Annotated in this window: 45 protein-coding genes and 1 tRNA gene (2 of these 46 only partly in view); 34 read left to right on the forward strand and 12 right to left on the reverse strand. The window is 64.4% G+C overall.

What is annotated here, in order from left to right; genetic code table 11:
* The 8 genes from DIE04_RS21280 to DIE04_RS21315 form a co-directional block, all read left to right on the forward strand.
* A protein-coding gene (locus DIE04_RS21280; protein ID WP_044845946.1) for a Nif3-like dinuclear metal center hexameric protein crosses the window boundary here: on the forward strand, nt 1-637 show its 3' portion. Its footprint begins 110 nt before the window's first position; only the last 637 of its 747 coding nucleotides appear in the window; its start codon lies off the left edge, out of view; the stop codon is at nt 635-637.
* A 218-nt stretch (nt 638-855) separates the two neighbouring features.
* Nucleotides 856-1,476, forward strand: coding sequence for a ubiquinol-cytochrome c reductase iron-sulfur subunit (gene petA / locus DIE04_RS21285; protein WP_124522227.1), 621 nt, complete (start codon nt 856-858; stop codon nt 1,474-1,476).
* Complete coding sequence (locus DIE04_RS21290; protein ID WP_124487862.1) at nt 1,473-2,855, forward strand: cytochrome bc complex cytochrome b subunit; 1,383 nt, start codon at nt 1,473-1,475, stop codon at nt 2,853-2,855. Before petA ends, DIE04_RS21290 begins: the two co-directional genes overlap by 4 nt.
* A 21-nt stretch (nt 2,856-2,876) precedes the next feature.
* Complete coding sequence (locus DIE04_RS21295) at nt 2,877-3,635, forward strand: cytochrome c1 (protein WP_124487863.1); 759 nt, start codon at nt 2,877-2,879, stop codon at nt 3,633-3,635.
* A gap of 94 nt (nt 3,636-3,729) precedes the next feature.
* Complete coding sequence (locus DIE04_RS21300) at nt 3,730-4,341, forward strand: glutathione S-transferase N-terminal domain-containing protein (protein ID WP_006400565.1); 612 nt, start codon at nt 3,730-3,732, stop codon at nt 4,339-4,341.
* Between the two features lie 71 nt (nt 4,342-4,412).
* Nucleotides 4,413-4,934, forward strand: a complete 522-nt coding sequence (locus DIE04_RS21305) for a ClpXP protease specificity-enhancing factor (RefSeq protein ID WP_044845942.1) — start codon at nt 4,413-4,415, stop codon at nt 4,932-4,934.
* A gap of 19 nt (nt 4,935-4,953) precedes the next feature.
* Nucleotides 4,954-5,029, forward strand: a tRNA-Thr gene (locus tag DIE04_RS21310).
* A 460-nt stretch (nt 5,030-5,489) separates the two neighbouring features.
* Complete coding sequence (locus DIE04_RS21315; RefSeq protein ID WP_044845939.1) at nt 5,490-5,693, forward strand: hypothetical protein; 204 nt, start codon at nt 5,490-5,492, stop codon at nt 5,691-5,693.
* A 79-nt stretch (nt 5,694-5,772) separates the two neighbouring features.
* Here the strand turns inward: DIE04_RS21315 and DIE04_RS21320 are convergent, their stop codons facing one another.
* On the reverse strand, nt 5,773-6,573 hold the full coding sequence (locus DIE04_RS21320; protein WP_044845938.1) for a cystine ABC transporter substrate-binding protein: 801 nt from the start codon (nt 6,571-6,573) through the stop codon (nt 5,773-5,775).
* 360 nt (nt 6,574-6,933) lie between these two features.
* Here DIE04_RS21320 and DIE04_RS21325 point away from each other — a divergent pair, with 360 nt between their 5' ends.
* The 5 genes from DIE04_RS21325 to DIE04_RS21345 all read left to right on the forward strand — a co-directional run bounded on the left by DIE04_RS21325 (nt 6,934) and on the right by DIE04_RS21345 (nt 16,704).
* Nucleotides 6,934-10,113, forward strand: coding sequence for a type VI secretion system Vgr family protein (locus tag DIE04_RS21325; protein ID WP_124522226.1), 3,180 nt, complete (start codon nt 6,934-6,936; stop codon nt 10,111-10,113).
* A gap of 50 nt (nt 10,114-10,163) precedes the next feature.
* Nucleotides 10,164-14,750, forward strand: coding sequence for an RHS repeat-associated core domain-containing protein (locus DIE04_RS21330; RefSeq protein WP_260426265.1), 4,587 nt, complete (start codon nt 10,164-10,166; stop codon nt 14,748-14,750).
* Entirely contained in the window at nt 14,747-15,022 is a 276-nt protein-coding gene (locus DIE04_RS21335; protein ID WP_124522224.1) for an immunity 53 family protein, read from the forward strand. The genes DIE04_RS21330 and DIE04_RS21335 overlap by 4 nt, the downstream gene beginning before the upstream one ends.
* Before the next feature lie 603 nt (nt 15,023-15,625).
* Nucleotides 15,626-15,844 (forward strand): hypothetical protein, encoded by a 219-nt coding sequence (locus tag DIE04_RS29835; RefSeq protein WP_124522222.1) that lies wholly within the window; start codon nt 15,626-15,628, stop codon nt 15,842-15,844.
* Nucleotides 15,845-16,386: 542 nt separating this feature from the next.
* Nucleotides 16,387-16,704, forward strand: a complete 318-nt coding sequence (locus tag DIE04_RS21345) for a hypothetical protein (RefSeq protein WP_124522220.1) — start codon at nt 16,387-16,389, stop codon at nt 16,702-16,704.
* Nucleotides 16,705-16,835: 131 nt separating this feature from the next.
* Here DIE04_RS21345 and icmH read toward each other — a convergent pair whose 3' ends face one another.
* The 3 genes from icmH to tssJ all read right to left on the reverse strand — a co-directional run bounded on the left by icmH (nt 16,836) and on the right by tssJ (nt 19,675).
* The gene (gene icmH, locus DIE04_RS21350; RefSeq protein ID WP_044845934.1) at nt 16,836-17,618 is read right to left on the reverse strand and encodes a type IVB secretion system protein IcmH/DotU; all 783 of its coding nucleotides are present in this window, start codon (nt 17,616-17,618) and stop codon (nt 16,836-16,838) included.
* Nucleotides 17,615-18,961: a type VI secretion system baseplate subunit TssK gene (gene tssK, locus DIE04_RS21355; RefSeq protein WP_124487867.1), complete on the reverse strand. Its 1,347-nt coding sequence runs from the start codon at nt 18,959-18,961 to the stop codon at nt 17,615-17,617. The genes icmH and tssK overlap by 4 nt, the downstream gene beginning before the upstream one ends.
* Nucleotides 18,962-19,063: 102 nt before the next feature.
* Nucleotides 19,064-19,675, reverse strand: a complete 612-nt coding sequence (tssJ, locus tag DIE04_RS21360) for a type VI secretion system lipoprotein TssJ (protein ID WP_044845932.1) — start codon at nt 19,673-19,675, stop codon at nt 19,064-19,066.
* A gap of 378 nt (nt 19,676-20,053) precedes the next feature.
* Between tssJ and DIE04_RS21365 the strand changes: the two genes are divergently transcribed.
* From DIE04_RS21365 to DIE04_RS21430, 14 genes are all read left to right on the forward strand, one after another.
* Nucleotides 20,054-20,695: a M48 family metallopeptidase gene (locus DIE04_RS21365; protein WP_124522218.1), complete on the forward strand. Its 642-nt coding sequence runs from the start codon at nt 20,054-20,056 to the stop codon at nt 20,693-20,695.
* A 54-nt stretch (nt 20,696-20,749) separates the two neighbouring features.
* Entirely contained in the window at nt 20,750-21,265 is a 516-nt protein-coding gene (tssB, locus tag DIE04_RS21370; protein WP_059465242.1) for a type VI secretion system contractile sheath small subunit, read from the forward strand.
* Nucleotides 21,266-21,280: 15 nt separating this feature from the next.
* On the forward strand, nt 21,281-22,771 hold the full coding sequence (tssC, locus tag DIE04_RS21375; RefSeq protein WP_006751237.1) for a type VI secretion system contractile sheath large subunit: 1,491 nt from the start codon (nt 21,281-21,283) through the stop codon (nt 22,769-22,771).
* 70 nt (nt 22,772-22,841) lie between these two features.
* Nucleotides 22,842-23,345, forward strand: coding sequence for a type VI secretion system tube protein Hcp (locus DIE04_RS21380; RefSeq protein WP_006477093.1), 504 nt, complete (start codon nt 22,842-22,844; stop codon nt 23,343-23,345).
* Between the two features lie 62 nt (nt 23,346-23,407).
* Nucleotides 23,408-23,893: a type VI secretion system baseplate subunit TssE gene (tssE, locus tag DIE04_RS21385; protein WP_044845929.1), complete on the forward strand. Its 486-nt coding sequence runs from the start codon at nt 23,408-23,410 to the stop codon at nt 23,891-23,893.
* A 77-nt stretch (nt 23,894-23,970) separates the two neighbouring features.
* The gene (gene tssF, locus DIE04_RS21390) at nt 23,971-25,806 is read left to right on the forward strand and encodes a type VI secretion system baseplate subunit TssF (protein ID WP_124487868.1); all 1,836 of its coding nucleotides are present in this window, start codon (nt 23,971-23,973) and stop codon (nt 25,804-25,806) included.
* Nucleotides 25,770-26,870 (forward strand): type VI secretion system baseplate subunit TssG, encoded by a 1,101-nt coding sequence (gene tssG, locus DIE04_RS21395; RefSeq protein ID WP_124487869.1) that lies wholly within the window; start codon nt 25,770-25,772, stop codon nt 26,868-26,870. Before tssF ends, tssG begins: the two co-directional genes overlap by 37 nt.
* 40 nt (nt 26,871-26,910) lie before the next feature.
* Nucleotides 26,911-29,580 carry a type VI secretion system ATPase TssH gene (gene tssH / locus DIE04_RS21400; RefSeq protein ID WP_124522216.1) on the forward strand — a complete coding sequence of 890 codons (2,670 nt, stop codon included), beginning with the start codon at nt 26,911-26,913 and terminating at the stop codon, nt 29,578-29,580.
* A gap of 44 nt (nt 29,581-29,624) precedes the next feature.
* Nucleotides 29,625-30,746: a type VI secretion system protein TssA gene (tssA, locus tag DIE04_RS21405; protein ID WP_124522214.1), complete on the forward strand. Its 1,122-nt coding sequence runs from the start codon at nt 29,625-29,627 to the stop codon at nt 30,744-30,746.
* A 67-nt stretch (nt 30,747-30,813) separates the two neighbouring features.
* Nucleotides 30,814-33,375, forward strand: coding sequence for a type VI secretion system Vgr family protein (locus DIE04_RS21410; RefSeq protein WP_124522212.1), 2,562 nt, complete (start codon nt 30,814-30,816; stop codon nt 33,373-33,375).
* On the forward strand, nt 33,375-34,397 hold the full coding sequence (locus DIE04_RS21415; RefSeq protein WP_124487873.1) for a DUF4123 domain-containing protein: 1,023 nt from the start codon (nt 33,375-33,377) through the stop codon (nt 34,395-34,397). The genes DIE04_RS21410 and DIE04_RS21415 overlap by 1 nt, the downstream gene beginning before the upstream one ends.
* Before the next feature lie 13 nt (nt 34,398-34,410).
* A complete protein-coding gene (locus DIE04_RS21420; RefSeq protein ID WP_124487918.1) occupies nt 34,411-35,214 on the forward strand; it encodes a DUF3304 domain-containing protein in 804 nt (267 codons plus the stop codon).
* Nucleotides 35,215-35,403: 189 nt separating this feature from the next.
* Nucleotides 35,404-36,180 carry a DUF3304 domain-containing protein gene (locus tag DIE04_RS21425; RefSeq protein ID WP_124487919.1) on the forward strand — a complete coding sequence of 259 codons (777 nt, stop codon included), beginning with the start codon at nt 35,404-35,406 and terminating at the stop codon, nt 36,178-36,180.
* Nucleotides 36,173-38,467 (forward strand): DUF2235 domain-containing protein, encoded by a 2,295-nt coding sequence (locus DIE04_RS21430; protein ID WP_124522210.1) that lies wholly within the window; start codon nt 36,173-36,175, stop codon nt 38,465-38,467. Before DIE04_RS21425 ends, DIE04_RS21430 begins: the two co-directional genes overlap by 8 nt.
* 168 nt (nt 38,468-38,635) lie before the next feature.
* Here the strand turns inward: DIE04_RS21430 and DIE04_RS21435 are convergent, their stop codons facing one another.
* The 5 genes from DIE04_RS21435 to DIE04_RS21455 form a co-directional block, all read right to left on the reverse strand.
* Nucleotides 38,636-39,211 carry a DUF3592 domain-containing protein gene (locus DIE04_RS21435; RefSeq protein WP_124487875.1) on the reverse strand — a complete coding sequence of 192 codons (576 nt, stop codon included), beginning with the start codon at nt 39,209-39,211 and terminating at the stop codon, nt 38,636-38,638.
* A gap of 40 nt (nt 39,212-39,251) precedes the next feature.
* Nucleotides 39,252-40,202, reverse strand: coding sequence for an OmpA family protein (locus DIE04_RS21440; protein WP_124487876.1), 951 nt, complete (start codon nt 40,200-40,202; stop codon nt 39,252-39,254).
* Nucleotides 40,203-40,206: 4 nt separating this feature from the next.
* Complete coding sequence (gene tagF / locus DIE04_RS21445) at nt 40,207-41,196, reverse strand: type VI secretion system-associated protein TagF (protein WP_124487877.1); 990 nt, start codon at nt 41,194-41,196, stop codon at nt 40,207-40,209.
* On the reverse strand, nt 41,193-45,107 hold the full coding sequence (gene tssM, locus DIE04_RS21450) for a type VI secretion system membrane subunit TssM (protein WP_124573264.1): 3,915 nt from the start codon (nt 45,105-45,107) through the stop codon (nt 41,193-41,195). The genes tagF and tssM overlap by 4 nt, the downstream gene beginning before the upstream one ends.
* A gap of 301 nt (nt 45,108-45,408) precedes the next feature.
* Nucleotides 45,409-46,254, reverse strand: coding sequence for a M15 family metallopeptidase (locus DIE04_RS21455; protein ID WP_044845915.1), 846 nt, complete (start codon nt 46,252-46,254; stop codon nt 45,409-45,411).
* Nucleotides 46,255-46,375: 121 nt separating this feature from the next.
* Between DIE04_RS21455 and DIE04_RS21460 the strand changes: the two genes are divergently transcribed.
* Nucleotides 46,376-47,341 carry a phage tail protein gene (locus DIE04_RS21460; protein ID WP_124522205.1) on the forward strand — a complete coding sequence of 322 codons (966 nt, stop codon included), beginning with the start codon at nt 46,376-46,378 and terminating at the stop codon, nt 47,339-47,341.
* A 204-nt stretch (nt 47,342-47,545) separates the two neighbouring features.
* Nucleotides 47,546-48,574, forward strand: coding sequence for a transporter (locus DIE04_RS21465; protein WP_044845996.1), 1,029 nt, complete (start codon nt 47,546-47,548; stop codon nt 48,572-48,574).
* 181 nt (nt 48,575-48,755) lie between these two features.
* Here DIE04_RS21465 and DIE04_RS21470 read toward each other — a convergent pair whose 3' ends face one another.
* Nucleotides 48,756-50,924 (reverse strand): M1 family metallopeptidase, encoded by a 2,169-nt coding sequence (locus DIE04_RS21470; protein WP_044845913.1) that lies wholly within the window; start codon nt 50,922-50,924, stop codon nt 48,756-48,758.
* A gap of 645 nt (nt 50,925-51,569) precedes the next feature.
* On the opposite strand from DIE04_RS21470, the gene DIE04_RS21480 reads away from it, so the two are divergent.
* The 4 genes from DIE04_RS21480 to DIE04_RS21495 all read left to right on the forward strand — a co-directional run bounded on the left by DIE04_RS21480 (nt 51,570) and on the right by DIE04_RS21495 (nt 54,825).
* Entirely contained in the window at nt 51,570-52,064 is a 495-nt protein-coding gene (locus DIE04_RS21480; protein ID WP_124522203.1) for an LEA type 2 family protein, read from the forward strand.
* A gap of 168 nt (nt 52,065-52,232) precedes the next feature.
* Entirely contained in the window at nt 52,233-52,565 is a 333-nt protein-coding gene (locus DIE04_RS21485) for a YegP family protein (RefSeq protein WP_044845911.1), read from the forward strand.
* Between the two features lie 146 nt (nt 52,566-52,711).
* Nucleotides 52,712-53,845: a class I SAM-dependent methyltransferase gene (locus DIE04_RS21490; protein ID WP_124522201.1), complete on the forward strand. Its 1,134-nt coding sequence runs from the start codon at nt 52,712-52,714 to the stop codon at nt 53,843-53,845.
* 89 nt (nt 53,846-53,934) lie between these two features.
* Nucleotides 53,935-54,825, forward strand: a complete 891-nt coding sequence (locus DIE04_RS21495) for an SAM-dependent methyltransferase (RefSeq protein WP_124522199.1) — start codon at nt 53,935-53,937, stop codon at nt 54,823-54,825.
* Between the two features lie 106 nt (nt 54,826-54,931).
* Here the strand turns inward: DIE04_RS21495 and DIE04_RS21500 are convergent, their stop codons facing one another.
* Together DIE04_RS21500 and DIE04_RS21505 are read right to left on the reverse strand one after the other, a co-directional pair.
* Nucleotides 54,932-55,504 carry a DUF1415 domain-containing protein gene (locus tag DIE04_RS21500; RefSeq protein WP_124487886.1) on the reverse strand — a complete coding sequence of 191 codons (573 nt, stop codon included), beginning with the start codon at nt 55,502-55,504 and terminating at the stop codon, nt 54,932-54,934.
* 82 nt (nt 55,505-55,586) lie between these two features.
* The gene (locus tag DIE04_RS21505) at nt 55,587-56,210 is read right to left on the reverse strand and encodes a TetR/AcrR family transcriptional regulator (RefSeq protein ID WP_124487887.1); all 624 of its coding nucleotides are present in this window, start codon (nt 56,208-56,210) and stop codon (nt 55,587-55,589) included.
* Nucleotides 56,211-56,427: 217 nt separating this feature from the next.
* Here DIE04_RS21505 and DIE04_RS21510 point away from each other — a divergent pair, with 217 nt between their 5' ends.
* Nucleotides 56,428-57,671 carry the 5' portion of an MFS transporter gene (locus DIE04_RS21510; RefSeq protein ID WP_124487888.1) on the forward strand. It continues 40 nt past the right edge of the window, so the window shows 1,244 of its 1,284 coding nt (coding positions 1-1,244); its start codon is at nt 56,428-56,430; its stop codon lies beyond the right edge, outside the window.

The raw sequence follows: 57,671 nt of genomic DNA on the forward strand, positions 1-57,671 counted from the left end.
GATCGCCACCGGCGTGACGGCGTCGGTCGCGTTCCTCGAAGCCGCGCTCGAATGGGGCGCGGATGCGGTGCTCGTCCATCACGGCTATTTCTGGCGCAACGAGGCGCCGCAGATTACCGGCCGAAAGTACCAGCGGCTGAAGCTGCTGCTCGCGAACGATCTGAACCTGTTCGCATTCCACCTGCCGCTCGACGCGCACCCCGAGTTCGGCAACAACGCGCAGCTCGGCGAGAAGCTCGGGCTGCTCGGCGAGCAGCGTTTCGGCGATGGCGACCTCGGCTGGATGGCCACGCTGCCGATGCCCGTCTCGCTCGAGCACTTCGTCGCGAAGGTCGAGCGCACGCTCGGCCGCACGCCGCTCGTGCTCGGCGATCCGGAGATGCAGTTGCGCCGCATCGCATGGTGTACGGGCGCCGCGCAAAGCTATTTCGACGCGGCGATCGACGCGGGCGCCGACGTGTTCCTGACCGGCGAGGTGTCGGAATCCGTCACGCACGCGTCGGCCGAAAGCGGCGTCGCGTTCGTTGCGGCAGGGCACCACGCGACCGAGCGCTACGGAATCCAGGCGCTCGGCGCCCACTTGTCCGAAGAATTCGATCTCGAACACCTTTTTATCGATATTCATAATCCGGTCTGAACGCCGGATTTGCGGCGGTGCACCGAAAATTCGCAATGTAGCGCATGCTTAAAAGCGAAATGATTTAATCGCTCCGATAGTGGGGGAAAACCCTTAACTATCAATTACTTCGAAGGGATTTTCGTCTCCGGGCCTTGTAAATGGCGACTCCATTCGCGCAAACTAGCGGCGGAATGAAAAGTCGTGACGGAAAATCCAACTCAGAAGTGGGGCGTGTGATGCGAGACAAGGAAGAGAAACGCGTCGACAGCGGCCGCCGTACCTGGCTGATTGCGACATCCGTAGCAGGTGGCGTGGGAGGCGTAGCCACCGTCATACCTTTCGCGGCGTCGCTTGCGCCGTCCGCGAAAGCGAAAGCGGCCGGAGCCCCGGTCGAGGTCGACATCAGCAGCCTGAAGCCCGGCGAGATGGTCACGGTGCCGTGGCGCGGCAAACCCGTCTGGATCCTGAATCGCACCGATTCGATGCTGGCCGACGTCGTCAAGGCCGACAAGGAAGTGGCCGATCCGACCTCGAAATCCCCGTATTCGATGCCGTTGCCCGCGTATTGCGCGAACGAATATCGCTCGCGGGCCGATCGCAAGAACATTCTCGTCGTGATGGCCGTGTGTACGCACCTCGGCTGCACGCCTAGCCAACGCTTCACGCCGGGTCCGCAGCCGAACCTGCCGGACGACTGGCCGGGCGGCTTCCTGTGCCCGTGCCACGGTTCGACCTACGACCTCGCCGGCCGCGTGTTCAAGAACAAGCCGGCGCCCCAGAATCTCGACATCCCGCCCTACATGTTCACGTCGGCGACGACCCTCGTGATCGGCAAGGACGAGAAAGGAGAAGCGTGATGGCCGACAACAAGGAAGTCTCCACGACAGGTCTCACCGGCTGGGTCGACCAGCGCTTCCCGCTCACGTCCACCTGGAAGAAGCACGTTTCCGAGTACTACGCGCCGAAGAACTTCAACTTCTGGTACTTCTTCGGCTCACTCGCGCTGCTGGTGCTCGTCAACCAGATCGTCACGGGCATCTTCCTGACGATGAACTACAAGCCCGATTCGACGCTCGCGTTCGCATCGGTCGAGTACATCATGCGCGAGGTGCCGTGGGGCTGGCTGATCCGCTACATGCACTCGACCGGTGCGTCGATGTTCTTCGTCGTCGTGTACCTGCACATGTTCCGCGGGCTGATGTACGGGTCGTACCGCAAGCCGCGCGAACTCGTGTGGATCTTCGGCTGCGCGATCTTCCTGTGCCTGATGGCCGAGGCGTTCTTCGGCTACCTGCTGCCGTGGGGCCAGATGTCGTTCTGGGGCGCGCAGGTGATCGTGAACCTGTTCTCGGCGATCCCGTTCGTCGGCCCGGACCTGTCGTTGTGGATCCGCGGCGACTACGTCGTTTCCGACGTCACGCTGAACCGCTTCTTCGCGTTCCACGTGATCGCGATTCCGCTCGTGCTGGTCGGCCTCGTGATCGCGCACCTCGTCGCGCTCCACGAAGTGGGGTCGAACAACCCGGACGGCATCGAGATCAAGGCGAAGAAGGACGCGGACGGCATTCCGCTCGACGGCATCCCGTTCCACCCGTACTACTCGGTGCACGATTTCTTCGGCGTCTGCGTGTTCCTGATGGTGTTCGCGCTGATCGTGTTCTTCTCGCCGGAGATGGGCGGCTACTTCCTCGAGTCGAACAACTTCGTCCCGGCGAATCCGCTGCAGACGCCGCCGGAAATCGCGCCGGTGTGGTACTTCACCGCGTTCTACGCGATGCTGCGCGCGACCACCGACCCGTTCAAGATCGTGCTGATGATCGTGATCGCGCTGCTCGGCGTGCTCGCGCTGATCCGTGCGCGCGGCAAGTGGAAGGTCGGGCTGCCGGTGCTGGCCGCGGCGATCGTCGTATTCATGTTCCTGACGGAATCGAAGTTCTGGGGCGTCGTCGTGATGGGCTCGGCGGTGATCACGCTGTTCTTCCTGCCGTGGCTCGACCGCAGCCCGGTGAAGTCGATCCGCTACCGGCCGCTGTTCCACAAGGTGTTCCTCGGGATCTTCGTCGCGGCGTTCCTGATCCTCGCGTTCCTCGGCACGCGGCCGCCATCGCCGGTCTCGACGCTGATCGCGCAGGGCTGTGCGCTGATCTACTTCGCGTTCTTCCTCGGCATGCCCGTCTGGACGCCGCTTGGCACGTTCAAGCAGCCGCCGGAGCGGGTGCGCTTCAAGCCCCATTAACGAGAGCGAGGAGAGAACGACATGAAGAAACTGCTTTCGACGCTCGCGCTGATCGGGGCGACGGCCGTCGCGCTGCTGGCGGCGCCGGCCGTGCACGCGGAGGGTAATTTTCCGCTCGACCGGGCGCCCGATAACACGGAAAATCTCGTTTCGCTTCAGCACGGCGCGCAATTGTTTGTAAACTATTGCCTGAACTGCCACAGCGCGAACCTGATGCGCTACAACCGTCTGACGGATCTGGGCATATCCCAGAAGGAGATCGAAACGAATCTCCTGTTCACGACCGACAAGGTCGGGAACACGATGTCCGTCGCGATGCGGCCCGAAGACGCGAAGAACTGGCTCGGCACGACACCGCCCGACCTGTCGGTCGAGGAGCGGGCGCGCGGTCGCGACTGGCTGTACACGTATCTGCGGAGTTTCTACCGCGACGATACGCGGCCGAGCGGTTGGAACAACGCGGTGTTCGAGAACGTCGGCATGCCCCATGTATTGTGGCAACTGCAGGGGCAGCGCACTGCCAAATTCGAAGACAAGACGGACGAGGAGACGGGCGAGAAGGTCCACACGCTCGTCGGCTTCCAGCAGGTCACGCCGGGGACGTTGTCGCCGCCGGACTATGATGCTGCGGTGGCCGACCTGGTGGCCTATATGACATGGATGTCCGAGCCGGCCCAGCAGACCCGCAAACGCCTCGGCGTGTGGGTGCTGGTCTTTCTCGGTGTCCTGACTTTCCTGGCCTGGCGGCTCAATGCCGCGTACTGGAAAGATATCAAGTAAACACGCCTGACCGGCGTGGGGCCGGCGCAAGGCGGAACCCGTGAAAGGGGTTGCGCCGCGTGCCGGCCCTCGGCTTTTTTGAGGAAACGCAAATATGATGGTTCTGTATTCCGGCACAACTTGCCCGTTCTCCCAGCGTTGCCGGCTGGTGCTGTTCGAGAAGGGGATGGATTTCGAGATCCGTGACGTCGACCTGTTCAACAAGCCGGAAGACATCTCGGTGATGAACCCGTACGGTCAGGTGCCGATTCTGGTCGAACGCGACCTGATCCTGTACGAATCGAACATCATCAACGAATACATCGACGAGCGCTTCCCGCACCCGCAACTGATGCCGGCCGACCCGGTGCAGCGCGCCCGTGCACGCCTGTTCCTGCTCAACTTCGAGAAGGAGCTGTTCGTTCACGTCAGCACGCTCGAGAACGAGAAGGGCAAGGCAGCGGAGAAGAACCACGAGAAGGCACGCCTCGCGATCCGCGATCGCCTGACGCAACTCGCGCCGATCTTCGTGAAGAACAAGTACATGCTCGGCGAGGAGTTCTCGATGCTCGACGTCGCGATCGCGCCGCTGCTGTGGCGTCTGGATCACTACGGCATCGAACTGTCGAAGAACGCCGCGCCGCTGATGAAGTATGCCGAGCGGATCTTCAGCCGTCCGGCCTATATCGAAGCACTGACGCCGTCCGAAAAGGTCATGCGTCGTTGATGATGCAATGAGGGCAAGACGGAGCGGGCGGCGCGGCGTGCCGCGTGCCCGCTCCGGGTTCGAGGATTGTGATGCAAGAGATTTCAACGAAGCCTTATCTGCTGCGCGCGCTGTACGAGTGGTGCACCGATAACGGTTACACGCCGCATATCGCGGTGAGGGTCGACAACTCGACGCGCGTGCCGCGTCAGTTCGTGCGTGACGGCGAGATCGTGCTCAACATCAGCTTCGAGGCGACGAGCCAGCTGCAGATGGGTAACGAGTGGATCGAGTTCACCGCCCGGTTCTCCGGGAAGGCGCACAAGATCGAGATTCCGGTGGCCAACGTGCTCGCGATCTACGCGCGCGAGAACGGCCAGGGGATGGCGTTCCAGGTCGATGCGGTGGCGGGCGAGGGCGCGGATTCGGGCGCGTTCGAGGACGATGCCGAGCAGGCCGATGAGGTGCGGCGCGACGAGTCGCCTGTCGTGCTGGCGCCGGTTGCCGATCAAGGTGCGAACGAAGAACCGTCCGAAGGCGCCGACGAACCGCCGAAAACCGACGGGGATGGCTCGAAAGGCGGCAGCAGACCTCGCCTCAAGATCGTGAAATGAGGTAGAATCTCGCGCTTACGCCGGCTTAGCTCATCTGGTAGAGCAGTTGATTTGTAATCATCAGGTGGCGGGTTCGAGTCCTGCAGCCGGCACCATATTGAACGAAGGGCCGGGAGATTGATTCTCCCGGCCCTTTGTTTTTTTGGATATCCAAGGCGAAACACGCGACGCCGACCGCATGGCAAACCGGCTTCGGCATACGGCATCCAACTCGGTCACAAGCATCGCCCTCGAGGCTGAAGATGCCTACGCTCCCGCCCCGATCCGCACGACGTGCGCTGCGCTGGCAATCCGAGTGCGCATCGCACATCGTTGCGCCCCCCTTTCCCTGTCACGCCCGCGTCATGCTGCGCCCCTAACGTTGCACGTTCCGCCGCGGCGCCACCGTCGCGATTCGGGCGTGCGTAACCCGCACGCGACGCCGTGCTTGCGTCGCGCAACGGTCAACCGGGATCTCGCTCCCGGCGGCGCATCGACTATGCCTCGCGTCATTCCATTCAAAAACACGATCGACGCCGTTCGAACCGGATCGCGGACGATCAGGAGACAAGGACCATGTTGAGTCCGCATGAATTCTCGATGCTGCTGCGCATAGCCCGCGCACCGGACAGCGTCGACCTGGCGAACCCCGCGTTCGCCGTGCTCGTCGAAAAGCGGCTCGTCGACGATACGCAGGTACGCGTGAATGAGGTGGCTGCGCGCCCGGCGCTGACGCCGATCGGCCAGATGCTGCTCGCGCGCTTCGACGAAGCGGCCTGAGCGAAGAGAGCGGGAGAGAAGAGGCGTCACGCCTTCGCCGCAGCGAGTGACGTGACGCAACGCGAGCGCGGCGAACCGCTTACTGCGCGACCGGCACCGTCACGTCGCTGCCGAACCAGTGCATCGAGATCTTCTTCAACGTGCCTTCCTTGCGCAGTGACTCCAGCGCATCGTTGATCGCCTTCTCGAACTTCGGATTGCCCTTGCGGAACGGGATCGCCATCTCCTGCTTGCCGCCGTTCAGCACCGCGCCCGAGCGCAGCGGCAGGTTCGACGTCTTGATCATGTACGGCAGCATCAGGCGGTCGTCGAGCGTCGCCTCGATCCGGCCTGCCGCGAGATCACGCAGCTTTTCCGGTGCGCCAGGATACGTCTGCACCTCGATGCCCGGCACGCTGCGCGCCATCTGGTCGTAGTTGGTGCCGAGCGTCACGCCGAGCTTCTTGCCCTTGAAGTCCTCGAGCGACTTGAAGTTGCGCGTGTCGTCCTTGCGCTGGATCAGCTGCGCGGCCGAGTACGTGTACGGCTCGCTGAAGTCGAGCGCCTCCTTGCGCTGCGGCGTGATCGTGACCTGGTTGACGATCACGTCGAACTTGCCGGCCTGCAGCCCCGCGATGATCCCGCTCCATTCGGTCGGGACGAACTGCGTCTTCACGCCGAGCTTGCCGGCAACCGCATTCGCGACGTCGACGTCGAAGCCCTCGAGCTGACCCGACGTGCCGCGCGAGTTGAACGGCGGATACGTGCCTTCGAGGCCGACGCGCAGCACGCCGGCTTTCTTCACCGAGTCGAGCAGGTCTTCGGCGTGCGCGGCGACGGCCGTGAAACCGAGGGCCGACGCGAGCAGCAGGCCAGATAGCAGGAACTTCGAACGTTTCATCGTGGATCTCCAGTGTTTAGTGTGGTGATGGCGCACCGGGCATCGATCGTGCCCGGGCCGGGCCGAATGACGGGCACGTAGACACTACTCGCAACCGGGCGGCGCCGGAAGTCGAATTGGCCCTGATTGCAATCGATTTCAGCGGGCGGCGGGGTGGCAGCGCGGTGTGACGACGTGGCACGTGAGCGCTGGACGAGCGTTAGAAAGGTTTGCCGTGGACGTTCGGACCAACGATTAAAAATACTCTTTTAAATCAGGTCATTTTCCGAGTCGGCTAGTAATTTGTCTGTAAAATCGCGCGAGCGAAAATCGCATCACGCGCCATCCGAGGGCGCGTCAAAAGAAGAAAAGGCCGTTGCCATGAACATGCAGAACACTGTTGCCGCATTGCGCGGCGGGTTGCTTCAGCAGGACCGGCTGCTGAAGCTCGATACGCCATTGGGCGCCAACGTGCTGACCGTGCAGCGGGCCGTCGGCCGGTCGCGCATCGGGCGCGCGTACGAATTCACGCTCGATGTGCTGTCGACCGACAGCGATCTGGAGCTTAAAAAGCTGATCGCGCAGCCGGTCACGTTGTGGATCCAGCAAGGCGATCGCAGCTACCGGCCGATCAACGGGTACGTGCACACCGCGCGCCGCCTCGGCGCCGACGGCGGGCTCACGACCTATCAGCTCACGTTCGCCGATTTCATCCATTTCCTGAAGTTTCGCCGAGACCAGCGGCTCTGGAACGACACGACCGTCGACCAGATCATCAGCGACGTGCTGAACCAGCATCCGCAGGCGCAGGGGCATTTCCGCTTCGCGCTGTCGAAACCGCTGCCGAGCCGTTCATACACTCGTCAGCACGACACCGACTGGCATTTCGTGCATCGGCTGATGGAGAGCGAAGGCCTCTACAGCACATGGCAGCAGGCCGACGACGGCAAGTCGCATACGCTCGTGATCACCGACAACCTGCAGGCGTTCGCGCCGCTGTCGCCGGAGACCGTGCGCTTCTATCGGGGCGGCGCGGCGAGCGAAGCCGACGCGTTCACGCAATGGTCGGGCTCGCGCACGCTGCAGAGCGTGACCCGGACGACGCGCACGTTCGACTACAAGAATCCGTCGCAACCGTCGAACCCGAAGGGCACGACGCTGCCGACGATGGGCGGCCAGGGCGAATTGCCCGACCAGCTCGAAGTCTACGAGTACACCGGTGCGTACACGTATCTGGACCAGACGCGCGGCGACCATCTGACGAAGCTGCGGATGGAGGAATGGGAGTCGCAAGCGAAGCGCTTCCACGGCGCGGGCGGCGTGCGCGCGATCGATGCCGGCCGTCGTTTTACGCTGGCGGATCATCCCGAACACGATCGCGATCCGGCCGACCAGCGCGAGTTCGCGGCGATCGGCGTCGAATGGTGGATCGAGAACAACCTGCCCGTCGCGAGCAGCAGCGCGGACTTTCCGTACAGCCTGCGCGACGCGTTGACGCAAGCGCAGGAGGGCTACGGTGCCGACGCCGCGTTCCGCGTGCCGCATGACGACGGTTCGGTCGGCTTCTATCTCGTCGAGGTCGAAGCGCAGCGCGTGAGCGTGCCGTATCGCAGCCCGTTCGAGCACGAGAAGCCGAAGATGCATCTCGAGACGGCCATCGTCGTCGGGCCGCAGGGCGAGGAAGTCTATACGGATGAGCTGAACCGGATTCGTGTGCAGTTCGTATGGGATCGTTTGAATCCGGGCAACGAGAACGCGTCGTGCTGGGTGCGCGTCGTGCAGTCGGATACCGGCGGCGGTTACGGTGGCGTGCACGTGCCGCGCATCGGCGAGGAAGTGCTGATCGACTACGTGGGTGGCGATTGCGACCGGCCTTTGGCAGTCGGGCGCGTGTACAACGGCGCGAACCAGCCGCAGTGGCATAGCGACGGGATTCTGTCCGGGTATCGATCGAAAGAGTATTCGGGCAGCGGCTACAACCACCTCGTGATGGACGACGCGACCGGGCAGAACCGCGTGCAGCTGATGAGCAGCAGCGCGAACAGCCTGCTGCATCTCGGCTACCTGATCGACCAGAACGGCAATTCGCGCGGGTCGTATCTGGGCAGCGGGTTCGATCTGCGTTCGGATGCGTATGGCGCGGTGCGGGCGAGTCAGGGCCTGTACGTGACCACGCACCCGAAGGCGCCGAACAGCCAGCCGCTCGACGTGAAGGAAGCGCAGCAGCAACTGGTGACGGGCGAAAGCCTGGTCGAGGCGATGTCGGGCGTGAGCGAGCAGCATCAGGCGGAAAGCCTCAAGGAAGCCCACGACACGATGCGCGCGTTCACCGACGCGACGCAGGACAGCGCGTCGGGCAACGCGTCAGGCGGACGCACGGCAGGCGGCGGCACGGGCAGCGCGAATGCGTTCAAGGAGCCGGTGATGCTGTTCGGCAGCCCGTCGGGGATCGGGATGTCGACACAGCAGTCGCTGCACGTGGTCGCGAACGATCACGTGAACGTCGCGAGCGGACAGAGCGTGCACGTCGCCGCGGGCAAGTCGCTGATCGGCAGCATCGGGCAGAAGCTGAGCCTGTTCGTTCAGAACGCGGGGATGAAGCTGTTCGCCGGCAAGGGCAAGGTCGAGATCCAGGCGCAGTCGGACAACGTCGAGGTGACCGCGCAGAAGGCGGTGAAGGTTGTGTCCGCAACTGACCGGATCGAGATCGCGGCCGACCAGGGGATTCTGCTGACGAGTGGCGGCGGGTACATCCGCATCAAGGACGGCAACATCGAGATTCATACGCCGGGTGCGGTCGATGTGAAGGGCGCGTCGCATACATTCGCGGGGCCGGCGAGCATGGGATATCCGCTGCCGAGCCCGCGGCCGGACCAGCCGGGGCAGTTGGAGCTGTTTCACAAGTACGTGAACGGCGAGGCAGTGAAGGGCGGGCTGTTCACGGTGAGAGACGTGAACGGCGCCGTGCTGAAGAAAGGGGCGCTCGACAACAGCGGTTATACGGCTGTGAGCGGTTTGCCGCCGGGTGCGGTGCGTGTCGAGTTCGGGAAGGATCCGCGCGAGTCGGCTCAACCCGCAAATTACTTCAAGCAGGCGCAGTGGCCGGTCGAGCCCGTCGAGCCGTCGCCGCAGGCGGCGCAAGCCGCGGCGACGGAGCAACTCGCGAGCCAGTTGAAGGGGATGGCGCCTGCGGCGACGACGGCTGCGATGGGGCTTGCGAGCGGAGGTGGAGCCGGTGCTGCGTTGGGCGGACTGGCGAGTTCCGCATTGCCGGCCGCGGCAAGTGCGCTGGGTGGGGCAGGCGCGGTTTCCGCGCTACAGACGGCATCGAGCCTGGGCAGTGCCGCGAAGCAGGTGGCCGGGATGGTGCAGGCAGCTCGCCAAGGTGGGCTCGCGGCGCTGGCCGCGCCGGCTGCGAATGCGGCATCCGGTGCGCTGCAGGGCGCGCTACCCGGTGTCGCCGGGATCGCCGGAAAGGGCGCTACGACGGTGGCGTCAGCCGCCGGTGCGACCGGCATGAAGCTTCCGACGAGCGGGTTCGGCGGACCGCTGAAATCCTGAGAGGGCGGCTCGTCAGCCGTCTTGAAAAAACGAATTGAACGAACAACGACATGGCACAACAACTTCCACCTGGCGCCGAGAAGGAACAGGCCGTTTCCTGGCTCAGCGATATTTCGCCGAAAGATGTAGCGGCGGGAGGCGACCGTTTCAACAAGTGGCTGCTCAAGATCAGCGGCAATCACATTTCGTTCGAGGATCTCAAGACCTTCGCAAGCGCGGTGCCGATCATCGGCAACCTGATGGCGTTTTACGATGCGGTGTGCGACATCGTGATGATCGTCGAGAAGCGCCACGCCAATCTGCTCGATTACCTTGGGCTTGCGATCAACCTGATCGGCGTCATTCCGGTTCCGCCGCCACTCGCGTCGTTCCGACTGTCGGCACGGCCGCTGCTGGCGCTCGTGCGCAATCAATTGCTGGTGTCTCGCGGCAATCTCGGCGCGGCGCTCATTTCGGTGCTCGTCACGCATGTCAACGCCGCGGCCGCGACCGAAATCGAGAACTTCCTGAAGACCCTGCAGGACGTTCTTGTCGAACTGCTGAACGACTGCGCGCATAAGGCGCAGGAGTTGATGCTCGGTATTGCTACCGGGCTGGAACTCGCCCTCAAAGGGCAAATTTTCGACAGCAGTGCCAACGTGCGGCGTACTGCACAGATCGCCCGGAAGATGGACAAGCGGTCCTGGTACAACCCGATGCTGGTGGTTGATGCGATCGAGTACGGTTACGAAGGTTCGATCGCGTTGGGGAAGCAAGCCGGGAACGCGACGGTCGGGACTGCGGCGAAGCTTGCTCCGGATTCGTGGCTGCAACCGTTCCGCGATATCGTCGCGTTCCTGAAGGACGAGGCGCCGAAAGTCGCGAAGGCGATCCGCGATCTGAACGGCAGCGAAGAAGGCAAGATGCTGTGGCTGATCGCGCAAGTGATCGAGGCCGTGGCAAGAGTGCGCGCACGCGGGAAGCTTGACGAAAAGACCGCCGACGTGCCGCCCGGCGGCAAGGGGCGCGCGCAGCACGATCGTCCTCAGGAGCCGGCGGGTGCGATCGGACAGCAGGCGCATGCGGAAGGCGCCGGCCAGAGTCCTTGTAAAAGTTGCGGGATTGGCGCATCGACCGGGTCGATCGATTTTGCTTTCGGCGATGAGACGTTCACTCACACGGACTTTGAACTGCCCGGCGCACTGCCGCTCGTCTGGGCGCGCACGTACCGGTCGCGCCTCTCTGCATACGACAACGGAGAACTTGGCGCGCGGTGGCTCACGCCATACACGACGCGCATCGATGTCGAAGGCGATACATGGTTCTTTCGCGATGCCAGCGGGCGCAGCATCGAATATCGAGCGCTTGCAGCCGGAGGTGTGCATGACGATCTCGCGGAAAACCTGACGCTGACGCGTCTGGACGAGACGTGGGTCGCGATCGCATACGGCCACGACGAGCTTCACGTGTATGAACGGCGCGGCAATGCGTTCCGGCTTGCGATGCAGAAGGACCGTGCAGGCAATGCGATCACGCTCGATTACGACGCGCTCGACCGCGTGGCACGCCTGATCGATGCGAGCGGCAACGTGCTGTCGTTCGAGCACGACAAGCAAGGCCGGATCGTGCTGATCGAGCAGGTGCTCGACGATGGAAAGCGCCGTACGCTTGCGAGCTACGCCTATGACGAAGCGGGCGATCTCGTGCGCGCAACCGACCGGTATGGCAACGCGTGGAGCTATCAGTACCACCGTCATCTCGTGACGCGCTATACCGATCGCACCGGCCGCGGGATGACGCTCGAATGGGACGGCGCGGACGCTGAAGACAACGCGAACGCGAAATGCGTGCGCGAGTACGCGGACGACGGCAGCCTCGATATCCGCCTTGCATGGCATCCGAACATTCGGCTGACCTACGTGACCGATGCGCTCGGTCAGATGTCACGCTACTACTTCAACATCAAGGGATACGTTTATCGAATCGCCTATCCGGACGGCAGCGAGGAATGGTTCCGGCGCGACGAGCATAACAATCTGACGCTGCACATTCTGCAAGACGGCAGCATTGAGCAGATGCGTTATGACGCACGTGGCAACCGGACCTGGCACGAGCGCGCGGACGGCAGCATCGTCGAGATGGCATACGACGGCAAGGATCGGATGATCCGGCTCGTCGATCCGAACGGCCATGTGTGGCAGCGCAAGTACGACGATGCGGGCAATCTCGTCGAAGAAATCGATCCGCTCGAGCATGCGACGAAGTACGCCTACAACGACAAGGGGTTGCCTACGCAGATCACCGATGCGAAGGGCGGCTCGAAGGCGCTTGGATACAACGACGCCGGGCAATTGACGAGCTACACGGACTGCTCCGGAAAGAAGACGGAGTGGCGGTACGACGATATCGGCCGCGTGATCGAGACAAAGGACGCGTCCGGTGGCGTGGTTGCCTATGGTTATGGCCCGAACGGCCAATTGACGGAGACGCGTTCGCCGGCTGGTGTCGAGCACGTGCAATACGACGCTGAAGGTCGGTTGTTGCGGCATACGGATCAACTCAATCGATCGACCCGATACGGCTACGATGCAGTGGGTCGTATTGCGAGCCGCGCGGACGCGCTCGGGCAGACGATTGCGTATCGCTACGACCGTCTCGGCCGCTTGACCGCGCTGACCGATGCGAACCTTGCGACGTACCAGTTCCACTACGATCCGGCGGGGCGGTTGATCGAGGAAATCGGTTTTGACGGCAAGTCGACGCGTTATCAATACGACCCGGACAGCGGCAGCCTTGTTTCGGTTGATGAAGCGGGTTGCGTGATATCGATCGACGTCGACGCAACCGGTCGCCTGATGAAGCGTGTGGCGGGGGAAAGCGAGGAGCGGTTTGCCTACGACCGGAGCGGCAGGCTGATCGACGCGGTGAACCGGTACAGCCGCGTGCAGTTCTTCTTCGATCCGGTCGGCAATCTGGTGCGCGAACATCACGCGTACGATCTGTTCGGCGAGCGGCGTAGCTACGTCTGGCACCACGAATACGACGAGCTCGGCAACCGACGACGTACCGTGCGGCCGGATGGGCATGCGGTTGACTGGCTGATGTATGGCTCGGGGCATGTGCACGGGATGCTGCTCGATGGCGAGGAGCGTGTGCAATTCGAGCGCGATGACCTGCATCGCGAGACGGTACGCATGTTGTCGAGCAAGGTCGGACAGCGCACGCATTACGACCCGGCAGGACGCGTACTGCAGCAGACGATCCAGCGGTCGACCTCGCCCGCGCCGCTCGCCGAGCGGCGGTATCGCTATGACGCGGTCGGGCAATTGTCGCGGATCGAGGATAGTCGCAAGGGCGGGACGGATTACCGATACGATCCGGTCGGGCGGCTGATCGAGGCGATCAGTCCGGTCGCGAAGGAGCAGTTTGCGTTCGACCCGGCGAGCAACATCATCGATCCGGTGCGGTCCACCGAAGCGCCGGCCGCCCGTTCGAGCCCGGTGCGGCCGGAAAGCACGTTGCCGGTCGAGGTGCCGAAGGTGCTGGGCAACCTGCTGAAGGCGTATGCGGGGATGCACTTCGAGTACGACGCGCGCGGGAATCTGGTGCGCAAGCGTACGCCTGCGGGGCAGCAGGAATACGAGTGGGACGAGTTCAATCGCTTGCTGTCGGCGCGGGTTGCGGAGGCGTCGCGGCAGAGTCAGTCACGGTATTTCTATGATGCGTTCGGTCGACGGATCGCTAAGGAGGTGAACGGCGAGCGGACGGTGTTCGGGTGGGATGGCGACGCGCTGGCGTACGAGAGCGATGGCGAGCGTGGCACGCACTATCTTTACGAGCCGGGAACGTTTGTGCCGCTGGCGCAGTATGTGGCGGAACCGGTTGAGGGAATCTCGACGCCGGAGTGGAAGAGTACCGACCGCTATGTGCCGGAGGAGGATCCGCTGCAGAAGATGCCGGAGCGGCGGGGTGACGCGGCGCTGTTCTATTACCACTGCGATCAGATCGGGACGCCGCAGTTGCTGACGGATGACGACGGAGACGTCGTGTGGGAAGCGTCGTATAAGGCGTGGGGCGAAGCGCGGGAGGTCGTTGCGCGAGTGTCGAAGGCGGCGGGGATCGTGGCGAGGAATTCACTGCGGTTCCAGGGGCAGCAAGTCGATGAAGAGACGGGGTTGCACTTTAACCGCAACCGCTACTACGATCCCCAATCGGGCCGCTTCGTTAGCAAGGACCCGATCGGGTTACAAGGCGGCATCAACGTCTTCCAGTACGCGCCCAATCCAGTGCAGTGGGTCGATCCGTTAGGTCTTTCGAAGCAATGTCGTAAATGTTTGCCTAGCTGCAATGATTACGCGTCTCAGGGGCCGAAAGATCCAACGGAGATGGCCCAAGAACTTTCCAATCAGATCAACCAAAACTCGGTAACGTTCTCTACGCCCACAACACAGGGCCACATTGACCTGCAAGGGGCATCGCATTTCGATAAGGCCACGGGAACCGATATTCCGACACCTCATGTTCAGACTCGTAAAATTAACATAGGACCAAACGGCCAGGTGACGACATCGAAAAAGACGGAGGTTACAAGGGCTGCGACTAAACAAGATGTTCGCGTTGCAAGGGAGTTGGCGAGACGAAAGGGATTGTGCAAATGAGTGATCTTATTAATGCTTTGCAAAACTGGTATACCTCCCAATGTAACGACATTTGGGAGCACTCTTATGGCGTCGAGATTGCCAATATCGACAACCCGGGCTGGAAGGTTAAGGTAAGCGGTGCATCAGGAAGGAAGCCCATCGATATGAACGCAGAGCGCGATGAAGACGATTGGATCACAGTGAAGGCGACCGAAACGGAATTCGTCGGGTACGGCGGTCCTGGTAATCTCGATGAACTGCTGGCACTCGTCGTAGATTGGTTGCCGTAAGTGCAAAGGGCCGCGTGAGCGGCCCTTGTTGTCTGTATGATGAGTTGAAGATCGGCGTTCGGGTAGTATGGGTATATGCTACCAATCCGGTTGACTGGATTGATCCAGTGGGACTCAAATACGTACCCCGTAGTCGTGCTTGTGATTTGCTTGGAAAGGATAAGTCGAATAAGTCGAATAAGTCGATAAAAATATTTCTGAATGGCGGCGTGTTGTTTTTAGAGGTACTCTGAAGGAGGAGCGAACGAAGTTCTTGTGCGACGATTTTGTGAAGATTGGGCCGGGAAAGCGTCAGGTTTGCGTGACGCCATCAGATTATAGTGGCGGTCATGGGGTGGGCGGCGCCACTGTGCCGGATACTCCGTATGTTCGTTTTGAGCTCTTGCGGCGACGGGTAACGGAAATCGTCTTGTTACAAAGAACGTGCAAGTTCCACTTGATGCTGGGAATAATGGATGTCAATGATGTTGGAGGTGTTGTGGGAATGCGGTGGAATTTCATTCATCTTTGATTTGAAAGAGGGGGGTGTTCCTTGGTGCGCTAAATGGCCTCAAGGAAGGTAAAAAATTCGAAAAAAATGGTGAATGATAAGTTGACCGGGGGGTGATTCGCTTCGCGTTTTTTGCGGGGAGTGATGACGGCTTTAAAAATGCCAAAGATGGTGCGGAAGTTATTTTGTCGATTGAGGTGTGTGAGTATGCAGGTCACAAACTAGAGGGGTTGAAGATAGGTAGAGGATTTTCGACGCCTGAGTTCGTGCAGCTAAGAAATTTGAAATCGAAGGGCAAGGTTTTAGATGCATTCTTTGTTATCGGAAAGTAGCGCTTGCAAGCGCGAGTAATGATGGATCTTGGGTTGAGATATAAATATGTCGACGTATGATTGGGTTGCCACGAATGGTGGCATCACTCTCGCGTGACGGACTCCCGCTTTGCCTTCGCGAAAGTTGAATTTGTGCTTCGGAACAGCAGTCAACCCTTGCAGCATCGTTCGGGACTCGGGCGCACTGTCATACGATAGTTGAGGGGTAAGTATGCAAGGGCTTCGGAAGATTATTTTTTCGGTTGAAGAAGGGTGGAGACGGATATCCTAAAATGGAATATGAATCTCTCCGGGGGATATTTTTCGGATGATTTGTCGTACGTCGTCGACAATGTTCCGTATTACGCCTATCGCGTGAATAAGGGGGTACGGTAGCGCATCCGTTCATTGACCGATAGCTCCCGCCGAGCCAACCCCGCGCATACGAACTTGGCATAATCACGCCTTGCTCGACACGAGCGCCGCTGCGCAGACACGCTTGTGCAACCGCCGCATCTTGGCTCGGGCGTATTGACTCCAGTCCCGTTACCACCGCAATACCCATGTCGACCATCACCGCGACCACCGCGTCGCTGAAACACATTCTCGAACATCCCGGCGATTTTTCCGGTTGGCTCTGTTTGCCGCCGATGCCGTGGACGCTCGATACAGAGGGCGCATTCACCGAAGCCGCCGACGACCCCGAAGCCGCCGCGCCGCCCGCTACCGCACCGCAACCCGGCTGGCGCGTAACGCTGAATAGCGCGACGATCGAGGACATCGTGATCAATGCGCATGACCAGGTCGACGAACCGAGCGTCGCGCAATTGTTCGACGCGTTCGTGTTCTACGTCGACAACGAGGAATTCATTCTGCTCTGACGACGCACGACGCACGACGCACGACGCACGACGCACGACGCACGACGACGCGCCCCACGCACCACAGTAAAAAAGGACCGCCGAGCGGTCCTTTCTTCACGAAGCGTCAACATCCGAACGAAGCCTGCCCCTCAAGGCAAGGAAATCGTCAAATTCGCCGACTCCGGCCCGACCTTGATCACCTGCGAATAAGGCGCCAACGCCTGCAGCGTCTTGTCCTTGAGATAGGTATTGAGCCCGAGATACCCGAGCAGGGCCACCAGCGCAAACACCGCCCCGATCGCCCAAACCGGGACCTCCCGCTTCAACCGATGCGCGATCTGATCCGGCAGCGGCCAATGCGGCGCAAACGCCGCCCGCTTGCCCTTCATATGCGCGATCTCATCCCCCAGCCGCGCGGTCAGATACGCGAGCTTCTCCGGCCCCTCGAGCAGATACTTGCCCTGGAACCCGAGCAGCAGGCACATATGAAACACCTCGAGCGACTGCAACCGCGCCGCGCCTTGCGCGCGACATTCCTCGAGATACTGAAAGAACTTCTCCCCCGCGAGTTGCTCGCCGAACAGCACGAGCTGCAGCGGCCGGCGTTCCCAGTCGGTGCGGATCTTGAACTGCGACGACAGCACCATTTCATCGACCGCCGCGCAATACGCGAACTTCGCGCCATACACGTCCTCGGCCGGGATGTTCAGCTTCTTCGCGCCACGCTCGAAATCCGCCAGAAACTCCTGGATCTTCGTGCTGAACTCGCTCGCGCTGTCCGGCTCGCGGCCGTTCTTGAGCAGGAACAGCATGAAGAACCCGTCGTACAGCAGGTCGAGCAGCGAACGGGCCTGGAACGCGGCGTCGGTCGACGCCGGGGTATGCAGCGGGGCCGGCGCGTTGTCGCCGAACAGGGAAGGCGCGTAGCTCATGATGTGACCGCGATCAGTTCGAATTTCAGGTCATTGATGCCAGTCGGCGCGTAGATCATCGCGGACTGGGCCTGCAGCATGCGCTCGTACAATGCGCCGCGCGAGTCGAGCTGGAAATAGCATGCACCGGGCCGCACCGGAATCGCGGGCGGCACCTGCGGCATGTACGACAGCCGCACGCCGGGCATTGCCGACAGCACGAGCTTGTCGACGTCGTCGGGCGCGCCGACCTTGAAGCGCGCCGGCACCGCATCGATGAGCTCGACGTTCGGCATGTCCGCGGACACGGCCAGATAGAACTCGGTCTTGTCGTCGATCTTGCCCGAATCGAGGCGGCCGAGGTGGAACGACGGACGCACCTCGTCGAGCGTGATCGCGAAGTAGCGCGTCGAGATCACGGTGTCGAGCAGCTCGCGCAGCATCAGGTCGAGACGCGCGAAGCTCGGGCCCGGATCGTCATGGCGATACACGGGCAGGTCGGCGAGCGTGTAGCCCTTCGAAAACGTCATCAGCTGGCCCGCGAGGCGCAGCAGTTCCTGGAACAGCCGCTCCGGATGCAGCGCCGCGTGCTGGTGCAGGTGCGCGAGCGTCGCGAACGCGGCGTTCGCCGTGTGCAGCAGCCAGAACGACGCGATGTCGCCCGAGCGGAACTCGATGATGTTCTTCGACGGTTCGCGGTGAAAACCGTACAGCGCGTTCACCTTCGCCTGCAGCGCGTCGACGAGCTGGCGCAGCCGCTGGTGCAGGATCGGCGACGCGTCGATCGCGAGGCACGGCGGCACGAAGCTGTCGTCCATCTCGAAGCCGGACGTCGCTGTGCGGCGCACGCGCACGAGCGGCACCGACAGAAGCTGGTCGCGCGGCTCGCTGTGCGCGATCAGCTTGACCTGCGTCTTCAGGAACGTGATGTCGGCTTCGGCGGCGTCGGTGAAGTTGTCGGCGACGCTCGTCTGCTCGCTGACGAAGCGCGTCATGAAGCCGGCGGCCGGATCGTCGCTGTAGTTGGTGCCGTTCTCGCGCAGCGGGTGCAGCGCGAGGTAGAACACGAATTCGTTGATGCCGTCGGGCAGCGTGTCGAGCGCGATCGGCGGCGGCAGGTCGTCGGCCTGCGGCGCGGCGTAAAGCGCGCCGTCCGGAAACACGAGCGCGAGCTCGGCCACGCGCAGCACGTTGCTGCCGAGCGCATCGCGGTCGATGCGCACCGAGCGCACGCCCCAGTTGTACGGCTGGATCGCCTGGATGGATTCGAACAGGCGCGCCTCGTGGTACGCGTCCTGCCGCTGAAAGTGTTGAGGCCGGAGGAACAGCCCTTCCCCCCACAGCACCTTGGCCGAATAACTCATGTCAAATCCGGTTAATGTCGCGTTGCGATGTAATCGATTTGTTCGTGCCCGAATTAATCGCCATTTTGTTAACTCTTGTTAAATGACATTCGTGCGTCATGTTTAACCGCAGGTCACCGACGAAAGCAAATTCAGCGGTTGCGAAGGCGCACCCTGTTGCGGTGCGATGACAGAGCCGTCGGTGACCGTCATCGCGCAATTATGCAGGCCGATGATTATGCCGGATTTCTCCGACTTTGCCGGGTCGAACGTCAGTTTCCATCGCTGGATTGCGGGATCGCGGAACAGCGCGACGATGCCGAATGCCTGCGCTTCGCGCGACAGCTTTTCGGTTGCCGTATAGCGCTGGCCCGGAATCAGCGTGATTTCACGCACGTTCAGCAGATCGGCGCCCAGCGCGGCCTTTTCCTTGGTCGGATCGGTGAATGCATCGAACGGCGCTTGCTGGAACGAAGTCGGATCCTTCAGCGCGTAGAGCCTGACCACCAACGCGAGCGGCTTGTGATCGTTCGCGGCATTGAGGTTCGGCGCGGCGGCGAGCGTGAGCCCGATGTTGCGCGGCGGTTTCTGGGCATCCGGCACGTCGGGCTTGCCGACGCCGGCGGCCTGCATGACGGCGCTCGCGGCGGAGCCGAGCAGCGGGGCGGCCGCGCATCCGGCCAGGAGCGCGCAGGCAATCAGCGGCAGCGCATAGCGAATCATGGACGATCTCATCGTGTTTACGGCGTGCCGCCTTTAACTCCCCTGTCAAAACTGCCGGGTATTTCCGCGTTCGCCGCGAATCCCCGGCGTATCGGCCGTTCAACTATTAAGCACACGCGCCCGGCAGCGTGCCTTCGGAAATTTTTTCCGTCGTTCGCGCAAAGCGTTGCAGGCCAAGTAAAACTTGCGCATTCCGGTCGATGCGAAAGCCGTCGGCGAGCCGCTGCCAGAGGCGTTTCGAGGGGGTGGCGCACGATTTTAAAAGGAATTACTCTGCACGCAGCGATTGAATTATGAAAAATTGATCGGTACTATACCCGCGCGCTTCTTGCAAAGCAAAAGAACCAGATTCTCAACGATTTTAATACTCACGCGCCGGTGGATATAACGATGAAAGACCGTCTCTTCGCAAAACTTTCTGGGGTAGTGCTGGCTTGCGGCGTGATCGCCGGTTGTGCGAGCCAGCCGCCGGCGCCGCCGTCTGCCGAGGTGTTCAACAAGTCGCTGGCCGATGCGGACGCCGTCGCGAAATCGGGTGACCAGGACAAGGCGCTCGGCCTGTACCAGCAGCTCGCGAAGTCGGATCCGACGCGCGAGGAGCCGTGGTCGCGCATCGCGCAGATCCAGTTTGCCCAGAACCACTACGGCCAGGCGATCGTCGCCGCGCAGGAAGCACTGCAGCGCGATGCGACCGACCGTCAGGCGAAGAGCGTGCTCGCGGTCGCGGGGCTGCGGATCGCGACGCAGTCGCTCGGCGAACTGCGCCAGGATTCGTCGCTCGCGGGCGATGCGAAGTCGGACGCGCAGGCGCTCGCGAAGCAGCTGCGCGACACGCTCGGCGAATCGGCGCTGTTCCCGCCGGAGCAGAAGGCGCAAACGCGCAAGGTCGTGCGTCGCCAGATTCACCGTCCGAAGGCCGGCGCCGGCGCTGCAACCGAGGTCGCCGCCGGTGCTGCCACCACGCCGACGGCGTCGGGCAACACCGCGCCGCAGAAGGGCGGCGCCGATCCGTTCAGCGCACTGCGCAACTGATCGCAACTGACCGCAACTGACGCGATAACCACAACTAACCTGGGAGCCGTCGAGATGGCCAAGAAAGAAAGCATTCAGAAAAGCTTGCAGAAAATACGGCCGCCGCGCGTCCAACTCACCTACGAGGTCGAGAAGGGCGACGCGATCGAGGTAAAGGAACTGCCGTTCGTCGTCGGGGTCGTCGGCGATCTGGCGGGCCAGTCGGAAGTCGAGCAGCCGAAGCTGCGCGACCGCAAGTTCGTCAACATCGACCGTGACAACTTCGACGACGTGATGAAGGCGATCGAGCCGCGTGCCGCATTCCAGGTGGAAAACCGCCTGAGCCCGGAAGGCGGCAAGTTCGCGGTCGACCTGAAGTTCCGTTCGCTGTCGGATTTCAACCCGGACGAAGTCGTCGAACAGGTCGAGCCGCTGCGCCGCCTGCTCGAGGCGCGCTCGAAGCTCGCCGACCTGCGCAACAAGCTCGCCGGCAACGACAAGCTCGAGGACCTGCTGTCCGAAGTGCTGAAGAACACGCAGCAGCTGCAGGAGCTCGCGAAGGGCACCGGCGGCGACAAAGACGGCGAATGACGACGGAGTGTTGAGATGAACCAGCAAACGGCTGCGGCCCAAGCGAGCGGCGCGGAATACGCCGCCGGGACTTCGCTGCTCGACGACATCGTCGAGAAGAGCAAGGTCGCGAAATCCGATTCCGAGCATGCACGTGCGAAGGACCTGATCGGCGAACTCGTGCACCAGGTGCTCGACGGCACGGTGATCGTGTCGGACAACCTGTCGGCGACGATCGACGCGCGCGTCGCGGAACTCGATCGCCTGATCTCCACGCAGCTGTCCGCGGTGATGCACGCGCCGGAATTCCAGCGCCTCGAAAGCACGTGGCGCGGGATGGATTACCTGGTCAAGGAAAGCAACACCGGCCAGACGATCAAGATCAAGGCGCTGCACGCACCGAAGCGCGACCTCGTGCGCGACTTCAAGGGCGCGAGCGAGTTCGACCAGAGCGCGCTGTTCAAGAAGGTCTACGAAGAAGAGTTCGGCACGTTCGGCGGCTCGCCGTTCGGTGCGCTGATCGGCGATTACGAGATCTCGCGCCAGCCGGAAGACATGTACTTCATCGAGCAGATGTCGCACGTCGCGGCGGCCGCGCACGCGCCGTTCATCGCGTCGGCGTCGCCCGAGCTGCTCGGCCTCGAGTCGTTCTCCGACCTCGGCAAGCCGCGCGATCTCGGCAAGGTGTTCGACACGGTCGAATACGCGAAGTGGAAGTCGTTCCGCGATTCGGAAGACTCGCGCTACGTCGGCCTCACGCTGCCGCGCTTCCTCGGCCGCCTGCCGTTCAATCCGAAGGACGGCCAGACGGCGGAGAACTTCAACTTCGTCGAGGACGTCGACGGCACCGAGCACGACAAGTACCTGTGGTGCAACGCGGCGTGGGCCTTCGCGGCACGCCTGACGGCCGCGTTCGACGACTTCGGCTGGTGCGCGGCGATCCGCGGTGTCGAGGGCGGCGGCCTCGTCGAGGACCTGCCGACCCACACGTTCAAGACCGACGACGGTGAAGTCGCGCTGAAGTGCCCGACCGAAATCGCGATCACCGATCGCCGCGAGAAGGAGCTGAGCGACCTCGGCTTCATCCCGCTCGTGCATTGCAAGAACTCGGATTACGCTGCGTTCTTCGCCGCGCAATCGGTGCAGAAACCGAAAAAATACAGCACCGACAGCGCGAATGCGAACGCCGTCCTGTCCGCCCAGCTTCAGTACATCTTCTCGGTATCGCGCGTCGCGCACTACCTGAAGGCGATGATGCGGGACAAGATCGGCAGCTTCGCATCGGCGCAGAACGTAGAGACTTTCCTCAACCGGTGGATTTCGCAGTACGTCCTGCTCGACGACAACGCGTCTCAGGAACAGAAGGCGCAATTTCCGCTGCGCGAGGCATCCATACAAGTGTCGGAGATTCCGGGCAAGCCGGGCTCGTATCGTTCGGTCGCGTTCCTGCGTCCGCACTTTCAGCTCGACGAACTCTCGATTTCTCTGCGACTTGTCGCTGATCTGCCCAAACCGGCAAATTCATAAGCGAGTAAATCGCCCGGGCGGGCCGCCTGGGTAGGACGTTAAAACCACCTCTTTGGGGAGTCGAAGGGCCATGTTACATATGCACTTGCAGTTTGGTAGTCCGGCGGTGAAGGGTGAATCCGCGGACAAGGACCATCAAGGCTGGATCGAGCTGAAATCGTGGGATCACTCGATCGTTCAGCCGCGTTCGGCAACGGCATCGACCGCAGGCGGTCACACGATGACGCGCTGCGAGCACGGCGACATGATTTTCACGAAGGAAATCGATTCGTCGAGCCCGCTGCTGTATCAGCACGCGTCGGGCGGCACCACGTTCGATGAAGTGACGGTCCATTTCTCGCGCGCGGACGGTGAAGGCAAGCGCGTGCAGTATCTGGAAGTGAAGCTCAAGTACGTGATCATCTCGAGCATCGCACCGAGCGTTCGCGAAGAAGGTCTGCCGCTCGAGACGTTCTCGCTGAAGTACGCGGCCGTGCAGTGGAAGCAGACCCAGCAGAAGATCGGCGGCAACCAGGGCGGCAACACGCAAGGCGCCTGGAGCCTGACGAAGAACGACAAGACCTACGCGGTCTAAGGTCGGTTGCGGCAACGGGGCGCTCGGCGTCCCGTTGCCGTTTTCGCTGTGCACGCCGGCCGATGAAAAGATTCGAACCCAGTTTTCTCGACAAGCTGTTCGACGACGAACCGCATCTGCCGGCCTCGGCCGCGATGCGGCAATTGTCGCTGGACGAGCTCAAGAACACGGTCGCCCGCGACGTCGAGGCGATCCTCAACACCCGTATCGCGCACACCGAAATCGAGCTGGCCGCGCTGCCGGAATGCCAGAAGTCGGTGCTGACCTACGGGCTGAACGATTTCGCGGGGCTGAGCCTCGCGAGTCACTACGACCGCGCGTTCATCTGCAAGTCGATCCAGCAGGCCATCGCGCGCCACGAGCCGCGGCTGCAGCAGGTGCAGGTGACGTTCGAGCTGAACGAGCAGTCGACCAACGCGCTTTACTTCGCGATCCAGGCGCTGCTCGTCGTGCACCCGGCCGAGGAGCCGGTGAGTTTCGATGCGATGCTGCAGCCGTCGACGCTGCAGTATTCGGTCACGCGCGCACGCGCGGCCAGAATGCTGTGAATCGAGCTGCCGAGCGGGCCGGACCGCCCGGTGGTGGATCAGGGTCCGGCAGGAAATATTGAGGTTCGGGGTCGTCGATGGAAGAATTGCTGCCGTATTACGAGCGCGAATTATCGTTTTTGCGGCGCTATTCGCGAGATTTCGCCGAGCGCTATCCGAAGATCGCCGCGCGGCTCGCGTTGTCGGGCGAGCACTGCGAGGATCCGCACGTCGAGCGGATGATCGAGTCGTTCGCGCTGCTCGGCGCGCGCATCAACAAGAAGCTCGACGACGACTACCCGGAATTCACCGAAGCGCTGCTGGAAGTGCTGTATCCGCACTACCTGCGGCCGTTCCCGTCGTGCTCGATCGCGCAGTTCACGCCGGCGTCGCCCGGCCAGCAGACCGAACCGGTCGTGATCGACCGCGGCACCGAGCTGAAGAGCCGCCCGATCCGCGGCGTGCAGTGCCGGTTCCGCACCGCGTACGACGTGACGCTCGCGCCGATCCGCATCTCGGAGGCGCGCTACACGCCGGTCGCGCTCGCGCCGAGCGCGACGGTGCTGCCGTCCAACGCGACGGGCGTGATCTCGATCACGTTCGAATCGCTCGCCGCGCAGCTCGATCTCGGCGCGCTGAAGCTGCCGACGCTGCGCGCCCACCTGCACGGCGAGCAGTCGTTCGTCGCTGCGCTGACCGACTGCCTGTTCGTCAACGTGCTCGGCGCGTACGTCGAGCCCGAGCGCAACGGCCGCTGGACCGCGCTGCGCAAGCTGCCGATCGCGCACGCCGGCTTCGACGAGGACGACGCGCTGATCGACTACCCGGCGAAGTCGCACCCCGCGTATCGCCTGCTCACCGAATACTTCGCGTTCCCCGACAAGTTCGATTTCGTCGATTTCGATCTTGCGGCCATCGCGCGCGCGTCGGGCCGCTGCCAGCGCGCGACGCTGCATCTGGTGCTGCAGGACGTGCGCAGCGATTCGCACGTCGCGCGGCTGCTCGAGCTGCTGACGGCCAGCCATTTCCGGCTGTTCTGCACGCCGATCGTCAACCTGTTCCGCCAGCACGGCGAGCCGATCCGCATCACGCACCGCGCGGTGTCGTATCCGGTGATCGCCGAAGCGCGCCGCGCGTTCGCGTACGAGGTGTACTCGATCGATTCGGTGAAGCTCGTCCGGCAGCAGGCGCATGAAGAATCGGTGATCGAGTTCCGGCCGTTCTATTCGCTGCATCACGGCGAATCGGCACGGATCGGTCACTACTGGTTCGCGCGCCGCAACGACTGGGTCGCGCAGAAAAGCCCCGGCTACGAAACCGAGATCTCGATCGTCGACATCGACTTCGAGCCGACCTCGCCGCAGACCGACACGCTGAGCCTCGACCTCACCTGCACGAACCGCGACCTGCCGGCGATGCTCGCATTCGGCCTCGAAGGCGGCGACCTGTTCCAGGAAGGCGGCGCGCAGACGAGCGGCATCTCGATGCTGCGCCGCCCGACGCAGAGCGTGCGCTTCGAGCGCGGCCGCGCCGCGCACTGGCGGCTCGTGTCGCATCTCGCGCTGAACCACGTGTCGCTGGTCGCGCACGGGCTCGCGCCGCTCAAGGAAATGCTGACGCTGTACGACCTGCGGCGCACCGCCGTGTCGATGCGCCAGATCGACGGCCTCGCCGGCGTCGAGCAGCGCGGCGCCGTGCAGTGGCTGCCCGGCAAGCCGTTCGCGACCTTCGTGCGCGGCATCGAGATCCGCCTGACGATCGACGAGGAGCACTTCGTCGGCGCGAGCCTCGCGTCGTTCGTACGCGTGCTCGACAGCTTCTTCGGGCTGTACGTCCATCTCAACAGTTTCGTTCAACTAGTCGTGGTGTCGAAGCGCACCGGCGAGGAGATCATTCGATGCAAGCCCCGCACCGGCGAATCGATCCTGGCGTAGTCGACGCGCTGCTCGACGAGCCGCACCGCTTCGAGTTCTTCCAGGCGGTGCGCGTGCTCGAAGGGCTATTCGCGCGGCAGGCGTCCGATGCCCCCGGCGCGTGGCGGCAGGGCGACGTCGTCGCGCAGCGCATCGAATTCCGCAACACGCTGTCGCTCGGCTTTCCGCCGAGCGAGATCGAAGGCGCCCGCTCGTTCGACGACGACGGCACGCTGCTCGACTCGGGCGAGGATCGCGGCGCCGCGCTCGCGGCCGGCGAGCTCGGTCACGTCGAACTGACACCCGCATTCTTCGGGCTGCTCGGCGGGCAGGGCGCGCTGCCGCTGCACTACACCGAGCAGATCGTCGCGCGCGAGCACCTGAAGCGCGACCACGCGGCGCGCGCCTTCTTCGACGTGTTCTCGAACCGCGCGACCGCGCTGTTCTACGCGGCGTGGAAGAAATACCGGCTGCCGTTCCATTACGAACTCGACCGCGACGAGCGCTACCTGCCGCTCCTGCTCGCGATCGCCGGCGTGCCGAGCGACGAGGTGCGCGACAGCCTCGCGGCCGGCGCGGGCGGCGTGCTCGACGAGGCCGTCGCCGGCTACGCGCTCGCCGCGCGGCACCGGCCGATGTCGGCTGCCTACCTGCAGCGCACGCTGTCCGATTACTTCCGCGTGCCGGTGAGGATCGACCAGTTCGTCGGCAAGTGGTACGACGTGCCGCCCGACCAGCTGAGCGTGCTCGGCGAGGTCAACGCGGTGCTCGGCGCGACGGCGCTCGTCGGCGAACGCGTATGGCAGCGCGACATGCGCGCGCGGATCGTCGTCGGCCCGCTGTCCAAGCGCGACTACGAGGCGTTCTTGCCCGGTGGCGCGCAGGCCGTCGCGCTCGAGCGGATGCTGACGCTGCTCGCCGGCGTCACGCTCGAATACGAGGTGAAGCTCGTGCTGAAACGCACCGAGGTCGGCGCGAGCGTGCTCGGCGCAGGCTCGCGGCTCGGCTGGGATGCGTTCCTCTGCACCCGCGACGCAGCCGAAGACCGCTCGGACGCCCGCTATGAACTGCACGTGATTCACTGATTCCGAACGACAACAAACAATCGAACCTGAGATCGACGCCATGAGCACGCCCCTGAAGACCCTGATCACGAAACTGAACCCGCTGTGCCGGCACGCGACCGAGCGCGCGGCGAGCGCGTGCCTGGCGCGCGGCCATTACGAGGTCGATCTGGAGCATCTGTTTCTCGCGCTGCTTGACCAGGCGACGGGCGACCTGCCGCTCGCGTTGCGTGCGAGCCGCGTCGATCCGCATGCGCTGCGCGCCGATCTCGAGCGCGAACTCACGCGCCTGAAGACGGGCAACACGCGCACGCCGGTGTTTTCCGTGCACCTGATCGCGCTGTTCGAACAGGCCTGGTTGATCGCATCGCTCGATTCGCAGCTCGGCCGCATCCGTTCGGGGCATCTGCTGCTCGCGCTGCTGACCGCGCCCGATCTCGCGCAGTTCGCGCAGCGCATGTCGTCGCAGTTCGCGGAAATGAACGTGACGGACCTGAAGCACAAGTTCGACGAGATCATGGCCGGTTCGAGCGAGGCCGAGCCGCGCCAGGCGGATGCGGAAGGCAGCGACGTCGCGCCGGCCGCCGACGGCGCCGCGCCCGCGGCCGGCCCGTCGAAGACGCCCGCGCTCGACACGTACACGACCAACCTCACGCAGCGCGCGCGTGACGGCAAGATCGACCCGGTGATCGGCCGCGAAGCCGAGATTCGCCAGGCGATCGACATCCTCATGCGCCGCCGCCAGAACAACCCGATCATGACCGGCGAGGCCGGCGTCGGCAAAACGGCGGTCGTCGAGGGTCTCGCGCTGCGGATCGCGGCCGACGACGTGCCGCCGCCGCTGCGCGGCGTCGCGCTGCACGTGCTGGACATGGGCCTGCTGCAGGCCGGCGCGAGCGTGAAGGGCGAGTTCGAGAACCGCCTGAAGAGCGTGATCGACGAGGTGAAGAAGAGCGCGCACCCGATCATCCTGTTCATCGACGAGGCACACACGATCATCGGCGCGGGCGGCCAGGCCGGCCAGAACGACGCGGCGAACCTGCTGAAACCGGCGCTCGCGCGCGGCGAACTGCGCACGATCGCCGCGACGACCTGGAGCGAATACAAGAAGTACTTCGAGAAGGATGCGGCGCTCGCGCGGCGCTTCCAGGTCGTGAAGGTCGAGGAGCCGAGCGAGCCGCTCGCGGCCGCGATGCTGCGCGGGATGTCCGGGTTGATGGAGAAGCACTTCAACGTGCGGATCCTCGACGACGCGATCACCGAGGCCGTGCGCCTGTCGCATCGCTACATCAGTGGCCGCCAGCTGCCGGACAAGGCGATCAGCGTGCTCGACACCGCGTGCGCGAAGGTCGCGCTCGCGCACAGCGCGACGCCCGCGGCGATCGACGACACGAAGAAGCGCATCGAGCGCATCGACGCGGAAATCGCGTCGCTGGAGCGCGAGGCGGCGGGCGGCGCCGCGCACGACGAGCGCCTGGGCGAACTGCGCGGCGCGCGCGACACGGCGCTCGCGCAATTGACCGAGGACGAGGCGCGCTATGAAGCCGAGCGCGCGATCGTCGTCGAGATCACCGAGCTGCGCGACACGCTCGACCGGGCGCGCGGTCCGTCGGAAGACGGCGAGCCGGTCGACGTGCCGGCCACGCGAGAGAAGCTGGCCGAACGCGTCGCGGCGCTGCACGCGCTGCAGGGCGGCGAGCCGATGGTGCCGCTGCAGGTCGACGGCCACGTCGTCGCCGAGATCGTCGCCGCGTGGACGGGCATTCCGCTCGGCCGGATGGTGAAGGACGAGATCGACACCGTGCTGAACCTGCAGCCGCTGCTGACCGCGCGCGTGATCGGCCAGGACCATGCGCTCGATGCGATCGCGCAACGCGTGCGCACGGCGACCGCGAACCTCGAGGATCCGAACAAGCCGCGCGGCGTGTTCATGTTCGTCGGGCCGTCGGGCGTCGGCAAGACCGAGACGGCGCTCGCGCTGGCCGACATCCTGTACGGCGGCGAGCGCAAGATGGTCACGATCAACATGAGCGAGTACCAGGAAGCGCACAGCGTGTCGGGCCTGAAGGGCTCGCCGCCGGGCTACGTCGGCTACGGCGAGGGCGGCGTGCTGACCGAGGCCGTGCGCCGCAACCCGTATTCCGTCGTGCTGCTCGACGAGGTCGAGAAGGCGCACCCGGACGTGCTCGAGATGTTCTTCCAGGTGTTCGACAAGGGCACGATGGACGACGCCGAAGGGCGCGAGATCGACTTCCGCAATACGCTGATCATCCTGACGTCGAACGTCGGATCGGCCGCGGTGATGCAGGCGTGCCTGAACAAGCCGGCCGAGGAACTGCCCGATCCGGACGCACTCGCCGAGGCGCTGCGCCCGCAGCTGTACAAGACGTTCAAGCCCGCGTTCCTCGGCCGGATGAAGGTCGTGCCGTACTACCCGATTTCCGACGACGTGCTGGCCGAGATCATCGAGCTGAAGCTCGAACGGATCCGTCGCCGCATCGAAGCGAACCACAAGGCCGCGTTCGAGTGGGACGAATCGCTCGTCGACGCGGTGCTCGCGCGCTGCACCGAGGTCGATTCGGGCGCTCGCAACGTCGACCATATTTTGAACGGCACGCTGCTGCCGGAGATCGCGGGCCACGTGCTCGGCCGGATCGCCGACGGCGCGGCCATCGCGCGCATCGCGGTGCGCGCGGACGAGGCCGGCGAATTCGCCTATACGGTCGAATGAACCCCCGCACGCGACATCTCATGCATCAACGGATTCACTGAACCATGCCGATCAATCTCCCCGAGCTGCTGACGCCGATCAGCGATGCGTCGCCCAGCGGCGACGACCTGCTGTTCTCGAATGAATTCGACGCGATCCAGGACGCGCGGCGCTACGACGATCCGACGCTCGACCAGGGCGAGTGGGTGACCGAGATCAAGGAGGCCGACTGGGGCTTCGTCGTCGATCACGCGGGCGCGCTGCTGCGCACGTGCACCAAGGACCTGCGGCTCGCCGTATGGCTGACCGAGGCGCTCGCGCTGGAGGACGGCATCACCGGCCTCACCGAAGGCTATGCGCTGCTGGAAGGCCTGTGCCGCGACTACTGGGACACCGTGCATCCGCTGCCGGAAGGCGACGACGTCGAATACCGGCTCGGCAACGTCGCGTGGCTGTCCGGCCGCACGGCCGAGCTGCTGCGCGGCATTCCGGTGACCGACGGCGCATCGAACGCGTTCACCACGCTCGACTGGGAAGTCGCGCAGCATGTGGCGCAGGCCGTGAAGCGCGATCCGGAACATGCGGACGACATCGCGCGCGGCAAGCCGTCGGTCGAGCAGGTCGATGCGTCGCGGCGCGTGACGTCGATCGCGTTCTACACGACGCTGCTCGCGAACCTGAAGGCGTTCGAAATCTCGCTCGACGCGTTCGAGGAGCGGCTCGTCGAACGCGCCGGCGATTCGGCGCCGAGCTTCCGGCAGACGCGCGACGCGTTCGAGACCGTGTACCGGCTCGTCGAGCGCTTCGCGCGCGAGCAGGGCTATACGGGCAGCGCGCCGCATGCGCCGTCGGCGCCGCAGGCGCAGCCCGAGCGCATCGAGCCGAGCTTCGGCGACGCGTTCCACACCGAGGAGACCCATGTGCAGTCGCAGACCGCTCCGCGTCCGCCGGTGACGCAAATGATCGCCGGCATCCAGAACCGTGCGCAGGCCGTCGACCAGCTTCGTGCGGTCGCGCGCTACTTCCGCCAGACCGAGCCGCACAGCCCGGTCGCGTATCTCGCGGACAAGGCCGCCGAATGGGCCGACATGCCGCTGCACAAGTGGCTCGAGAGCGTCGTGAAGGACGACGGGTCGCTGTCGCACATCCGCGAGCTGCTGGGGGTGAGGCCCGACGAGCAGTCGTGAGCCGCCGCTTGTTGACCTGAGAGCGCGGGCCCGGCGGGCTCGCGATGAACGAGAAGAAGGGTGACGCATGAACGTGACCGAACTGGCACAGGCGATTCGCGGTGGCCTGATCCAGCAGGATCGGCTGCTGAAGACGGACATCCCGTCGCTGCCGAACAATGCGCTCGTGCCGCGCCGCGCGGTGACCAGTTCGGCGCTCGGCCGCGATTTCAGCGTGGCGCTCGATCTGGTGTCCACCGCGAGCGACGTCGAGCTCAAGACGCTGATCGCGCAGCCGATCACGCTGTGGATCCAGCAGCCGGACAAGTCGTATCTGCCGATCAACGGCTATGTCCACACGGCGCGACGGCTCGGCGCCGACGGCAGCCTGTCGAGTTACCAGCTGCGCTTCGCGTCGTGGATGCATTTCCTCAAGTTCCGCAGCGACATGCGGTACTGGCAGGACCAGCCGGTCGACGCAATTCTCTCCGACGTGTTCGATACGCATCCGCAGGCCAGGGGCCAATACCAGTTCGCGTTGTCGAAACCGTTGCCGTCCCGGTCGTACTGTCGCCAGAGCGAAACCGACTGGAACTTCGTGCACCGGCTGATGGAGGACGAAGGGCTGTTCGGGTTCTGGCGGCACAGCGAAGACGGGAAGGCGCATACGCTCGTCATCACCGACGACGTGCATGCGGTCGATGCGCTGTCCCCGAATGTCGTTACGTTCGATCGTTCCGGCAGCGGCACCGAAACCGCCGGGTTTACGCAGTGGACCGCATCGCGGACGTTGCAAAGCACGCTGCACACGACGCGCACCTTCGACTACAAAGCGCCGTCGTCGGCGGCCAATCCGAACGGCACGTCGCTGCCGACCAAGGCCGGCCAGGGGGACCTGCCGGGCCAGGCGGAAATCTACGAATACACCGGCGCGTACACGTATCCGGGCCAGGACCGCGGCGAACACCTGTCGAAGATTCGTCTCGAGGAATGGGAGTCGCGCGCGAAGCGCTTCTTCGGCGTGGGCGGCGTGCGCGCGATCGATGCCGGCCGGCGCTTCACGCTGACAGGTCATCCCGAGCACGACCGCGATTCGGCGAGCGAGCGCGAGTTCGCGGCCATCGGCGTCACGCGGTACATCGAGAACAATCTGCCGGTTTCGGACCACGAAGCGAGCTTTCCGCATAGCCTGCAGGACCAGCTGGCGCAGGTGAAGGCCGGTCACGGGGAAGCGGCGGCATTCGAAGTTGGGCATGACGACGGCTCCGCCGGGTTCTATCTCGTCGAGGTCGAAGCGCAGCGCGCGAGCGTGCCGTACCGCAGCCCGTTCGAGCATCGCAAGCCCGCGATGCAGCTCGAGACGGCGATCGTCGTCGGGCCGAAGGGCGAAGAGGTTTATACGGACGAGCTGAACCGGATCAAGGTCATGTTCGTCTGGGACCGCCAGAGCGAAGGCCGCGAGAACGCGTCGTGCTGGATGCGTGTCGTGCAGTCCGATACCGGCGGCGGGTACGGCGGCGTGCATATTCCGCGGGTCGGCGAGGAAGTGCTGATCGGCTACATCGGCGGCGACTGCGACCGGCCGATCGTCATGCATCGCGTGTACAACGGTGCGACCAGGCCGCAGTGGCATAGCAACGGGATCCTGTCGGGCCTCCGGTCGAAGGAGTATGCAGGATCGGGGCACAACGAGATGGTGCTCGACGACGCGACCGGGCAGAACCGCGCGCGCCTGTTCAGCAGCAGTGCGAATTCGTTGCTTCATCTCGGCTATCTGATCGAGCAGAACGGGAACACGCGCGGTGCGTATCTCGGCTCAGGCTTCGACCTGCGCACGGACGCGTACGGCGCGATGCGAGCCGGGCAGGGCCTGTACGTGACGACGCATCCGAAGCAGGCGAACAGCCAGCCGCTCGACGTGAGTGAGGCGAAGCAGCAGCTTGGCAATGCGCAGGGGCTGATCGAATCGATGTCGCAGGTCAGCGAGATGCATCAGGCGGAGAGTCTCGGCACCGGTCGCGATGCGCTCAAGCAATTCGCCGAGGCGACGCAGAACAGCGTGGCGGGGGCGGCCTCGGGCGGTGGCAGGACCGCAGGCGGCGGGACGGGGAATGCGAATGCGTTCAAGGAGCCGGTGATGTTGTTCGCGAGCCCGGCGGGGATTGGGGTGGCGTCGCAGCAGTCGGTGCACCTGGCGAGCGACCGGCAGACCAATATCGTCAGTGGTCAAAGTACGTTCATTACCAGCGGGAAGTCGCTGATCGCCGGCATCCGGGATCGCATCAGCCTGTTCGCGCAGAACGCCGGGATGAAGCTGTTCGCCGCGAAGGGCAAGGTCGAGGTTCAGGCGCATGCGGACAGCATCGAACTCACAGCGCAGAAGACCGTGAAGATGATGGCGGCGACCGAGGCCGTCGACGTGGCCGCGAAGCAGGAGATCCTGCTCACGTCGGGTGGCGCCTATATCCGGATCAAGGGCGGCAACATCGAGATTCACGCGCCGGGGAAGGTAGATTTCAAGGGCGCTCAGCACCAGTTCAGCGGACCGACGAGCATGCAGTATCCGCTGCCCGCGATGCCGGGCGGCACGTGCAAGCAATGCGTGCTGAATGCGCATAGCGGTCGTGAATCGATGGTCGAGGCGGATTGATGGACGAAGTCAACGATACGGGTGACACCATCGAGATGGCGGCGGATGGGCCCAATCCGCGCGAGCGTGAATGGCCGGCGTTCGTGGAGACGCTGAAGGCATCGCTGGAGCACGAGGCCGGCGACGGCAGACCGATGCGTCTGTACGTGCTCGTCGACACGCGCGGTTATCAGGAGCTGGACACGCAGCTGGCAGCCGTGCGCGGCCTGCGTTACGCGTCCCTTTGGACCGATACCGGGCTGGATGCCTATACGGATATCGCACCGTACCTGATTGCGTTCGACGGTCGCGCACTCGACGGCGGGGATGCGGAGCAGCATCGCGTGCTGCGTCAGCTGTGGCTGGATGCCGTCGATCTGCATGCGGTGACGTGGTTGTGCTCGGCGTGGTCGTTCGACGCGCTGGATGCACATCTGCGCCAGTACGTGAAGTACGCGCTGCCGAACGGTCGCGCGTACTACCTGTTCTTCTTCGACAATCTTGTATTCGGGCGGCTCCGACAGGTGTGGAGCGACACGCAGGCGCAGCAGTTCGTCGCGCCGTTTAGCGAGATCCGATATCGCGATCGTCGGCTCGACGAAGTCGTGTGGCGCAACGACACGCCGGCGGTTGAAGGTGTGATGTCGGCAAGCGACGCACCGGACCTCAGCGAGCGGCAGCACGCGCTACTGATCGAGCTCGGGTACCCGGACAAGCTCGTGCTGAAGTTTCGCGAGACGATGGCGGCGGTGGTCGATCACCTGTCCGATGCGGAACTCCATGATCAGGTTGTCGAGCAACTCGAACGCGCAGCAGCGCACGGGATTGCCGAAGAAGCGGAATTGCAGTGCTACGTAATGACGGGCGTGCTGGTTGCGCCCCGGTTCGACGAGCATCCCGCGGTGCGGGTGTGCCTTGGAGCCGTGGCGCATGGAGAGACGACGCTCAATGACGCGTTGGCGACGATCGACGACGCGACATGGAATGCGATTCGCGATGCGCACGAGCGGGAATCGATGGAGGCGCTTCGTGGCGTGGCGTAGGTCCGCGCCGGCGATGTGCCTGGTTGCGGCGGCTTTGAGCGCGTGTGGCAAGTCGGAGCCGGTGTATAGCGGAGTTTCGGTAATGGGTCGGAATTATCTGCCGTACAACATGAGCGGCTTCACCGTGATGGACGCGTTTGGAAACAAGGCAAGCGGCGGCGGGGACGACCCGCCGGGTGCAGGTGGGGGGAGCGTGACGTGTTGCTACCAACTCAAGGGCGCCGAGTTCACGGTCGAATGGAAGTATTACGATGCAGACCGATGGACGATGGACGACTCGCACATGCAGGAGGTCGAGACAAAGGTCGTGATGCCACCGTCGGTCGTTCCTGAGCAGCTCGGCGCCCGCATTCTCGAAGTTCATTTCTATCCGGATCGTCACGTCGAGCTTCAATTTCCGGGCGAACTTCTCGACAAGTCGCGTATTCCGATCGTCGAGGTTTCCCGATGGATGGCGACTCGTTATCAGGCGCAACTGGATAGGAAATTTGCAGATACGGACGGGCAATCGCATCGTCGCATCGCGCGTGCAGTGGCTGCTGCGTGGCTGAAATATCGGCTGACCGACTGGCGTGATCTCGCGCAATACGTGTACTTCGACCTGCTGGTGAACAGTCGATTCGATTCGCACCCGACGGTCCAGCGCATCTTGCAGACTGATGCCAGTCAACCCGGTACGTTCGCGAAGTCGATGCAGACCTTGTCGAAGAACGTGCTGTCGGCTTTGGCGAGCGGCCGCTTCGAACCCGTGGCTGTCCCGGCGGTTCCTGACGGCTTGCTGCCGTCACCGCGTATGGACGAGGCGCGACATGGTTGATTTCGTGGGGAGAGGTTCTGGCTATGAGTGGAAGGGCCGCTTACGTGACGGGCGGAACGATACCGATGCGTGGGATATGCCTGCAACGCATGCTCGACAATATTCGGAAGGAAAACATCAGTGAATAGCACGACGGGATTTTCGGGGCTGGCGAGCCGTGTTCTGGCTGGGTGTCTGCTCGTGACGGCCATGGCGGCGTGCGGCAAGTCGGAGCCGACATATAGCGGCGTTTCGGTCATCGCTCACAACTATCTGCCGTACAACCTGGACGGGTTCACGATCACCGATGCCCACGGAAACAAGGCGGGTGGGGGGAACAGCTTGCCGGGTGGTGGGGGCGGGGTGACGTGTTGCTACAAGCTCCAGGGAACCGAGTTCACGGTCAAGTGGAATTACGTCGACGTCGACCAGTGGCATAAAGGCAATGAGGAAACGCTTCACGCCGAGGCAAAGGCGACGTTGCCCCCATCGCAGGTTCCGGAGAAGGTAGGCGATCGAATCCTCGAGGTTCACTTCTATCCGGATCGTCACGTCGAGCTTCAGTTTCCTGGCGCGTTGATGGACGAATCGCGTATTCCGATGATCGATGTGTCGCGCTGGATGGCGAGCAGGTATCAGGCGCAATTGAGCAAGCGGTACGACGAGCGTGAAGACCAGCAGTTTCGTCGTGTCGCTCGAGTTGTTGCGTTGGCATGGTTGAAGTACCGCCTCGTCGATCTCGACGATTTGAAGCAGTACGCTTACTACAACCTGCTCGTGAACAGTCGCTTCGACTCGCATCCGGAGATCCAGCGCATGTTGCAAGCGGATGCCGGCAAGCCAGGCGCTTTTGCGAAGTCCATGCAATCGTTGCCGAAGAATGTTCTGTCTGAATTGACGAGCGACAAGTTCGAACCGGTCGCAGTGCCACCCATATCCGACGGGCTGGTTCCGCCGCCGCGTGTCGAGGAGAAAAAGCATGGCTGAAAGAGTCAAACTCGATCCGGATGACGCGACGCCAACATCCGTATACGCCCAAATCGCAAACCAGAATGCGACGATGTACCCGAAGGGCGATTGCATGCCGTGCGGCGCGACGATTCGGATGGGCTTTTTCTTCGATGCATTCGGACGCCATCGCGATATCGACGATCCATCGAGTTCGCAATACTCCAATATCGCCCGGCTCTGGGAAGCGCATCGCGATATGGAGGATCCGAGACGGCCCGCGAATCAGTTCTGGTTTCGCTTCTATTATTCGGGATTGGGCACGCCCCTCAACGAGTCAGCCAAGGCCGAGGAATGGATCAATGCTGCCGTAGCCGCGAGCAAGATGGGGGGCAAGAAGGCGTTGAGCGGAGCGCAATCGGTCGCCAAGTCGTTCACGCGCGTCAATACGCCGCTCAAGCAGGCCAGCGTAAAAAAACGTGTCGACGACGTAAAGAAGCAGCTCATCGATGGGTTCCTCGAGGGGGATTTCTCGCTTCGACCAATCGACAAGGCATTCCAGGATCTTCGGAAGGATATCGAACGCATTCCCGCTCAGGCGCGGCGTGTCATGAACGTCTTGAATGCATCGCCGGAGCGATACTGGGAACGAACCAAGGCGACCGGAACGCTGCTGTGGCGCAACGCGAAGAACGACTTCAAGAACAACGTCAAAGGCGCTCCGATGAAGGCGGGCTGGGCGGTCGCTCGCAGCCTCTTTGTCGGTATAGCGATGGAGAACGTGCCGATCGTGCGTGACAATTCCGTCATGGCCAAAGCTTTCGGCACAGGTGTCGATACGCGGTTGATCGCCGCCAAGGACCAGTTCAAGACTGCGTACGAGGCCGTCAAGAGCCAGATGCCGAAAGTCCGGGCGATCGAGGTTTCGGTGTTCGGCGCGGATCGAGGGTGCGTGCTCGCACGTGCGTTCATCAACGATCTGGCGGAGAAATACAAGCGCAGGGACGACACGGATCTCGCTATTGACGGTGTGTCGATTCAGATCAAATTCGTCGGATTGCTCGATGCAGTTTCATCCATCATGTCGGAGGAGGCCGGCGAGCTGATCGGAATGGTGCCTTATCTGGGTATGCTCAAAACCAGCTTCAAGGATCGTCCTCTCGCCATCCCGGCCAGTGTGCAGCGCTGCGTTCATTTTGCCGCTGCGCATGAGATGCGCTTCTATCAGCGACTCGACAGTCTCGAGAAAACCCGTGGCGAACAGTTTCTCTATCCGGGCACGAGCTGTGATGTCGTCGGCGGCGCGCCGAGCGGGGCCATGGGGCTCAATGCCGAATTGATGAGAGTCCCGCTGCAAGACATGTTGCTGGAAGCGATCAAGGCGGGCGCGGTCATGGACACCATGGAGGATCTGTACCTGTACAACGCGCCGGTGTTCAAGCGTTTCAAGCTCTCGGATCCGATCAAGTACGGTGGTAAGGAGTATCGAATCAAGGCGCTGGTCAACGCCTACCGCACCCTCGTCCCGCGCAAGCCCGGCGCCGACTTCATGGAGCATTCGAAAGTCTTCATGCGCTGGATTGCAGCCCGCTACATGGATCCCGACTTCCGCCGCACGATTGCCGACCCGGTTGCCGACTGGAAACGCAACATGAGCGACGCTGACCTGCAGCGCAAGACGGCGAAGTCGCAACTCGACTGGGAACTGCAGCGACAAGGCATCAACATGAGCATGCTGGCCAGCCGCAGCCAGGAGGACCAGGCGAAGCTGCGGGGCATGAAGGCAGCGAGCGACGCGGCACAAAAGCGCTATGAGAAGCTGATCGCGGAAGCGCCGAAGGACTATTCGACGGTCTGGGAGCGTCTCGAGAAGGAAGCGGCAAAGAAGCTGCGCCGCGCGTCGTATCAGGACGGCCTGAAGCAATCCGCCGAGCGTATCCGTAACATGCCGGATTCGTGGGACTCCAATAACAAGGCGAGCGCGGACGCGATCGAGGCGGCTATGCTGCCGGAAGCCGAGATGGAGCTGGTGTCGGCCTGGAAGGAAGGGGTCGAAGGCAAGCATCCGCTTCCGCAGGAGGTCATGGCGCTGTTCGACATGCTTGTCCACGATACGTTGTTGACGAGCTGGCAAGACCACGTGCTGGCGCCGTCACTGTACTTCCGCACTCGCGACAAGGATACGTTCGGGTCGAGCGATCTCGCAAAGGAAGCGAAGCAGCGCAAGAAAGACGATCTTGCCGCGGCACGTATCGACCAGGCGGCCAAGCAGAGCCAGGAATGGGCGCGGGGCTACAAGGGCGGCACAACTCCCCCCATTCATTGAGCGGCGTTGCTGGATGACGGAGCGCCAGCCTCGCTGTCTATCAGGGAAGAGCGCTCCGCGAGATGACCGCCATATTCGAATGCTGAACCGCCGAACATCGACTCACGGCAGATTCAGCATGGCGCCTGGCCTACAAGCAACTCCGCGAAACCGGCCTGCACGTCCGCATCACGCACCGCTGGCGCGATTCCGCGCGCGCCGTGCTTTGCGCCGCACCGCATGCTTTTTGCGATCCTCGATCCACGGAAGCAGCGCAATGCTCACCGCACACAGCATCAAGCCGCCGACCAAGGCGAACAGACCGAATCCGATTTCTCGTACCCATTCCCCGCCCACAACCGCTTCGTTGCGCCGCGCAATACCCGGAAACATCGGCGAAACGCGCAGACCATCGTTCCCGGCCTCGCCGCAATACGTCTTCGTGAACGCGGCGAACTGTTCGCGACCGATGTTCGACGCGGCCGAACGCGAATAAACAGGCGACCCGGCAGGCCGCCACGTCGTGTCGTAGTGCTGCGTCTGCCCTGCACCATAGCGGAAGACGGCGCGCGCTTCCCATGTCACGTCGGACTTGCCATATCGCAGAGACAACTCGCATCGCTCGACGAAGGCGGGGACATGAGGCCATGCACCAGCGCGAACGAGGATGGCCGAATTGATGACGCCCGATGCGCCCACCAGCACGAAGACCGCACCGAAAACCAGAAGAATGGCCGATCGCAAGCAGCGCAGAGCGAATTTCATCGGAATTGCTGGATTCTCGCCATACCCCCGAATGCTCCGCCTACTGCCCCACCCGGAACTCGATCCGCCGATTCCTCGCCCGCCCTTCGGCCGTATCATTCGGCGCAATAGGCTGATCCGGCCCGACCCCCGTCGTCGTCATCTGCTGCGGCGGGATGCTCTTCGTGATCAGATACCCCTTCACCGCGTCCGCACGCGCCTGGCTCAGCGCGATGTTCGACGTCCGGTTCCCGGAGTTGTCGGTATGCCCGATGATGTCGACCGTGCGGTTCTGCATCTTCGCGAGCGCGGCCGCCATCTGATCGAGAATCTGCCTGCCTTGCGGCGTGAGCGTCGCACTGCCCGTTTCGAACTCGATCGTGCGATTCGCGAGCGTCTGGTCGAGCAGCCCCTGCTCGGACGCCGACACGCGCAGCCCGTTCTTGATCGTATAAGTCGGATTCAGCGTATTCGCCATGTCGCTCGCGAGCTGCTGGCGCTGCGCCTCGTTGTGCACCTCGCCCTTCATCTCGATCTGCGTGCCGTTGATCTTCAGCTGGCCTTTGCTGATCTGCTTCAACTGCGCACCGAGCAGCTTCTGCACGTTCGCGCTCCAGTTCGGCGGCGTCGCGACGTCGCCGACCTCGATCTGGTCGACCACGTTCGCCGCGCCGTAGGTGTCGCGCAGCTTCTGCAGCACGGCGGCCTTGGTCGCCTCGTCGGGCACCTTGCCGCCGACCACCACCTGGCCGGGCGACGCGTTCGCGGGCGGCGGTGCGATCGTGCCGGCCGTGCCGCGCACCACCGTGCCGGACGCCGTGGCCGACGCGGCGCCAGGGTTGGCGTTCCCGGGCAGGGCAGTGGCCGCGACCGTGCCGTTGCCGACCGGCGTGACGGTCGCGCCGCCCGTGTTCTGCGCATGGGCCGCGCCGCAGGCGACGAGGCCCGCGGCGGCGAGAGCGGATACGAAGGGCGACAAGCGCGTGCGCCGGACCTGAATCGTGCGTTGCATCCCGTCAGCCTCCGATGAACGCTTCGCGGAAGGCGTCGATGGCGACGCGCAGCGAGAGTTGCGGTTGGTCGAGGTAGCTGACGAGCTTGCTGATCTGGTGATCGTTTTGCGCATGGGCGTCGATCCACTCGGGATCGTCGATGTCGATGTTGTGGGCGGCGTAGGTCTGCGGATCGACGACGCTCAGCAGCGTCTTCGACGACGCGCCGTTGAAGCCGATGATCAGCCGTTCGCGTTCGGCGATCGTGCCGATGAAGATCGCGAGCTCGAAGTCGGCCTGCGCGACGAACGGTGCGATCAGTTCGAGCCAGAACGCGGCGACGAGGCTGCGATAGAACGGGTCGACCGGCAGCGGCAGCGTGAGGCCGCGCTCGATGTGCGACGAGCCACTCTGCATCACGGGCCGCAACAGCGAACCGAGCGCGAGCATCGCGCCGCGCAGCCGCACCGGATGACCGCTTTCGAGCAGCATCTGCTGCAGGCCGTACAGCGACTGGTGTTCGATGAAGTCGTTGAAGGTGCCGTCATGCGACGTGCCGGGGCCGCCGACGTCGATCGGCACCTGCGTATCGCCGAGCGCCTGCAGCGCGCCGGGCGGCTCCTCCTTCGCGAGCAGCGCCGGCATCTGCGCGGCGACGCGCGACCACAGCCGCGCGAACGCGAGCGGGCTGCGCGCGAGGAACGCGAGCGGCCGGTCGACCTCGAGCGCGGTCGCGCCGAGGAACGGGAAACGGCGCATCGACACGTCGTGGCTCGCGACCATGTGGCCCGCGATGGCGAGCTTGCTGCGCGAGCCGAGGAACGCGAAATGCATCGGCTTCGCATCCTCGTAGACGATCTTCCAGCGCGGATCCTCCGCGAGCAGTTCGAGTGCTTGCGCGATCCAGCGATCGAGCGTCTGCAGCAACTGCGGATTGTGCTGGCTCTTCACGAAGTCGCCGCGCGACGGAATCTTGCCGAAGTAGGCGATCTGCGCCTGAACGGTTTGCGTCATTGCGCCCCCTGTGCGTTCGTTGCGGTGGCGGCCGCGACGGCCGGTGCGGCCGCCGGCGCGCCCGAGCCGGCCTGCGTCGCGTTCTGCGCGGCACCCGCGCTCGCGTCGGCGACCGACGACGGCAGCTGCAGGCCGCGCAGGCTCTGCTGCTGCGGCTGGTCGCCGCCGCTGCTGGTCGGCTGCGACGTGCTGATGATGCGCATCGTCACCGACACGTTCACGCTGCCCTGGACCCACGTGAGGTCGAAGGTGCCGTCCGGACGGCGCTTGCGCTGCGCCGAGTTGATCAGCTTCTCGAGACCGTAGCGGCCCGGTTCGTTGACGAGCTGCACCGTGCGGCCGTCGAAGGTCGTCGCGGACAGCGTCGCGCCCGGCGAGCCCTGCGGGTTCGGCCACACGAAGTTGGTCCACTGCGGCGGCGTGTTGCGGTAGCGCAGCTGCTGGCCGTCGATCGCGATCGTGTATTCCGTCGTGCCCGTGCTCGGCTGCGGCAGGATCTGGAACACGGTCTGCGGTTCGGCCGCCGCGGCCGCGCCGCCCGCGGCGCCGCCGGCGAGCGGGGCGACCCAGCGCGCGAAGCCGTTCGTGAAGTCGGGCGTGAGGCCGATGCCCATGTCGCCCCACGTGCGGGCGGCGAGCGTGTCGCCGCGGCGCACCGCGAGCGGGCCCAGCGTCGTGCCGACGAACTTCGCGATCGCACCGTCCGGACCGAACACCTGCGCGATTTCACCGGCGCCGGCCTCGACCTTCGCGTTCGCCGCGAACGGGTACTTGGTCGCGAGCGAGCTCTGGAACGGCTGGTAGACCTGCGCGTTCCATACCTTGTTGACTTCCGCGCTGGCAGGCTGGATCACCACCGAGAACGCCTGCATCAGCGGCCGCACCAGCAGCGGACGCAGCGACTTGCGTTGCGAATCGGTGAGGCCTGTCAGCATCTGCTCGTCGACGAACTTCAGCGAATCGGCGAGTTCCGAGCCGTTGCCGTCGAGCGTCTGCTGCATCAGCTGGCGCGCGCCGGGGCCGGGGTCGCCCTGGTTCTTGATCACGTTGAAGCGCGTACGGACCTTCGACAGCGAATCCATGTAGCCCTTGAGCATCGACGTGCCGTCGTGCGTCGCGACGATCCGCGCGAGCCCGATGAACTCCTGGCCGATCGGACCCATCGGCACCTCGGCCGGATTGCCGTTGATGTCGATGTTCGCGGCCGCCACCTGGCCGGCCTGCGAGCGCGTGAACAGCTGCTTGACCCAGTTCACGACGCCGGTCTGCGCCTTCTTGATCGCGACGTTCGCCAGCGACGGGTTGTCCCACGACGTCTGGTCGTACGCGGTCTCGAGGATCTTGCGGATCGGCGAATCCTGCGGGTCGCCGAGGCGGTTCATCCCGTCGACGGCCTGGCCGAAGCTGCTGAAGCCCTGCACCGCGATGCCCTGCATGAACTTCTGCCAGTGCTGCGCGTACTCGGTCTTGTACATCCCGACGAGAGTCTTCTGGATCTGCTCGGGGCTGCCTTCCAGCGTCAGGTCGTCCTGCGTCGACGTGTTCAGGACCCAGTCCTTCGCCTGCAGTTCCTTGGTCGCCGCGTCGCGGATCGCCGGCTGCACGTAGTCGAACCACGCTTCGCGCGTGAACGTGCCCGGAATCGCATAGCTGCCGGCGACCAGCCCCTGGTTGCCGTCGCCGACGATGCGCGCGATGGTCATCGGCGCGAAGCGGGTCGACGCGCGCGCCTTGATTTCCTCGTAGACGCGCTGGCGGGCCGGCATGCCGCGCACGACGCGGCGCAGGTTCTCGCGGGTCTGGTCGACGAGCGCGAGGTTCGCGTCGATCATCGGCCAGTCGTTGTCGTTCACGCGGGCGAGATAGAACGAGATCATGCGCTCGGCGCTCTTGATCATCTCGTCGCGCGGCATGTTGCCGCGATTCGTCTCGAGCCAGCCGCGCCAGAAGCGGGCGAGCTGGTCGGTCAGGTGCGCCTGTTCGACGTGACGCTTGTCGGACAGCATCAGGTAGGTCTTCAGCGCGTTGTACGCGTCCTGCACGTTGGTCGGCGACGCGTCGCTGTAGAGGCCGCCTTGCGGCGCGGCCGGCTGTTGCGGCGCGGCGGCGGCCGCCGCCGCCGCGGATGCGCCTTGCGCGGCGCCGGCGAGCGGCGTGGCGCCCTGCACGGCCCCCGATTCCGGCGGGCGCGTCATCGGCACGAGCTGTTCGGGATGCGCGTTCACGTCCTTCATGAACGACGCGAGGTTCTGCGAGACCGGCGCGAGCAGGATCTGGCGCACGCCGTTGTAGTACTCGGTCAGCAGGTGCTGCTCGAGACGGTCGCCCTGGTACAGGCCGAGCGACACCGACACCGGCTTGTCGCGGCGGAACTGTTCGAGCTGTTCGATGCGGTCTTCCAGGATGTCCATTGCCTGCAGGCGCGACTGCAGGTCGTTGCGGCCCTGCTGCAGGCGCGTGACGTTGTCGAGGTCGGCCTGCACGTTCGCGACGAGCTGCTGGTTGCCGATCGTCGACCAGGTCCAGCCGCCGAGCGCGAGTGCGAGCGCCGCGACGAAGCCGAAGAAGGTCGCGTAGCGCAGCCGGGTCTTGGTCGGGCTCGCGAACTGGCGCACGGTCTGGCGGTCCGCGAAGATCACCTTCGAGAACAGGTCGCGCAGGAAGAAGCCGTTCTTCGAGAACGCGCTGTGCGGCTTGGGCAGCGCGCTCGCGTCGAGGCCGAAGCGGTGCGCGATGCGCTGCGCGGCGGCGCTGTTGGTTTCGCCTTCCTGCAGCGCGCTGGTGAAGTAGAAGCCGCGGAAAATAGGCTTGTACTGGAACGGGTTGTTCTCGAACAGCGTCGCGAGGAACGCGCGCAGCGACGGCTTGATCGTCGAGAATTCGAGCGGGAAGCTCAGCTGGCCCGGCGACAGCTGGTTGCCGCGCGACAGCGACAGCTGCGCGACGCTGATTTCCTTCAGCCCTTCGTAGAGTTCCTCGAAGTGCGTGTCGAACTGCGCGACCACGTCGCGCTTGTCATCGGGCTCGTAGGGCAGGGTGGCGCCCCACACGCGGTCGTATTCGTGCTTGTCGCTGCTGCTGAAGAATTCGGTGAAGCCGGTGATCAGGTCGGCCTTGGTGAACATCACGTAGACCGGCGCGAACACCTCGAGCTTTTCCGTCAGTTCCTGAACGCGCTGACGGAGATTCTTCGCGAGGTTGATCGCGAACTCGGGGCGGTTGCCGGTGAGTTCGGCGATGCTCGCGGTGACGATGATGCCGTTGATCGGCGCCTTCGGACGATAGCGCTTCAGCAGGCCGAGAAAGCCGAGCCATTCGCTGCGGTCTTCCTCGTGCACCGAGTAGCGGCCGGCCGTGTCGAGCAGGATTCCTTCGGTCGTGAAGAACCAGTCGCAGTTACGCGTGCCGCCGATGCCGTGGATCACCGCGCTGTTCTTGTCCGCGAACGGAAACTGCAGGCCGGAGTTCAGCACGGCGCTGCTCTTGCCGGCGGCCGGGTTGCCGATCACGATGTACCACGGCAGTTCGTACAGCGCGGAGCCGCCCGACACCTGGCCGATCTTCGACGTCTTGATCGTCTTCACGGCGTCGGACAGGCGCGTGCGCAGCACGTCGAGGTCGGCGGTCTTCGTGTCGGGTGCGAGCGCGGCCGCGGCCGGCGCGGCGATCTTGCCGGTTTCCGCCTGCTCTTCCAGCACCTGCCCGAGCTGCCGGTTCGCGCGCTTCACGCGCCAGCGGCGCACCAGTGCGACGCCGAGCCACAGCACGAGGATCGCCGCGAAGGCGACCGCCGCCCACAGGAGCGGCAGCTGCAGCATGTCGGCAGCGATGAAGAGAATCGCCGCTAGCGCGACGATCCCGACAATCGAGAGCGTACGCGGATGAGTCAGCACGTTGAGGATGCGTTGCATAGGACGTTCAGGTTCCGGTGCGATTCGGTGAGGCGACGCAGGCGCGCCGAGCGGCAAGCGTGGCGCCGCGATGTGTCGCCATGCTGTCAAACGGGATGAAGGGGGCTGGCATCAATGCGCCCGCGGCATCGGAGAAGGCGCGCGCAATAATGAAAGGACGCTGTGAGAATTAAAACGGAAGCGGCTGCCTGAAAAAATCGCGCAACGGAATGCCCGATTGTTTGCGCCGCCCAAATCGTTTCCTGCCGGGTGATTAAAAAGCCCCATGCCGCCCTCATTATTTCTTGTCCGGCAGCCCTGACTAGCTGCCGCGTCCCAGTTTAAAACCGGGTTTATGGTATTCCACGTGCCCGAGATCCATCATTTTCCAACGGCCTCCCCAGGTCAGGCCGACTTGCTCGGCGACCTGTCCGTACAACTGGTAGCCGCGCATCGCCCAGGGATCTTTCTCGGAAATGACCAGCTTGCCGTCGCGCAGAAACGCGTTGTCGGCCGCGAGCCCGAACTGGTGATAACTCTGGAAGGCCGCCGCATTGGTCACGTTGGTGCCCATCTGCGCGAGCCGGTTCTGTCGTTCCGGACTCCGATAACCTTCCAGCAGCGCCATCTCGTAACCATATTGTTCGTGCATGATCTTGTAGACCAGCAGCAAACGCGTACGGAAATCGGGATCCAGCAGGTTCCAGTCGCGGCTTGCATCTCTCAGCGCAGGCCGTACCTGTTCGACTTCCTTCGTGGCAAAGACTTCCGGCGGCAACGGCGGCGGCGGCACGAGCTGTTCGCCCTGCAGCAGCGCGGCGATCTTCTCGTCAGGCACGCGCGCCGTGTCGTCGTACTGAAATAATTGCCGACCGCGTAACGCAATGGCCACCAATGGCGGCGTCGCAAGAATACCTGCCGACACCATAATCATCAAGCGCCGCCGGATCAGTAAATTTTGCACGTCACTTAATGCGCCGCGCGTAACGGTTGCCGATTTAACAATTTGACTTCGCGTACGTGCGGCGTGATCGTTCGCGCGGCGCGTCAGGCGGCCGCGAAACTGGGCGACGGATTCGAAAACGGTCGCGCGGATACCCGGTAAAAGCAACAGTGCCGCAACCGCGACGGCAAGGGCGAAATAGGCGACGAGTGCGACGGCAATCAACGAAATCCCCGGAAATTGGAATTGATTGTGTTTTGCAATGCTTGCTCTTAGAATCAGGCTGCTTTGAGAGGCCGGGCTATATTATCGCGGTGAATTAAACCAGGATTCAATGAGACGCTGAATGAGTGCGCCGGAAAATTCAAATTCGAAAACCCCGCCCAGCCTGCTATCCGATACCAAACCGGCAGGCGGGGGCGAACCGCAGCAGTCGCGCATTCTCGCGAATCTGGAAGGACGTGTCACGCCGCCGGCCGAACCGCCGCGCCGTTCGCTGAAGGGGCCGATCGCGGCTGTCGTCGCGCTCGTGGTCGCCGTCGGCGGCTGGGGCGCATGGCGCTGGCAGCAGCAATCCGGCGAGGCGGCCGTCGTGGCCGCCGCGCCCGTGCAGGCACCGGCAAAGGCCGAGCCGGCCAGCGCCGCCGCCGTGCAGGTCGCGCAGAATGCCGCGTCGGCTGCGCCCGTCGTGCAAACGGCGACGATCGTCAACGACGATGCCGCGTCCCAGGTCGTTGCGTCCGCATCGGGCGCGTCGGGCGCGGACAACAGCCGCTTGTCGCGCGCGCTCGCGAACGGTGCCGACGATGCATCGGGCGCGGCCACGGCGGGCGCCGTCGCCGCGACGGCTGCCGCAGCAGCGGCGACGACGAAATCCGCGAAGGCCGACGCCACGAAGAGCGACAAGGTCGCCGCCCGCAGCAAGGCCGATGCGAAGGCCGACGCGAAGGCGGAGGCTCGCAAGCATCACAAGGAACAGCAGGCGGAGCTCGCGCAGGCGAAGAAGCGTCGCGAAGCGACGACCCGTTCCGCGAGCGCGAAGGCATCCGGGAAGGACGACCCGGATGCGGACCTGCTCGCCGCGCTCGTCGCCCGTACGAAGCCGGCCGACAAGAAGGTCGCCGCGCAGAAGGGGCAGGTCGTGCCGACCAAGACGGCCGCCGCGACGGGCGGGTCGCTCGCATCGCGCGTGAAGGATTGCGCGGAGCGCGGCTTCTTCGAGGATCAGCTGTGCCGCTGGCGCGTCTGCGACGGCCACTGGGGCAAGGATCCGGCCTGCCCGACCGCCGCGCAGTCGGAGACGCGGCAGTAACCGGCATCACACCAGCCTGCACATCGCACCTGCGCCGCCCACCGGGCGGCGCGTTGTTTTTGGGGACGTCTTACGCCGGACGGCAGGATGTGACAATGTCACGAAAATGCCGCATGCATCGGGCATACGTTTCCTTCCATTTCCCGGCGTGGCGCCGCAATGCGCGATGCGCGGCGCGGCGAGCGCCGCACGACCTTCGACACGATGGACCTGATCGTACAGACTTACGGCGCCGATACGTCCGGCATGGTGTGCGGATTCCGCTTCGTCCCGGGCGGATCGGGCGCGATGCTCGATGCCGATGCGGCCGCCGCATGGCTGCGCGCGTGCCGCGAGCGCGATGCGGCCGCATCGGACGATTTCGTCTGGCTGCACTTCAATCTCGCGCACGGCGCGAGCGAGCGCTGGATGCGCACGCACCTCGGATTGCCCGACAGCTTCTTCGAATTCCTCCACGAAGGATCGCGCTCGACGCGCATCGAGCAGGAGGACGGCGCGCTGCGCGCGATCGTCAACGACGTGATGTTCAACCTCGAGCTGACGCCGTCGGAAATCGCGACGCTGTTCGTCCACGTCGAGCGGCGCATCATGGTCACCGCGCGGCTCAAGCCGCTGCGTTCAGTCGATACGCTGCGAGCCTGCGTGCGCGACGGCGAGCGGTTCCGGTCGCCGGCCGAACTGCTCGTGCACCTGCTGCGCGACCAGGCCGACCTGCTGATCCAGATCATGCGGCGCACGAGCATCGACGTCGATCGCATCGAGGATCGCTTCCTGTCGCAACGGCTCACGTCGAACCGCATCGAGCTCGGCGCGATGCGCCGCACGCTGACGCGGCTGCAGCGCATGCTGGCGCCCGAGCCCGGCTCGATTTTCCGGCTGCTCGCGAAACCGCCCGCGTGGCTCCACGCCGAAGACGTGCAGGAACTGCGCGAATCGACCGAAGAGTTCTCGCTGGTGCTCGCGGATCTGTCTGGGCTCAACGAGCGGATCAAGCTGTTGCAGGAAGAGATCGGTTCGCGGCTCGACGAGCAGAACAACCGGACGCTGTTCACGCTGACGCTCGTGACCGTGATCGCGCTGCCGATCAACATCGTCGCGGGTTTCTTCGGGATGAACGTCGGCGGCGTGCCGTTCTCGGAGAACAAGCACGGGTTCTGGCTGATGGTGCTGCTGGTCGCGGGCTTTACCGCACTCGCCGCGTGGTGGGCGTTTCGCCGGCGCGACGATCGCTAGGGCCCGTTATTGGCGTGAACAGGCGCCAGGTCGGCATTGGCGCGGCGCCGCACGCGGCGGCAACAAAAAACAGGCCCCGCATCCGGGGCCTGCGATAGGCGGTGAAGGGACGTGAAGGGACATGAAGCGTCGAACGCCGGCCGGCGCCGCGTATCGCGCGGCACCGGCCGGCCGGATCACGTTACTGAACCAGCGTCTTGCGCGGCTTGAACATGCCCTGGTAGCGCAGCGACGGACGTTCCTTCACCGTCGGCGCGATGCCGCCGAAGCTCGGCGTCTGGCGCAGCTTCATCGCGGCCGGCGAAGCGACCGAGCCGATCGACGTCGAACGCGAAGCCGGCGCGAGGTTGTTCGCGACGAGCAGCGCGGCCTCGCTCTTCAGGTTCGCGAGCAGCACCGGATCGACCGAGCTGTTGACCTGCGTGAGCAGGCCGCTCCACGCGGCGTCGCTGTAGTTCACGACGTAGTAGTCGAGACCGCTCGGATCCGCGACCACGCCCGTGCAGCCGTCGATCCGCGTCTGCGTCTGCGTATCCTTCAGCGCGAGCGTCGTGCGTTTCGCGAGACCCTGGCCGTACGCGAGCGTGATCGGTACCGTCCACTGCAGGCCCGGATACGCGTTCTTGTTCGGGAACGGCTGCTGTTTCAGCGTGACGACCGTCTGGTTCTTCGTCATGTCGCACTGCGTGTCGAGCGAGATCAGCGGCACGCCCGTCTGGCGCACGTAGCTGTCGCCGATCGGGCCGACCGCCTGGCCGCTTTCCTTCGACAGCGCATCCCACAGGCGCTTCGGCGTGCCGTTGCCGAACGAGTAGTCGACCAGGTACTGCTGCAGGCCGCGGCGCAATGTCTGCTCGCCGAGATAGTTCTCGAGCGTCTTCAGCACATGGCCGCCCTTGTCGTACGTGAACGCGCTCGCGCTCAGCACGAAGTCGTTCGATGCCCAGTCGTTGAAGTTCGGCGCGACCGGGAACGCGTTCGGGCCGATGTCGCGATTGATCACGCGATACTTGTTCTTCACCTGGTCGAGCCAGCTGAACTCGTCGGGGAAGAACTGGATCGTCGTCTTCGTCTCGAAGAACGTCGCGAACGACTCGTTGAGCCAGACGTTGTCCCACCAGTCGGCCGTGACGAGATCGCCGAACCACTGGTGCGCGACTTCGTGCGTCAGCACCTCGTTACCGTAGCGCGACATCGGCTGGCCCGGTTGCGGCAGGATGTCGTCGGCGAACTCGAGGATCGACCCCCAGTTCTCCATCCCGCCGAAGTTCAGGTCCTTCTGCTCCTTGAACGCGTCGTTCGCGGCGACCGTATCGAACTTCGTCAGCGGCAGCGGGATACCCGTGTAGCGGTAATAGAAATCGAGCGCCTGCTTGGTGCGGTCCATCGCCGGCTTGGCCCAGTCGCTCATGCCCGGCGGCGTGAACACGCGCAGGTGCAGGCCGCCCTTGCCGCCCGGCAGCGGGCTCGAGAAGTCGTCCTCGTAGGTATCGAACAGGCCACCGCCGAAGAACAGCAGGTACGACGGCATCGGCGGCGTCTTCTCGAACTGCACGAGCTTGTAGCCGCCGCCGACGTTGGTCGACGGCTTCTCGGCCGCGTTCGACACGACGCGCCAGTTCTGCGGCACTTCGGCCGTCACTTCATAGGTCGGCCGGAAGGCCGGCTCGTCCCAACCCGGGAACCACTGGCGCGACAGGTTGGTTTCGCCCTGCGTGAGGATCGCGCCGCTCGTCTTGCCGTCGGTGCCCTTCAGGTCGACGCGGAACACGCCTTCGGCGGCCGAGCAGCCCGGATACGGGTCGTCGCCGCAGCTGCCGCCCGTCTGCGTGGCCGGATCGTCGTACGACTTGAAGTTGATGATGCCGGACCATTCCATGTGCAGCGAATAGTTGCCCGGCGCGATCGTGCCGGCAACGGGGCGCAGCTGGTAGAAGTCGCCCTTGTCCTGCGGCGTCGCGATCAGCTGGATGTTGCCCGGCTGCAGCGTGATGCGGCCGTTCGTGAACTTGATCCGGTGGCCGGCGATCACGATGTTGTTGACCGGCTTCAGCACCTTGATCTCGACGTCGGCGCGCCCGTCGAACGCGTTCAGCGCATCGTTCGGGCGGAACCACAGCCGGTAGTTGACCGGTACCACGGTGTCCGGCAGCTCGACGGGCGACACGCTCTTGTCGACGTTGGAGGCTGACGGCGGCGTGTTGGCGGCGGGCGACGAGCTCGAGTGCGGCGCGCCGGCGGAGCTGAGTGCGGAAGCCGAGCCGACGCCGCTGTCGTCGCCGCCGCACCCGGCGAGCGCGAGTGCGGCAACCAGCGGCAGGTAACGCATCTTGTGAATGTTGATCGACATGACTGAAACCTCGATTGTTGAAAGAATCGTTCAGTGCTGCGAAAACGCCGGCAAAAGAAATCCCTCGCCGTTAATCAACAGCGACGAGAAATGCCAATGACGGATTATTCGAAAAGACGGCCGGCCGACTACGTGAAGGTAATCATGGTTTACTGCCCCCTCTGTGTTTCCGGATGTCGGTTAACTGGCCGGTTCAAAATGGCCGGGCGCGGGTTGTACTGAATTGATTTCGCGCGCACGACACGGGGCCGCCCGCCCTTATGCGGGCGTGCATTCCCTTTGAACCGACGACCCACGGGGCTGGCCGTACCAGGCCGCAGGACGGAAGGACGGCGTGTCGCCGTTCCGTAAAATCGCCGTCATACGGCTTGAAGGTTTGTCGGCCTGCTCGAAGGATGCGTAAATATACTTGATGGTTTTGGGTAAAGGAAACGAAAAAATTAGAAAGTGCTTCTCTTGAATTTTTCGCGCGCCATTGAATGCTGGGAGGCATTAATTCGCTTTCTGTTTAGCCGTTCGTTTCCGTAGTTTTAATCTATTAACGATCTCGCCGATGCGCGAAAACTACGAATCAGGGCGTGGCGCGGCGCGCTCGGTACAATGCGGCGACGACCCGCCGATCGATTGCCGCAAGGAGGCCAGCCCATGCCACGAGCCCTGTTCCGTATCGCGCCGCTGCGCGCCATGCTGCTGCTGTTCGCCGCCGTCTTCGCGCTCGGCGGGTGCGCGGGCCTGACGCGCGAGCCCGTGAGCGTGACCGTCGCCGGGCTCGACCCGCTGGCCGGACAGGGCCTCGAGATGCGCTTCAGCCTGAAGCTGCGCGTGCAGAACCCGAATGACACGCCGATCGAATACGACGGCATTTCGGTCGCGCTCGACCTGAACGGCACGCCGTTCGCGAGCGGGGTCAGCGATCGCTCGGGCGTCGTGCCGCGCTTCGGCGAAGCCGTGATCGACGTGCCCGTTTCGGTGTCGGCGTTCGCCGCCGCGCGGCAGGCGTGGAACCTGCCGGGCGCGGCGGCCAGCGGCGAGTTGCCGTACGCGCTGCGCGGCCGGCTCGCCGGCGGCGTGCTCGGCACCGTGCGTTTCAGCGATGCGGGCACGTTGCGCATGCCGGCGACGCCGGGTTGGGGCGGCTAGAGCGATGCCTGCGCGACGCCCGGGATGCCCGGCCGGACGAAGCGGCGCGATTGCAGCGCCGTCTGACGATTCCTGACGATCGTGTTTCGTGCGCCTTACGTTTTGCGCTGCAATCGCGTTTAGACTGCCTCGGTCCGGAGGGCCGGACGACTTTTTCGAGAGGGCACCATGGCAGCGAAATTCGTCATCAAGAAAGCGAACGACGGGCAGTTCCTGTTCCACCTGAAGGCCGCCAACGGCGAGATCATTCTGCGCAGCGAGCTGTACAAGACGAAGGCGTCGGCGGAAAACGGCGTCGCGTCCGTGCGCAAGAACGCACCGGACGACGCGCGCTACGAGCGCAAGACCGCGAGCAACGGCCAGTTCATGTTCAACCTGAAGGCCGGCAATCACGAGATCATCGGCACGAGCGAGCTGTACAAGGCTGAAGCCGGCCGCGAGAACGGCATCGCGTCGGTGAAGCAGAACGCGCCGGACGCGGCGCTGGACGACCAGAGCTGACGCGCCGCGAGCATCGCGCGGGTGGCGGCCAGGGCGGTCGCCCGCGCTTTGCCGCGCGGGCAAAGCGCGGTATGGTGTGGTCCGCGCGGCGCACTCCGGTAGTCCGGTAGCGCCGCCTGTCTGAAGCCAACCGTAGCCGAGCTCGCGTGACCGATTTCCCCGTTTTCCACTGGACCGACGCCGACGGCGCCGAACATGCCGTGCGCTGGCGCTCCGAAGCCGGCGTGCAGCCGCCGAAGCGCGCCGTGCCCGCCGACGACCGCGTCACCGCCGACGCGGCGTACCGCCTCGCGTGCGAGGGCACCGCACTCGTCTGGCAGGGCGATTTCCAGAATGCACGCCAGCTCGTGCAGGCGATGGCGCGCCGCGTCGAACGCAAGCCGAAGAAGGCGAAGGCCGCGGTCGGCGTCGACGCGTTCAACCTGCACCGGCTCGCGCAATCGCAGCGCGCCCGCACGCTCGGGATGCTGCTGATCCCGCTCGACGCCGACTACACGATCCCGCTGCGCCGCGCGCCCGACGTGCGCGCCGCATGCGAGGAAGCATACGGCCCGGGCGGCGCGCCGTCGGTCGTGTCGCTGCGCGAACTGCTCGGCCTCGTCGGCGCGCACGAATGGCGCAAGAAGGGCGTGCCGATCCCGGCGCTCGGCGGCGCGCCGATCCATCCGCATTACGGCGTGTTCTCGCCGGTGCGCGGCGAATACGTCGAACTCGTCGCGCGCACGCCGCTGCCCGCGACCTCGCTCGCGTTCGATATCGGCACGGGCACCGGCGTGCTCGCGGCCGTGCTCGCGTCGCGCGGCGTCGAGCGCATCGTCGCGACCGACCAGGATCCGCGCGCGCTCGCATGCGCCCGCGAGAACGTCGCGCGGCTCGGTCATGCCGGGCGCGTCGACGTCGTCGAAGCCGACCTGTTTCCGGCCGGCCGCGCGCCGCTCGTCGTCTGCAACCCGCCGTGGGTGCCGGCCCGTCCGAGCGCGCCGATCGAATACGCGGTCTACGATCCCGACAGCCGCATGCTGCGCGGTTTCCTCGCGGGGCTTGCCGACCATCTCGAACCGGGCGGCGAGGGCTGGCTGATCCTGTCCGATTTTGCCGAGCATCTCGGCCTGCGCCCGCGCGACACGCTGCTGCAATGGATCGACGAAGCCGGCCTCGTCGTGCTCGGCCGCGAAGACATCCGCCCCGCACACCCGAAGTCGGCCGACGCGGACGATCCCCTGCACGCCGCGCGCCGCGCCGAGGTCACGTCGCTCTGGCGGCTCGGCGCGCGAGCCTGATCGCGTATTTTCGGTAAACTGTCGCCATTCCTCACGAATTCCCGCCGCCGGGCCGTGGTCGACCGACCGTGGCCCGGCGCCGTTTCACGATGTCGAACAAGACCTACGAAATCCGTCCGGAGCAGTCCGTCGAGCTGCTGAAGGAACTGCACATCCTGACCCGCGACGGCAAGCTGAACCAGGACAGCCGCCGCAAGCTGAAGCAGGTCTATCACCTGTTCCAGTTCATCGAGCCGCTGCTCGCGAGCGTGCAGGCCGACAAGGGCGGCGTGACGCTCGTCGATCACGGCGCCGGCAAGTCGTATCTCGGCTTCATCCTGTACGACCTGTTCTTCAAGCAGCAGCCGGGGCACGGCACGCCGGCATTCGCGTCGCACGTGTACGGGATCGAGACGCGCGAGGAACTCGTCACGCGCTCCACCGAACTCGCCGCGCGGCTCGGATTCGGCGGGATGTCGTTCCTGAACCTGTCGGTCGCCGATTCGATCACGTCGCCGAAGCTGCCCGAAACGGTCGACGTCGTCACCGCGCTGCATGCATGCGACACGGCGACCGACGACGCGATCCGGTTCGCGCTCGCGAAGCGCGCGCAGCACATCGTGCTGGTGCCGTGCTGCCAGGCGGAGGTCGCGGGCGTGCTGCGCAAGAACAAGGGCAAGTCGCTCGCGAACGCGCTGACGGAAGTGTGGCGGCATCCGCTGCATACGCGCGAATTCGGCAGCCAGATCACCAACGTGCTGCGCTGCCTGCAGGTCGAGGCGCACGGCTACCAGGTGAGCGTGACCGAGCTGGTCGGCTGGGAGCATTCGATGAAGAACGAGCTGATCATCGCGCAGTACAAGAACTTGCCGCGCCGCAAGCCCGGCGAGCGGCTGAACGAGATCCTCGGCATGTTCGGGCTCGCCGAACTGAACGAGCGCTTCTTCGCGCCGGCACCCGCGGCGGCGGCCGGCGAGGCCGTCGAGCAGTCCGCGGACTGAGGCGGATCGAGGCGACCGAGGCGGACCAAGGCGGACCAAGGCGGACCAAGGCGGACCGACGCCCGGCCCCCGTCCGCCGCGCGCCAGCCACCCGCCGCGCGACGCGTCAGACGTCGTCGCCCGGCCGGCGCATCCATTCACGCCAGCCGTCGTGGCCGAGGCGGCGCAGCGTTTCCTGGTTTTTCTCGTAGATCGCGGATGCGTCCGGGAACGCATCGACCGCGCGCGCGATGCTGTCCTCGCGCAGCAGGTGCAGGATCGGATACGGCGCGCGGTTCGTGTAGTTCTCGATGTCGTCGGCTTCGCTGCCTTCGAACCGGTACTCGGGATGGAAGCTCGCGATCTGCAGCACGCCGTCGAGTCGCAGTTGCCGCACGAGCCGCTCGGCGAAGAACAGCGCATCGTTGTAGTCGACGAAATCCGCGAACGCGCGCGGATAGATCACGAGCGTCGTGTCGACCTGCTGCGGATCCGCCGCTTCGAGCGCGCGCAGCTCGGTTTCGAGATCGGCGAGCGCATCCTCGAGCGTCGTCGCTTCGCTGATCGCATAGCGTACCTGTTCCTTCACATAGACACTCTTCGCGAACGGGCACAGATTGAGCCCGATCACCGCGCGCGCGAGCCAGTGCCGCGTGGCGGCGAGAATGTCGTCGTGGGAGTCGGGGCGGGTATCGGTCATGGCGGAGGCGGTCGGGCGAAGCGGCAGCGAGGGCCGCATTGTAGCCGGAGCGGGCACGCCGGGTCGGCGCGTGCGCCGCCCGTCACGCGCAGGCGGCGTCGATCAGCTGCGTGGCCAGCGCGGGCGCGGTGCCGATCGGCGTTTCGCCGTGCCGGTAGGTCTGGCTGGCCGCGTAGATGCCTTCGACGATGAGCGCGAGCGCGTCGGCGAGCGCTTTCGGCTGCCGGGCGCCCGCGCCTTCGCACAACTCGAGGAGCCGCTTCATCAGCTGTTCCTTGTTCTGCGCGACGCGCTCGCGCGCCGGATGCGACGTATCCGGGAATTCGGCCGCGACGTTGACGAACGGACAGCCGCGATAGTCCTTCTGCGTCGCGCGTTCGGCCAGATCGACGAAATACTGGATCAATTGCGCCTTCGGCTGGCCCGGATGCTTCGCGACGCTCGAATCGAGACGCTCGAAGAAGCACGCATCCATCCGTTCCAGATACGCGAGGATCAGCTCGTCCTTCGACGAGAACTGGCGGTACAGGCTCATCTTGTTGACGCCCGCGCGCTCCACGACCGCCTCGACGCCGACCGCGCGCACCCCTTCCTTGTAAAACAGCTCCTCCGCGGCGCGCAGCAGGTGTTCCTGCGCGGCGGCCGCGGCGATCGGCCGGCGCGTGCGGCGTGCCGGCGGCTTGTTGGCGGCCTCGATGCCCGACATGATGACCCTCGACTGCGTGGTGAATTGCTTGACATGTTACCGACTGGTAACTACGATCGCAACACACTTGTGACCGATCGGTAACAATGCCGACCGGATCGACAGACAAATGCCACGTATCGGCCCGGGTCAGCCGATGCAGCGTGCGGCGGAGGTGGCCCGGAGGTGAGGCGGGGCTGGCGCGCGAGCGCGGGCCAGCCAACTGGAGAGCGACAACATGAACTGGGCAGTGACACGAATCGGCGGGCGCTTCCACTACGGATGGCTCGCGGCGGCGGTGGTTTTCCTGATCCTGCTGGCGGCGGCCGGCACGCGCGCGACGCCGAGCGTGCTGATGGTGCCGCTCGAGCGCGAACTCGGCTGGAGCCGCGCGGCGATTTCGCTGGCGATTTCGGTGAACATCGCGCTGTACGGCCTGACGGGCCCGTTCGCGGCCGCGGCGATGCAGCGTTTCGGGCTGCGGCCGACGATCCTGACCGCGCTGGTGACGATGGGCGCGGGCGTCGCGCTGTCGTCGATGATGACGCAGAGCTGGCAGATGGTCGTGATCTGGGGGCTGATGGTCGGCTGCTCGACCGGCGTCGTCGCGCTGACGCTGTCCGCGACTTTCGTCACACGCTGGTTCCATGCGCGGCGCGGGCTCGTGATGGGCATCCTGACCGCGAGCACGGCCACCGGCCAGCTCGTGTTCCTGCCGATGCTCGCGGCGATCGCGCAGCGCCACGGCTGGCGGCCGGTCGTGCTGGTCGTCGCGGTGGCGGCCGCGATCGTGATTCCGCTGGTCGCGTTCCTGCTGCCCGAGCGACCGGCCGACGTGCAGCTGCGCCCGTACGGAGAGCCGGCCGACGCGCCGGCGGCGCCCGACGCGACGAAGGAGAACCCGCTCGCGGTCGCGTTCCGCACGCTGCTGACCGCGAGCCGCTCGCGCGACTTCTGGCTGCTGTTCTTCAGCTTCTTCATCTGCGGCGCGAGCACCAACGGCTACGTCGGCACGCACCTGATCGCGATGTGCAGCGACTACGGGATGTCCGAAGTGCAGGGCGCCTCGCTGCTCGCCGCGATGGGCGTGTTCGACCTGTTCGGCACGACGCTGTCGGGCTGGCTGTCCGACCGCTACGACAACCGCGTGCTGCTGTTCTGGTACTACGGGCTGCGCGGGCTGTCGTTGATCTACCTGCCGCATGCGTTCGGCATCGACTTCTTCGGTCTGCCGCTGTTCGCGATGTTCTACGGGCTCGACTGGATCGCGACCGTGCCGCCGACCGTGCGGCTGGCCACCGACGTGTTCGGCAAGGCCGCGGCGCCGGTCGTGTTCGGCTGGATCGTCGCCGGCCACCAACTGGGCGCGGCGTTCGCGGCGCTCGGCGCGGGGCTGCTGCGCGCGAGCCTCGGCACCTATACGATCGCGTCGATGATCTCGGGCGCGCTCTGCATCGTCGGTGCGCTGATCGTGCTGCGGAT

This window comes from Burkholderia sp. Bp8994, assembly GCF_003853805.1.
In the GTDB taxonomy this organism is placed as follows: Bacteria; Pseudomonadota; Gammaproteobacteria; order Burkholderiales; family Burkholderiaceae; genus Burkholderia.

Bases quoted from the DNA above. Each gene is read 5' to 3' on its own strand.
- petA (WP_124522227.1), top strand. From the start codon at position 856: ATGCGAGACAAGGAAGAGAAACGCGTCGACAGCGGCCGCCGTACCTGG.
- DIE04_RS21295 (WP_124487863.1), top strand. From the start codon at position 2,877: ATGAAGAAACTGCTTTCGACGCTCGCGCTGATCGGGGCGACGGCCGTC.
- DIE04_RS21300 (WP_006400565.1), top strand. From the start codon at position 3,730: ATGATGGTTCTGTATTCCGGCACAACTTGCCCGTTCTCCCAGCGTTGC.
- DIE04_RS21305 (WP_044845942.1), top strand. From the start codon at position 4,413: ATGCAAGAGATTTCAACGAAGCCTTATCTGCTGCGCGCGCTGTACGAG.
- DIE04_RS21315 (WP_044845939.1), top strand. From the start codon at position 5,490: ATGTTGAGTCCGCATGAATTCTCGATGCTGCTGCGCATAGCCCGCGCA.
- DIE04_RS21320 (WP_044845938.1), bottom strand. From the start codon at position 6,573: ATGAAACGTTCGAAGTTCCTGCTATCTGGCCTGCTGCTCGCGTCGGCC.
- DIE04_RS21325 (WP_124522226.1), top strand. From the start codon at position 6,934: ATGAACATGCAGAACACTGTTGCCGCATTGCGCGGCGGGTTGCTTCAG.
- DIE04_RS21330 (WP_260426265.1), top strand. From the start codon at position 10,164: ATGGCACAACAACTTCCACCTGGCGCCGAGAAGGAACAGGCCGTTTCC.
- DIE04_RS21335 (WP_124522224.1), top strand. From the start codon at position 14,747: ATGAGTGATCTTATTAATGCTTTGCAAAACTGGTATACCTCCCAATGT.
- DIE04_RS21345 (WP_124522220.1), top strand. From the start codon at position 16,387: ATGTCGACCATCACCGCGACCACCGCGTCGCTGAAACACATTCTCGAA.
- icmH (WP_044845934.1), bottom strand. From the start codon at position 17,618: ATGAGCTACGCGCCTTCCCTGTTCGGCGACAACGCGCCGGCCCCGCTG.
- tssK (WP_124487867.1), bottom strand. From the start codon at position 18,961: ATGAGTTATTCGGCCAAGGTGCTGTGGGGGGAAGGGCTGTTCCTCCGG.
- tssJ (WP_044845932.1), bottom strand. From the start codon at position 19,675: ATGAGATCGTCCATGATTCGCTATGCGCTGCCGCTGATTGCCTGCGCG.
- DIE04_RS21365 (WP_124522218.1), top strand. From the start codon at position 20,054: ATGAAAGACCGTCTCTTCGCAAAACTTTCTGGGGTAGTGCTGGCTTGC.
- tssB (WP_059465242.1), top strand. From the start codon at position 20,750: ATGGCCAAGAAAGAAAGCATTCAGAAAAGCTTGCAGAAAATACGGCCG.
- tssC (WP_006751237.1), top strand. From the start codon at position 21,281: ATGAACCAGCAAACGGCTGCGGCCCAAGCGAGCGGCGCGGAATACGCC.
- DIE04_RS21380 (WP_006477093.1), top strand. From the start codon at position 22,842: ATGTTACATATGCACTTGCAGTTTGGTAGTCCGGCGGTGAAGGGTGAA.
- tssE (WP_044845929.1), top strand. From the start codon at position 23,408: ATGAAAAGATTCGAACCCAGTTTTCTCGACAAGCTGTTCGACGACGAA.
- tssF (WP_124487868.1), top strand. From the start codon at position 23,971: ATGGAAGAATTGCTGCCGTATTACGAGCGCGAATTATCGTTTTTGCGG.
- tssG (WP_124487869.1), top strand. From the start codon at position 25,770: ATGCAAGCCCCGCACCGGCGAATCGATCCTGGCGTAGTCGACGCGCTG.
- tssH (WP_124522216.1), top strand. From the start codon at position 26,911: ATGAGCACGCCCCTGAAGACCCTGATCACGAAACTGAACCCGCTGTGC.
- tssA (WP_124522214.1), top strand. From the start codon at position 29,625: ATGCCGATCAATCTCCCCGAGCTGCTGACGCCGATCAGCGATGCGTCG.
- DIE04_RS21410 (WP_124522212.1), top strand. From the start codon at position 30,814: ATGAACGTGACCGAACTGGCACAGGCGATTCGCGGTGGCCTGATCCAG.
- DIE04_RS21415 (WP_124487873.1), top strand. From the start codon at position 33,375: ATGGACGAAGTCAACGATACGGGTGACACCATCGAGATGGCGGCGGAT.
- DIE04_RS21420 (WP_124487918.1), top strand. From the start codon at position 34,411: ATGTGCCTGGTTGCGGCGGCTTTGAGCGCGTGTGGCAAGTCGGAGCCG.
- DIE04_RS21425 (WP_124487919.1), top strand. From the start codon at position 35,404: ATGGCGGCGTGCGGCAAGTCGGAGCCGACATATAGCGGCGTTTCGGTC.
- DIE04_RS21430 (WP_124522210.1), top strand. From the start codon at position 36,173: ATGGCTGAAAGAGTCAAACTCGATCCGGATGACGCGACGCCAACATCC.
- DIE04_RS21435 (WP_124487875.1), bottom strand. From the start codon at position 39,211: ATGAAATTCGCTCTGCGCTGCTTGCGATCGGCCATTCTTCTGGTTTTC.
- DIE04_RS21440 (WP_124487876.1), bottom strand. From the start codon at position 40,202: ATGCAACGCACGATTCAGGTCCGGCGCACGCGCTTGTCGCCCTTCGTA.
- tagF (WP_124487877.1), bottom strand. From the start codon at position 41,196: ATGACGCAAACCGTTCAGGCGCAGATCGCCTACTTCGGCAAGATTCCG.
- tssM (WP_124573264.1), bottom strand. From the start codon at position 45,107: ATGCAACGCATCCTCAACGTGCTGACTCATCCGCGTACGCTCTCGATT.
- DIE04_RS21460 (WP_124522205.1), top strand. From the start codon at position 46,376: ATGAGTGCGCCGGAAAATTCAAATTCGAAAACCCCGCCCAGCCTGCTA.
- DIE04_RS21465 (WP_044845996.1), top strand. From the start codon at position 47,546: ATGGACCTGATCGTACAGACTTACGGCGCCGATACGTCCGGCATGGTG.
- DIE04_RS21470 (WP_044845913.1), bottom strand. From the start codon at position 50,924: ATGTCGATCAACATTCACAAGATGCGTTACCTGCCGCTGGTTGCCGCA.
- DIE04_RS21480 (WP_124522203.1), top strand. From the start codon at position 51,570: ATGCCACGAGCCCTGTTCCGTATCGCGCCGCTGCGCGCCATGCTGCTG.
- DIE04_RS21485 (WP_044845911.1), top strand. From the start codon at position 52,233: ATGGCAGCGAAATTCGTCATCAAGAAAGCGAACGACGGGCAGTTCCTG.
- DIE04_RS21495 (WP_124522199.1), top strand. From the start codon at position 53,935: ATGTCGAACAAGACCTACGAAATCCGTCCGGAGCAGTCCGTCGAGCTG.
- DIE04_RS21500 (WP_124487886.1), bottom strand. From the start codon at position 55,504: ATGACCGATACCCGCCCCGACTCCCACGACGACATTCTCGCCGCCACG.
- DIE04_RS21505 (WP_124487887.1), bottom strand. From the start codon at position 56,210: ATGTCGGGCATCGAGGCCGCCAACAAGCCGCCGGCACGCCGCACGCGC.